General features: G+C 68.2%; 47 protein-coding genes and 1 pseudogene (2 of these 48 cut by a window edge). 44 read left to right on the top strand and 4 right to left on the bottom strand.

The annotated features are described in order from the left end of the window. The 26 genes and pseudogenes from vgrG to PVW48_RS06125 form a co-directional block, all read left to right on the top strand. Positions 1-1406 carry the 3' portion of a type VI secretion system tip protein VgrG gene (gene vgrG, locus PVW48_RS06005; protein ID WP_274580693.1) on the top strand. The gene continues 382 nt to the left of window position 1, outside the view, so only the last 1406 of its 1788 coding nucleotides appear in the window; its start codon lies off the left edge, out of view; the stop codon is at positions 1404-1406. Between the two features lie 10 nt (positions 1407-1416). Continuing rightward, positions 1417-1716 (top strand): PAAR domain-containing protein, encoded by a 300-nt coding sequence (locus PVW48_RS06010; protein WP_012179126.1) that lies wholly within the window; start codon positions 1417-1419, stop codon positions 1714-1716. A 4-nt stretch (positions 1717-1720) separates the two neighbouring features. Then, positions 1721-2170: a GPW/gp25 family protein gene (locus PVW48_RS06015; protein ID WP_012179125.1), complete on the top strand. Its 450-nt coding sequence runs from the start codon at positions 1721-1723 to the stop codon at positions 2168-2170. 17 nt (positions 2171-2187) lie between these two features. After that, a complete protein-coding gene (locus PVW48_RS06020; RefSeq protein WP_274580694.1) occupies positions 2188-6048 on the top strand; it encodes a baseplate J/gp47 family protein in 3861 nt (1286 codons plus the stop codon). A 13-nt stretch (positions 6049-6061) separates the two neighbouring features. Beyond that, on the top strand, positions 6062-7102 hold the full coding sequence (locus PVW48_RS06025) for a hypothetical protein (RefSeq protein ID WP_274580695.1): 1041 nt from the start codon (positions 6062-6064) through the stop codon (positions 7100-7102). A 15-nt stretch (positions 7103-7117) separates the two neighbouring features. Next, entirely contained in the window at positions 7118-9718 is a 2601-nt protein-coding gene (locus tag PVW48_RS06030) for a hypothetical protein (protein ID WP_274580696.1), read from the top strand. Further along, a pseudogene (locus PVW48_RS20120) lies at positions 9715-10215 on the top strand (contractile injection system tape measure protein); the annotation flags it as partial. The gene PVW48_RS06030 and the pseudogene PVW48_RS20120, both read left to right, overlap by 4 nt. 1674 nt (positions 10216-11889) lie before the next feature. After that, complete coding sequence (locus PVW48_RS06035; protein WP_274580697.1) at positions 11890-14328, top strand: contractile injection system tape measure protein; 2439 nt, start codon at positions 11890-11892, stop codon at positions 14326-14328. Further along, entirely contained in the window at positions 14325-15650 is a 1326-nt protein-coding gene (locus PVW48_RS06040; RefSeq protein ID WP_274580698.1) for an ATP-binding protein, read from the top strand. Before PVW48_RS06035 ends, PVW48_RS06040 begins: the two co-directional genes overlap by 4 nt. Then, positions 15647-16213: a DUF4255 domain-containing protein gene (locus PVW48_RS06045; protein WP_274580699.1), complete on the top strand. Its 567-nt coding sequence runs from the start codon at positions 15647-15649 to the stop codon at positions 16211-16213. Before PVW48_RS06040 ends, PVW48_RS06045 begins: the two co-directional genes overlap by 4 nt. Positions 16214-16256: 43 nt before the next feature. Next, positions 16257-17279, top strand: coding sequence for a hypothetical protein (locus PVW48_RS06050; RefSeq protein ID WP_274580700.1), 1023 nt, complete (start codon positions 16257-16259; stop codon positions 17277-17279). Positions 17280-17330: 51 nt separating this feature from the next. After that, complete coding sequence (locus PVW48_RS06055; protein ID WP_012179117.1) at positions 17331-18272, top strand: glycoside hydrolase family 25 protein; 942 nt, start codon at positions 17331-17333, stop codon at positions 18270-18272. 227 nt (positions 18273-18499) lie between these two features. After that, a complete protein-coding gene (gene murD, locus PVW48_RS06060; protein WP_274580701.1) occupies positions 18500-19894 on the top strand; it encodes a UDP-N-acetylmuramoyl-L-alanine--D-glutamate ligase in 1395 nt (464 codons plus the stop codon). A gap of 375 nt (positions 19895-20269) precedes the next feature. Beyond that, complete coding sequence (locus PVW48_RS06065; RefSeq protein WP_274580702.1) at positions 20270-21214, top strand: Bug family tripartite tricarboxylate transporter substrate binding protein; 945 nt, start codon at positions 20270-20272, stop codon at positions 21212-21214. Between the two features lie 69 nt (positions 21215-21283). Then, positions 21284-21724, top strand: coding sequence for a tripartite tricarboxylate transporter TctB family protein (locus PVW48_RS06070; protein ID WP_012179114.1), 441 nt, complete (start codon positions 21284-21286; stop codon positions 21722-21724). A gap of 5 nt (positions 21725-21729) precedes the next feature. Further along, a complete protein-coding gene (locus PVW48_RS06075; RefSeq protein ID WP_274580703.1) occupies positions 21730-23226 on the top strand; it encodes a tripartite tricarboxylate transporter permease in 1497 nt (498 codons plus the stop codon). A 3-nt stretch (positions 23227-23229) separates the two neighbouring features. Then, the gene (locus PVW48_RS06080) at positions 23230-24405 is read left to right on the top strand and encodes an L-rhamnonate dehydratase (RefSeq protein WP_274580704.1); all 1176 of its coding nucleotides are present in this window, start codon (positions 23230-23232) and stop codon (positions 24403-24405) included. After that, positions 24402-25313, top strand: a complete 912-nt coding sequence (locus PVW48_RS06085; RefSeq protein ID WP_274580705.1) for a dihydrodipicolinate synthase family protein — start codon at positions 24402-24404, stop codon at positions 25311-25313. Before PVW48_RS06080 ends, PVW48_RS06085 begins: the two co-directional genes overlap by 4 nt. A gap of 1 nt (position 25314) precedes the next feature. Next, positions 25315-26028 carry a GntR family transcriptional regulator gene (locus PVW48_RS06090; protein ID WP_274580706.1) on the top strand — a complete coding sequence of 238 codons (714 nt, stop codon included), beginning with the start codon at positions 25315-25317 and terminating at the stop codon, positions 26026-26028. Beyond that, a complete protein-coding gene (locus PVW48_RS06095) occupies positions 26028-27032 on the top strand; it encodes a 4-hydroxythreonine-4-phosphate dehydrogenase PdxA (protein WP_012179109.1) in 1005 nt (334 codons plus the stop codon). Before PVW48_RS06090 ends, PVW48_RS06095 begins: the two co-directional genes overlap by 1 nt. Next, on the top strand, positions 27029-27898 hold the full coding sequence (locus PVW48_RS06100) for an NAD(P)-dependent oxidoreductase (RefSeq protein WP_274580707.1): 870 nt from the start codon (positions 27029-27031) through the stop codon (positions 27896-27898). Before PVW48_RS06095 ends, PVW48_RS06100 begins: the two co-directional genes overlap by 4 nt. 51 nt (positions 27899-27949) lie before the next feature. Next, on the top strand, positions 27950-29467 hold the full coding sequence (locus PVW48_RS06105) for an aldehyde dehydrogenase (NADP(+)) (RefSeq protein WP_274580708.1): 1518 nt from the start codon (positions 27950-27952) through the stop codon (positions 29465-29467). A 42-nt stretch (positions 29468-29509) separates the two neighbouring features. Further along, entirely contained in the window at positions 29510-30472 is a 963-nt protein-coding gene (locus PVW48_RS06110; RefSeq protein WP_274580709.1) for a Bug family tripartite tricarboxylate transporter substrate binding protein, read from the top strand. Positions 30473-30532: 60 nt separating this feature from the next. Beyond that, a complete protein-coding gene (locus tag PVW48_RS06115; protein ID WP_274580710.1) occupies positions 30533-30991 on the top strand; it encodes a tripartite tricarboxylate transporter TctB family protein in 459 nt (152 codons plus the stop codon). Continuing rightward, complete coding sequence (locus PVW48_RS06120; protein ID WP_012179104.1) at positions 30988-32472, top strand: tripartite tricarboxylate transporter permease; 1485 nt, start codon at positions 30988-30990, stop codon at positions 32470-32472. Before PVW48_RS06115 ends, PVW48_RS06120 begins: the two co-directional genes overlap by 4 nt. Beyond that, complete coding sequence (locus PVW48_RS06125; protein ID WP_274580711.1) at positions 32469-33347, top strand: amidohydrolase family protein; 879 nt, start codon at positions 32469-32471, stop codon at positions 33345-33347. Before PVW48_RS06120 ends, PVW48_RS06125 begins: the two co-directional genes overlap by 4 nt. Positions 33348-33454: 107 nt before the next feature. Here the strand turns inward: PVW48_RS06125 and PVW48_RS06130 are convergent, their stop codons facing one another. Both PVW48_RS06130 and PVW48_RS06135 read right to left on the bottom strand, forming a co-directional pair. After that, on the bottom strand, positions 33455-34693 hold the full coding sequence (locus PVW48_RS06130; RefSeq protein ID WP_274580969.1) for an L-rhamnose isomerase: 1239 nt from the start codon (positions 34691-34693) through the stop codon (positions 33455-33457). A gap of 9 nt (positions 34694-34702) precedes the next feature. Further along, positions 34703-36805, bottom strand: coding sequence for a bifunctional rhamnulose-1-phosphate aldolase/short-chain dehydrogenase (locus tag PVW48_RS06135; protein ID WP_274580712.1), 2103 nt, complete (start codon positions 36803-36805; stop codon positions 34703-34705). Between the two features lie 187 nt (positions 36806-36992). Between PVW48_RS06135 and PVW48_RS06140 the strand changes: the two genes are divergently transcribed. From PVW48_RS06140 to PVW48_RS06175, 8 genes are all read left to right on the top strand, one after another. Next, the gene (locus PVW48_RS06140) at positions 36993-37793 is read left to right on the top strand and encodes a DeoR/GlpR family DNA-binding transcription regulator (protein WP_274580713.1); all 801 of its coding nucleotides are present in this window, start codon (positions 36993-36995) and stop codon (positions 37791-37793) included. 38 nt (positions 37794-37831) lie between these two features. Next, positions 37832-38833, top strand: coding sequence for a rhamnose ABC transporter substrate-binding protein (gene rhaS / locus PVW48_RS06145; protein ID WP_012179099.1), 1002 nt, complete (start codon positions 37832-37834; stop codon positions 38831-38833). 72 nt (positions 38834-38905) lie between these two features. Continuing rightward, the gene (locus tag PVW48_RS06150; protein WP_012179098.1) at positions 38906-40438 is read left to right on the top strand and encodes a sugar ABC transporter ATP-binding protein; all 1533 of its coding nucleotides are present in this window, start codon (positions 38906-38908) and stop codon (positions 40436-40438) included. Between the two features lie 12 nt (positions 40439-40450). Further along, entirely contained in the window at positions 40451-41434 is a 984-nt protein-coding gene (locus PVW48_RS06155) for an ABC transporter permease (protein WP_274580714.1), read from the top strand. After that, positions 41431-42417, top strand: a complete 987-nt coding sequence (locus PVW48_RS06160) for an ABC transporter permease (RefSeq protein ID WP_274580715.1) — start codon at positions 41431-41433, stop codon at positions 42415-42417. Before PVW48_RS06155 ends, PVW48_RS06160 begins: the two co-directional genes overlap by 4 nt. Further along, a complete protein-coding gene (rhaM, locus tag PVW48_RS06165; protein WP_274580716.1) occupies positions 42417-42731 on the top strand; it encodes an L-rhamnose mutarotase in 315 nt (104 codons plus the stop codon). The genes PVW48_RS06160 and rhaM overlap by 1 nt, the downstream gene beginning before the upstream one ends. Further along, complete coding sequence (locus PVW48_RS06170; protein WP_274580717.1) at positions 42728-44113, top strand: FGGY-family carbohydrate kinase; 1386 nt, start codon at positions 42728-42730, stop codon at positions 44111-44113. The genes rhaM and PVW48_RS06170 overlap by 4 nt, the downstream gene beginning before the upstream one ends. A gap of 322 nt (positions 44114-44435) precedes the next feature. Continuing rightward, entirely contained in the window at positions 44436-44972 is a 537-nt protein-coding gene (locus tag PVW48_RS06175) for an RNA polymerase sigma factor (RefSeq protein WP_274580718.1), read from the top strand. 5 nt (positions 44973-44977) lie between these two features. On the opposite strand, the gene PVW48_RS06180 is transcribed toward PVW48_RS06175, so the two are convergent. Next, on the bottom strand, positions 44978-45544 hold the full coding sequence (locus PVW48_RS06180; RefSeq protein ID WP_274580719.1) for an anti-sigma factor family protein: 567 nt from the start codon (positions 45542-45544) through the stop codon (positions 44978-44980). A 185-nt stretch (positions 45545-45729) separates the two neighbouring features. Here PVW48_RS06180 and PVW48_RS06185 point away from each other — a divergent pair, with 185 nt between their 5' ends. Beyond that, on the top strand, positions 45730-46887 hold the full coding sequence (locus tag PVW48_RS06185) for a S8 family serine peptidase (RefSeq protein WP_274580720.1): 1158 nt from the start codon (positions 45730-45732) through the stop codon (positions 46885-46887). An 80-nt stretch (positions 46888-46967) separates the two neighbouring features. Here the strand turns inward: PVW48_RS06185 and PVW48_RS06190 are convergent, their stop codons facing one another. Then, complete coding sequence (locus tag PVW48_RS06190; RefSeq protein ID WP_274580721.1) at positions 46968-48647, bottom strand: calcium-binding protein; 1680 nt, start codon at positions 48645-48647, stop codon at positions 46968-46970. Between the two features lie 414 nt (positions 48648-49061). Here PVW48_RS06190 and PVW48_RS06195 point away from each other — a divergent pair, with 414 nt between their 5' ends. The 9 genes from PVW48_RS06195 to ftsZ form a co-directional block, all read left to right on the top strand. Then, positions 49062-50228, top strand: a complete 1167-nt coding sequence (locus tag PVW48_RS06195) for a peptidoglycan glycosyltransferase FtsW (RefSeq protein WP_274580722.1) — start codon at positions 49062-49064, stop codon at positions 50226-50228. 3 nt (positions 50229-50231) lie between these two features. Then, positions 50232-51341: a UDP-N-acetylglucosamine--N-acetylmuramyl-(pentapeptide) pyrophosphoryl-undecaprenol N-acetylglucosamine transferase gene (locus PVW48_RS06200; RefSeq protein ID WP_012179088.1), complete on the top strand. Its 1110-nt coding sequence runs from the start codon at positions 50232-50234 to the stop codon at positions 51339-51341. Between the two features lie 44 nt (positions 51342-51385). Next, positions 51386-52780, top strand: a complete 1395-nt coding sequence (gene murC, locus PVW48_RS06205; protein WP_274580970.1) for a UDP-N-acetylmuramate--L-alanine ligase — start codon at positions 51386-51388, stop codon at positions 52778-52780. Between the two features lie 52 nt (positions 52781-52832). Further along, positions 52833-53099: a DUF2484 family protein gene (locus PVW48_RS06210; protein ID WP_274580723.1), complete on the top strand. Its 267-nt coding sequence runs from the start codon at positions 52833-52835 to the stop codon at positions 53097-53099. Next, positions 53096-54019, top strand: a complete 924-nt coding sequence (gene murB / locus PVW48_RS06215; RefSeq protein WP_274580724.1) for a UDP-N-acetylmuramate dehydrogenase — start codon at positions 53096-53098, stop codon at positions 54017-54019. The genes PVW48_RS06210 and murB overlap by 4 nt, the downstream gene beginning before the upstream one ends. Before the next feature lie 64 nt (positions 54020-54083). Next, complete coding sequence (locus tag PVW48_RS06220; protein ID WP_274580725.1) at positions 54084-55010, top strand: D-alanine--D-alanine ligase; 927 nt, start codon at positions 54084-54086, stop codon at positions 55008-55010. Further along, positions 54998-55891: a cell division protein FtsQ/DivIB gene (locus PVW48_RS06225; RefSeq protein WP_012179083.1), complete on the top strand. Its 894-nt coding sequence runs from the start codon at positions 54998-55000 to the stop codon at positions 55889-55891. The genes PVW48_RS06220 and PVW48_RS06225 overlap by 13 nt, the downstream gene beginning before the upstream one ends. Then, positions 55891-57225: a cell division protein FtsA gene (gene ftsA, locus PVW48_RS06230; protein WP_044027856.1), complete on the top strand. Its 1335-nt coding sequence runs from the start codon at positions 55891-55893 to the stop codon at positions 57223-57225. The genes PVW48_RS06225 and ftsA overlap by 1 nt, the downstream gene beginning before the upstream one ends. A gap of 424 nt (positions 57226-57649) precedes the next feature. After that, positions 57650-57671, top strand: partial view of a cell division protein FtsZ gene (gene ftsZ, locus PVW48_RS06235; RefSeq protein ID WP_274580726.1) — the 5' portion only. 1574 nt of this gene lie beyond the right edge of the window; 22 of the gene's 1596 nt are visible here — the first part of the coding sequence; the start codon lies at positions 57650-57652; the stop codon falls past the right edge of the window.

The following is a 57671-nucleotide window of genomic DNA, read 5'->3' on the forward strand; positions in this document are numbered from 1 at the left end:
ACATGAGCGACAGCGACGTGATCGCGAAGATCGCGGGAGATGCGGGGCTGAGCGCGGATGTGACCGCGACCAGCCTGAAGGTCGCCCAGCAGGCCAGGGCCAACAGCTCGGATTGGGATTTCATCCTGTCCAGGGCCGAGGTGAACGGGATGGTTGTCACGGTGGAGGCGGGCAAGCTGACCGTGGCGCCGCCGAAATTCGATAACCCGGTGCTGAACGCCACCTATGGCGACTCGATCCTCGATTTCGACCTGGAATTGTCGGCCACGGCGCAGCTCGACAGCGTGACCGCCCAGGCCTGGGACCCCAAGACCCAAGCGGTGATCACCGGCACAGGCGCCGAGCCCACGGTCAACAAGCAGGGCACCCTGACCGGCGCTAAGTTGTCCGCCGTGCTCGGCGGGCCGAGCGCCACCCTGCAGGGCCCCGGTGCCGAGACCGACGATGCCCTGGCCGAATGGGCGAGTGCCTGCCTGCTGAAATCCCGCATGGCGCGCTATGCGGGGCAGCTCAAGGTGCCCGGGAACCCGACCCTGAAACCCGGCACCCAGATCGAGCTGGCCGGGTTGGGCGCGGTGTTCAATGGAAGTGCCTACATGGTCGGGGTGCGCCATACGCTCGCAGAAGGGAGCTGGGACACACAGCTCGAATTCGGCCTGTCGCCGGACTGGTTTGCCGAGGCGCAGCGCGATGTCAGCCCCGCGCCGGCGGCCGCGGTCCGCCCCGGTGTCACGGGGCTGGAAATCGCCACCGTGCTCAAGACCGACGAAGACCCCGAGGGTGAGCGCCGGATCCAAGTCTCGATGCCCCTGCGGGTGGGCGGGGACCTGGGGGCCTGGGTTCGGATCGCCAGCCCCTATGCCACCAACAACGCGGGCTTCGAATTCCTGCCCGAGATCGGCGACGAAGTGGTGCTGGGCTTTCTGCATGGCGACCCGGACAGCGCGATCCTGCTGGGGGCGCTGCATTCCAGCAAGAACCCCGCCCCGGTCGTCCCCGATGCCGAGAACACCATCAAGACCCTCGTGACCAAGGCGCAGCACAAGGTCACCTTCGACGACGACAAGAAGATCATCACCGTCGAGACCCCGGGCGGGCACAAGATCGTGCTGAGCGACGAGGATACTTCCGTCACCATCACCGACAGCAACGACAACAAGCTGGAAATGTCGGGTTCGGGCATCGCCATGACCTCGCCCAGCGACATCACCATCTCCGCCGACGCGTCGGTGAAGATCTCGGGCGCCAGCGGGGTGACCGTGTCGTCGGACGCGGATGTGAGCGTGAAGGGCATGAACGTCTCGGCCGAGGCCGATATCGGCATGACCGCCAAGGGCGGCGCATCGGCGGAGTTGTCGGCCAGCGGCGAGACCACGGTCAAGGGCGCCATGGTGATGATCAATTGAGGAGACAGCAATGCCGCCAGCAGCGCGACTGACAGACATGCACACCTGCCCGATGCAGACCCCAGGGTTGCCGCCGATCCCCCATGTGGGCGGCCCGATCTCGGGCCCAGGCGTGCCCACGGTCCTGATCGAGAAACTGCCCGCCTCGGTGGTGGGCGACATGGCGATCTGCGTCGGCCCGCCGGATTCGGTGGTCAAGGGCTCGGGCACCGTGATGATCGGCGGCCGGCCCGCCGCGCGCATGGGCGATACCACGGCCCATGGCGGCTCCATCGTGCTCGGTGCGCCCACCGTGATCATCGGGGGCTAAGCGGATGTCCGATCCCGCACAGAGTTTTCTCGGCCGGGGCTGGTCCTTTCCGCCCCGTTTCGATGTGGCGCTCGATGGCCAGGGCCGCGCGTCGGGGCCGGGGGCGCTGACCATGGTGCGCGATCACGAGGATATCCATGAAAGCTTGCGGGTGTTGTTCTCGACTTTCCGCGGGGAACGCCTGTTGCAGCCGGAATACGGCGCAGGGCTTGCCGGGGATGTGGACACACCGCTGAATGCCACGCAGCTCGGCGCGCTGCGCTCCAGGATCGAGCACGCGATCCTGTTCTTCGAGCCGCGGATCAAGCTGCGCAGCGTCACCCTCGACACCGCCCGGGCGGCCGACGGGGTGCTTGCGATCCATCTCGACTACGACGTGCCCGCGATCAACTCGCGCAGCAACATGGTCTATCCGCTTTACATCAAGGAGGGCACGAATGTCCGAATGCCCTAGGGCGGTCTGACCGTCCGATGACCCGCCCGTCCCCCCATACCGCCCATACCGGGCACCTGTCCCGCGCCGCGCGGGCGCCCGAGGCTCTGGCCACGGATTACTTTCGGCTCGATGAGCGCAGCCGGGCGCAACTGGTGCACACGGCCACGGGGCTGGCGCGGCTGCTGACCTATTACGATGCGCAGAACCGACCCCATGGCCCGCGGCCCGAGGGGCAGGGCGCGTGGGAGGCGTTCTTCCGCCATGATCTGACTTTCCTTCTGGCCGAGATCGCCTCGGTCGATGCCGCCCTGGAATATCGCGCCACCATGAGCGACACCGCGCCGCAAGCGATGTGCCGCCGCGTGGTCATGGACACGGTCCGGATCTGGGACTGGCGCGACCGCGCGCGCGAGATGGCGGTGTTCGCAGCCCCAGACAGCCTCGTGGCGGATGTCGCCCATACCCTGTCCCGGCCCGACCAGACCGAGCTGACCAGCGCGCCCTTCACGGCGCTGCGCCGGGCGCTCGATCCCCTGGAGGTCGAAGCGCGGGCCGAGGCCGCCCGCCGTCTCGGCCCGACAGAGGTCTTCGCGGCTGCCTTGCCCGATCCTGCGGCGCTGTCGCGGGCGGTCAGTGCGGCGAACCGTGCCACAGCGCAGGTCGCGCTGGCCGCCGAGACCTATCTCGACCGCGCGCTGGCCGAGCGGCGCAACCATCCCGGCCATCTCGGTCTGTTCCTGGCCTTCGTGGACCTGTTGCAAAAGGCGCAAGCCGACTTGAACCGGATGACCGACCGGCATCTCGAGTTCTATTTCCGCAAGGTTCTGCGCAGCGCCCCGCAACCTGCGCGCCCCGACAGCACCCATGTCACCTTCGCGCTGGCGCCGGGCGCGCGCGCGCTGACCCTGGAGGCGGGCACGCCATTGGTGGCGGGCAGCGGCGCGGGACCGGAGGCGGCGATCTTCGAGCTTGACCGCGCGGTCGAAGTGACCGCCGCCCGTGTCGCGCATATCCGCGCCGTGGCGGTGCAGCGCAACATGGCCCTGCGGGATCGGGGTGGTGCGCCCTTCGTCGAGGCGGTGGATGTCTACCCGGTGGCCAATTCCGAAGACGGGCGGGGCGCGCCGCTCGCGGACCCGGACCTGGGCTGGTCGCCTTTCGGTCCCGGGCTGGACGCGCCGTCGCATGTGGGCTTTGCCCTCGCCGCGCCGATCCTGGAGCTTGCGGGCGGGCAGCGCGACATCACCGTGACGCTGGCCTGTGATCCCAAGGGTGAGAGCACGCTGGCGCGCGCATTGGCCGAGTACGAGGCGGTGCTCGCCGACCGCTACCAGGGGGCGCCGGAGGACACCGGCTCAGGCAAGCTGCCCCCTGACATTTTCGCGAAGTTTCTGGCCGAGGCGGTGCGGGTGTCGATCACCACCGCGACCGGCTGGCATCCGGTGTCCGAAGTCACTCTCGGGGCGGATCCCGACGACCCCGATGCGCTGCGCCTGCGGCTGTCGGTGCCCGCCACCGCACCACCGCTCGCGTCCCATCCCGACACCCATCCCGAGCCTGTGCTGCGCGTGGTCCTCAATCCCGCCGCGCGGGCGTTTGCCTACTCCCCGCTCCACCGGCTGCGCGTGCTGGGCGCGACCCTCGCGGTGCAGGTTACGGACCTCACCACCCTGAAGATGGAAACCGATATCGCCCCGGTGGCGCCGGGAAAGCCCTTCGCGCCCTTCGGGCCCATGCCCCTGCCGCGGGCACGCCTGACGGTCGCCGCGCCCGAACTGGCACGCAAGCAGCCGTCGCAGCTGCGCCTGTGTTTCCACTGGACCGGGCTGCCCCTGCCGCCGGAGACCTTCGCCAGCCATTATGCGGGCTACGCGCCCAAGCTGAGCGAGACCGATTTTCGCGCAAGCCTGGCGCGCAGCGACGGGGTGAGTTGGCATCCGCTGCCGGTGCAGGGGCCTGGCGTTGCGCGCCCGGAGAGGGACGCGCCGCTCTTTGGGATCGATGCCAAGGGCGGCGTGGCCACCGAGACCGCGTGGCATGTCCCCCACCTGCCGCGCCCCGAGGGGCGATCCGACCCCGCGGCCTCCGCGCCCCTCGCCCGGCCCGACACCAGGCCCCCCGGCACGCTCCGGGTGGAGCTGACCGGCCCGCGATTCGGCTTCGGCCAGCGGCTCTATCCCGAGCTCCTCGCCGCCGCGGCGATGAAGCCCAAGCCCGGCGCCCTGTCCAAGGCGCTGAAGGCGGTCACGCCCAAGGCGCTGGCCAAGGACACCGAGGCGCCGCCGCCCAGGCCGCCGCTGTTGCCGCTGCTGACCGGGGTCGGTCTGAGCTACCGCGCCGCCGTGCGTTGCGAGACCCTGGGCGAGGGCGATCCGATCGCCTTCTACAACTTGATGGTGCATGGTCCGATGCGCCCCTCCGGCAGCCGGCGCCTGCTGCGCGCGGATCTCGACGTGGACGGCTACCTGATGATCGGTCTGGAGCGCACCCGCCTGCCGGAGACGGTTTCGCTCTTCTTCGACATCCGCGACAGCCTTGCCGAAAGCTGGGCGCCCGGCGATCCCGGCCCGCGCCCCGGAGTGTGCTGGTACTACCTGGGCGCGGGCGGCTGGCGGGAAGTGTCCGCGGGTGCCCTTCGCGAGGACACCACGCACGGGCTGACCACCCGGGGCGTGGTCGAGATTGCCCTGCCGCAGACCGCGCAAGAGACGGATCAGTTTTCCGACGCGCCCCTGGTCTGGCTTTCGGTGGCGTTGCGCGGCAATCGGCGCCGGTTCGGCAGGATTGTCGACATCACCACCCACGGCGTGCGTGCCACCCGCCGGATCACCGCCGCCCCCGGCGTGGTCACGGCGCAGGCGGGCGCCGCGCCGCACTTGCCCGCGGGCCAGATCACCCGGTTTCTCGCCGCGCGCCCAGCCATCGCCAAGATCACCCAGCCCGTGCCCAGTAGTGGCGGCCGCGCGCCCGAGCGCGATGCGGCTTTCCGGGTGCGGCTGTCCGAGCGTCTCGGCCACAAGATGCGCGCCCAGCGGCCGATGGATTATGCCCGCATGGTGCTGCAGGAATTCGACGAGATCGGCGATGTTCGCGTGCTGCCCGATGGTGCGGGCGGGGTGGAGGTGGTCGTGGCACCTGTCCGCGCGCCCGACCGCCCGACCCGGTTTCCGCGCGTGCCCCTGCACCTGCGCGCCGAGATCGCCGCATGGCTGGCCGCGCGCAGTTCTCTGCCAGTGGCGCGGATCGACGTGCGCAACCCGTCCTACGAGACCATCCGCGTGCAGGCACACCTGGTGCCGCGACCGGGCAGCGTCGCGCTGTCGGTGACCGATGTGACGGCTCATGTGGCCGGGTTGATCGCGCCCTGGATGCAGACCCGGGACGCCCCGATGCCGATCGGGCAGGCCCGGCTCGACGTGGCCATGCTGCTGCAACATCTGCGCGCCATGCCCGGGTTGGAGGAGGTCCTGGGCTTCTCGGTGCTGCATGTCTTTCGCACCCGGCGTGCCAATGGCAGCGCGCTGGGGCCGCACGGGTTCAAGGACAGTGCCCGTTTGCGCGACGCGCCCGACGGCGATCGGGCGGCGGTCCTGCTCGGGGCGACGCCGTCCTCGGTCTTCGTGCCTGCGCGCCGTCACCTGATCTCGATCCTGCCGCCGCGCACGGGTATCGGCGACCTGGAGGTCGGGGCGGATTTCATCGCCGCAAGTCCCGCCAAGCTCGCCAGCTACAGCGCGGATCCCGCAAGTCTGCCGCTGCGCCCGAGCCCTGCGGGGATCGGCAACCTGACCATCGGGGAGGATCTCATCCTGACCCGTCTCGAAGACACGCGCCCCCCGGCCTTCGCCCCTGACACAAGACACCACGCGCTTGATGCGGTGTTCCTGGTAAAGTGAGCTCGTCCCAGTCATGACCATAAAAGTCGACGACCTGATCAAGAACTTCTCCGACGGCAAACTGCCGACCGGGGAGAACTTCGCCGATCTGATCAATTCCATGGTCCACAAGGACGATTTCACCAAGGCCCAGCAGGCCTTCGAGGACTTCAAGGCGCGCGGCGAGATCACCCTCGGGCCCAGCCCGGGCCAGTGGCAGTTGGGGGTGAACGAGGACGCACAGTTGCGGGTGCTGGAACTCGACGCCGAGGGCAAGCCGCCCGCCAGCGCCGAGGCGGGCGACATCCTGCTGGGTGGCTGGGTCAATGCCGCCGGTCGGCTGGGCCCGAAGCTCGACGCCTATGCTTTCGAGGAGGGGCAAACCGAGCTGCCCGTGGCGCATATGTCGAGCGTGGCGAGCGATGGCGGCTGGCATGACATACTCGCCATGCCGGGCCGGCCCTGCGCGTTCGAGATCACGGCGGCCACCGCCCGGACTGTGTATCCCGCGACCACCGGGTTCGGGACAGCGTTCAAATCCCTGCTCGGCATCACGACGGAGCCCAATGGCATCGCCCACGGGACCTGCACGGCGGTGGGCGGGCATCGCAAACCGGCGCTCTCGCTGACCAGCCAACCCTCCGCAGAGGGGGTCGGCACCAGCCTTGCCCTGTTTCTCGGCATCATCCTCGGTCTTTTCCTGCTGGGTCTGCTGCTGATCGGCACCCAGGCCGAGGGTGCGGCGCAGGACGCGCTGATCCGGGCGGCGGCGCAGCTCGAACAGGGGGTCGGCAGTCTGATGACCAGCCTGCGCATCACCGGGGTGGAGGCCAGCGAGGTGGTGACGGTCTACCTGCCCCTCGCGGTGCTGGGCCTGGCCGGGCTCTACCTGTTGCGCCAGCTCAACCGCCTGCGCCATCTGAAATCCCGCGCCGTCAGCCTGCGCTGGAAGAAGGCCGGAGGCAGTGCGCTGATGGACGACCGGACATGGACCTTGCAACTGCGCGGCCCGCCCCTGCCGCCGGGGCCGGAGGAGGCCAAGGTCTATTACACCATCACCAAGCTCTGGGCCTGAGGGGCGCGCGCGCCGATGACCGAGCATGTCACCATCACCAAGGCGCCCGATACGCCCGAAACCCTCGATTTCGAGGCGTTGCTGGCCGCCGGTATTGCCGCGGCCCAGCACTATAGCGGGCAGGAATGGACCGACTACAACCTCCACGACCCGGGTGTCACCATCCTGGAGACGCTGGTCTTCGCGCTCACCGATGTGGCGTATCGCACCGATCACCCGATCGAGGATATCCTCGCCTCCTCGGCCAGCACCGCCGACCCCGCGCTGGAGCGACAGCCTTTCTTTCCGGGCCCGCAGGCCTTCGCCAGCGCCCCGGTGACCTCCAACGACTACCGCAAGCTGCTCTTTGACCAGGTGTCGGGCCTGCGCAATGCCTGGATCCTGCCCCATCCCGGTCCCTCCGGGGCGGGGGGGCATTACGACGTCTGGATCCAACCCTATGCCACCGATGTGGCGGAGGAGGCCCAGCCCGCGCGGCTCCACCGGCAGATCGAAGACGACGCCATGGCGCTGTTGCGCAAGACCCGTGCGCTGGGCGTGGATTTCCGCCATGTCCGGATCGCGCCCACGGCCGAGTTCGCCCTGTGCGGTGACGTCACTCTCGCGCCGGAGGCCGATCCCGAAGCTGCCCTCTCGGCCATGCTGTTCGCGGCGGAGATCGCGCTGAACCCGCCGCCCCGGGTCGAGGACATCGATGAAGCCCTCGCCAGCAGCGCCGCGCCCGAAACCCTGTTCGAGGGACCGGGGCTGGAGCTTGGGCTGATCCCCGATAGTGGCCTGAGCCCGCCGGGACGCGATATCGACCTCGCCCGGATCCGGGCCGCCATCATCGCGCTGCCCCAGATCGAGACCGTGCATGGCCTCATGGCGCCCGAAAAGCCCTGTCCCAGGGGATGCGACGCCGAGGATCCGTGTCCCTGCGCTCTCTGCGCCGACAAGCGCGCCGCGGCCCTCGTCATCCCCGCCCTGTCGCGCAAGGCTGCGGACCTCGAGGGGCTGAGGGTGTTCCGCCGCGGGGCGCAGGTCAGCTTCGACGCGGACAAGGTGCTGGTGCAACTGCGCCACCGCGAGGAGAAGCTGCGCTGGGAGGAGCACTATGCCATCCGCCAGGTCGCCAATTCCGACTATTCCCGCATCACCCTCGGCAATCCGGCGCGGCAGCTCGCGCGCTATCGGTCGATCCAGCACATGTTCCCGGGTGTCTACGGCATCGGCCCGGACGGCGTGCAGGGCAGTGCCCCGCTGGCCGAGGGGGTGGCCGACACCCGGGCCGCCCGCGATGCCCGCCAGGCCCAGGCGCGCCAGCTCAAGGCCTATCTCGCGATCTTCGAACAGATGCTCGCCAATCACCTTGCGCAGCTCGATGCCACCGCGGACCTGCTGGCTCTGCCGTCCGAGGGGCCGAGCTACCATGTGCAGCCCCTGACGCGGCCCGAGCCAAGCCCGGACGATGCGACTGCCCTCGGCCCGATACTGGGCCAGCCGGAGACACCCGAGCCGGGCCGGACCCAAGGCTGGTTCACGGCCTACAAGGACGGTCTGGCGGAGCTGCGCGACAGCCAGGACCGCCCCCTGGAGCGGCGCAACCGTGCCCTCGACCACCTGCTGGCAAGGTTCGGCGAGCGGATCGACACCGCCGAGCTGAAGCGGCTCTACGATGACAAGGCCCAACCGCTGGAGATCTTCGAGCGCTGGCTGCTCGACCGCAAGGCCGCGCTCCTGCGGGACGTGATCGCGCTCGGGCAAGGGCGGGGGCAGGGGGTCGATCTCGCCGCGCCGGAGACCTGCCCGCTGCTGCGCCGGATCGCCCTGCGGTCGGGCCATGACGCGCCCATGTTCCTGATCGAGCACGTTCTGCTGCAGGATGACGGGCTGGAGGCCAGGATCGGCCGCGAGGAGATCGGCACAAGCTTCGCGATTTCCGCCCCCCTGCCGCGCTCGGCCTTCCGGTTGGCGATCGGGGACCGGGCGGTGCACTGGGTGCTGGAGCCAGATCCCGCCCTGCCACCGCTGGAGATGCTGCTGCCGCAACTCCGTGCGCTCGGCGCGGATCCGGCCCATTACACAACGTCGCCCGAACGTAGCTATGGCACGACCGTCTGCCTCGTCGGTCCTGATGGGCTCTCGATCGAAGTGGTGGAGAATTTCCGGTCCCGCTCCCATGCCGCCGACTGGATCGCCCGCATGGTTGCCACCTGCCAAGGGGCCGGGCGCGATGCCCGGGCGCTCGATGCGGTCTTCACCCCGGTGGTGATGCCGCTCGATTTCGCGGCCCGGGGTGCCACCCTCGTGCTGGCCCCGGATGCCTCGGGCACCTCGCCCGCACGTCGGGCCTATCTGGCTGACATCGTCACCGAGGAGATGCCTGCCCATACCCTGCCTGCCATGCTCTGGCTCGATGGGGAGACCCCGCAGGAGGCGCGTGATTTCGCACGGGCCTACGCCGCCTGGTGCGCCGCGCAGCTTTGCGTGCGTGCGACCCGCACCCCATCTGCCGAAGCACTTGCGGCGGGCGCGCAGGCCTCGCAGATCCTGCGCCGCCAGATACATGATCTTTTCTGCCGCGAGTTTCGTGCCTTGCGGGCCCGGCGGCGCGGCGACGCCGTGCAAGGATGAGCCTCGATCACCGCATAGACCGGCTGACCTTCGCCATTGACCTGCCCGATCCCGAACAGGCGGATGCGGTGCAGACCCGGCTCAGTGATTTCGCCGCCGCGCGCCTGCCCGGATTGCTGACCGAGCTGCTGGAGGAGGCGGGCGTGGACCTGCGCCTCGATCAGCTCGCGCTCGATCTGGGAGATATCCCTGCCTTCGTGCTGGAAGACGAGCTTGCCCGGCGGCTGACCGAGGCTCTGCGCGCCGCTCTCGATGCGCACCGCGCGGAGCAGGCGGTGGCGGCGGCGGGATCGCTCGCACGGGCTCACATGCCCCGTGTCCCGCTCCAGCCCGCCCGGCTGCGTGATCTCGCCCATTACCTCCAGCACGGCACCTATCCGCACTGGCCCGGCGCCGCCGCGCCCGGGCTGTCCGGCCTGCTGGAGCCCTGCCTGGCCGACCATCCCGACGGCTTGCGGGCGCTGCTTGCTTCGCTGGCCGACCAGCCTGCCGTGGCGCAACGCCTGGCAACCCATGTGCCTGCGCCCCTACGCGCCCGACTGGCCGCGCTGGCCCCCGAGGCCGGCCTCCCCGGGCCGGACAAGCCGCTCTCGCACGCCTCCCCGGCGCAACCGGCGGTCCCCGCCTCGCCTGCCGCGGGGCCTGAGGCCAGGGAAGACCGCGCAGCCATATCGGCCGTCCCCGGGAATCCAACCGCCGCTTTGGACCCGTCCACGCGGGCCGCACCATCCCCGCCACAGCGCCGCGCGGGGTCCGCTGCCGATCTGCCTGCCGAAAACGCCGTGCCTCCGATGCCGCGGGCCGCGCCGGGGCATCCCGTCGATCCGTCCGAAGCGGCAGGCTCCCGCGGGGCCACCCCGTCCGACCCTGCTCCCGCAGGTCCGACCGCACCGCAAGGGCCGGGCGCCGCGAACGAGCGGTCCTTGCCCGCGGGCGGTTCTGGGCGCCCACCGTCTCCCGGTCTTCCGAAGGCACCTTCGGCCGCGCCGAGCCCGCCCCCTGCCGTGGACGCTCCGGACGCCCGCGTGCCGCCCGGAGGTGACCGAGTGTTGCCCTTGTCCTCGGCCGACCCGGCATCGCCCACGCCGGCTGCGACCGGGACCGGACAGTTCCCCGGAGGACTGGACACACCGACCGGCCCCCGCTCCGCATCCCCAGCGGCGCGGGCCCCTGCGGGAGCGCAAGCGGATCCCCCAGGAGCCGCGCGCAGCGGTCCATCCGCATCCCCCATCCGGCGGGTAGCGCCCGCGCAAGACGTCCCCCGCCCGGGGCCATCCTCCGTACCGGGGGGCTCCAGGGCGCAGAACGTCTTCGAAGGGGGTGCGATAGACACCCCGCCGCCTGCTTCCGACCCGACGGGGATCGGGTCGTCAGGTTCGGCCGGGCCTGTCCCGCGCGCACCTGCCGCGCCACCGTTACATGGGCCGCAGGACCCGTCAGAGCCGTCGCATCAGCCTCCAGGATCGGAGGTGGATCGCGGGGCGCGCGCCCCGGACCCCACGTCTCGGACCAACGCCTCGCCTGGTTCGGACCCTGCCGAAGACACCGCCCGGGCCTTTGCGACCGCCCCTTCACGTCAGCGGGGCGACCCGGATACCCCGGACATGACCGGGCAGAGGGCCAAGGTCGGTCCGGCCAGACCACAGGCGTCCGAGACCGCGCCGCCTGTTGTGTCCAGAGCCGCGCCACCGAACGCCCCTCCCGCACTGGGCGCGCGCAGGGCGCCCGAGGCTACGGAGGCGCCCGGCCCGGTCTTGGCGGATCTCTTACCCGCTCGTGACGGGGCACGGTCCCCCGTCGACACAACCGCACGTACCCCGCACGATGATCCGCCGCGGGCCCAAGCACCCGACGCATTGCCCCGGGTCGACGACGCGCGGGCCGAGGTGTCCGAGGACACCCGAGCGGCGCCTCAAGCCTCGCTGGCTGCCGGCGCTTCCGGAGAGCGCGCGCCCGCGGCGTCACTCCCGACAGCCGCAGGTCTTGCCGCGCCGACCCCGGGGGCGCCGGCGCGGCCGTCCGTCTTGCGCCCCCCGCCGCCGGATCCGGGCGCAGCCCCTGTCCCGGCTGTCCGCGCAGGTGCGCATCCCGACGGGCAAGACGCCTCCCAACCGCGCCAGCCAAGCCATAGGCGCGGCGAAGAAACGCCGCCCGCGCCCCCCGAAATCGGCATGGATTGGGCCGGTCTCCTGCAGACCCCGACCGGGCGGCAAGCGCTGCTCTCCCCGCTGGACTGGACCCGGATCGAGGCGGCGCATCTGGCGCTGCTGCCGACCCTTGGCGGCTTCGCTGTGACCATCCTGCGGGCCGCGGCGCCGGATGACTCACTGGGTCCGCATCTGGCGGGGGCGAGCTTGACCCTTCTTGCGGGTGGGGGTTTCGAGGGCGATGCCCGCCGCTGGCTACGCGCCGTTCTGCGGGCCGGAAGCCGGGGCCGGACTGCCGAGACGCCGGGAGCGCTCGCAGCACAACTCTCCGCGCTGGCATCGGGGCGCGCCGCCGAGCCTCGCTTCGCGCCCCTGATCGAGATGCTGCGCGACCTGCAGGCGGAGGAGTCCGCACCGCGGGAACGCGTGCAGGATACCGACCCTCCGCCCGCCACCACCCGCGCCCAAGGGCGCAGCCCCGCAGAAGAGCCACCGATGCGTGCCGAGGTGGTGCTCCCCCGCCCGCCTGCCGCGACCAAGACGCCATCTGCCGCAATGGACGCCGCGACCGCGCTGGTCGCGCGCTACCTCCGGCCCGATGCGGCCCGCGTCACGCCGTCCGGGCCGCCGCCCCCGGCAGCAGCCCTTGCCGCCGCCCTGGAACAGGTCAGCCCGGCGCAGCGTGCCGCGACCCTGTCCGCACGCCTCGGCCAGGACCAGGCGCAGCTGGCGCGCCGGGCGGCCGCGTGGCTCGCGGCGGTGGCGAACGTGCCACTGAGTGCTGCGGACCTGCCGCTGGCCACGCTCCGCGCCTGGGCGAACGGCGCAGCGTCCGGGCCGGACCCGTCGGCCCCCGTGCCGCTGGGATCCGTTCTCTCGGCGCTTGCGGAGATCGCGTCGGAGCGCGCCGCTCAGCCGCTGGAGACCGTGCGCGCCCGGATGGCGCGCGATCTCTCAGAGCCGCCGGAGGGCGCGGCGGGGCAGGCGCTCTCGGGCCTGTCAGCGCATGAGCTGGCAAGCCTGCGCGCCGCCCTGGCGGAGGCGCTGGACACCTCCGCGTCCGCTGAGACCCACCCGAATGTCACGCCTCTGAAATCGCGCGACATTGCGCCGATCGCCGGGGAAGTTCCGCCGCACGGACGCATCCCCGAGACTGCCTCGGATGGTCATGTGGATGGCAATCCGACAGGACGGCCTCAGCGTCCCGAAACCGCCGCCCCCCCGACGCCGGACCCAACCTACCCGGAGACTGTCCGCACCGCGGCGGCACCCGCCACAGCGCGCGGGGCATCCCCAGTCCCGACATCCGCGCCTCCGGACGGCGTTGCAGCACAGGACACGGCTGGCGTGCGGTCTTCGGAACGTGGGCGCGACCAATCTGCCTCATCGCCGTTCGACCGGTCAGTCACGGGGGGGCTCGCCGCCGAAACGCCCGAGGACGGAGCTACGCCGACCGATCCTGCCGATGGCAATCGCACGGACGCCCGGGCGCCAGGCCCGGATGCGCAAGTTCCGCTGCAGCAGGTCGCCCAGAGGCTGCGGCAGGCCGGTCTTGGTCTCGATCCGCAGGATCTCTTCAGGCGCCTCACGGCGGCCAATGCTGCCGCCCCGATCGATGCACCAGACGGGCCAGGGGCGTTCCACGCGGCACTGGCGGCGGGTTTGGGCACTCCGCTCGGGTCCCTGATGGACCATCTCTCTGCCATGGGCCTGCCCATGCCTCCGGCCCGCCACGTCGATGCGCTCGAAACCGTCGCCCGGGCGCTCCGCCGGGCGGGCATCGGCCTTGATCCGCGGGATCTGGCGGCGCGCCTCACCGCGGCCCATGCCGCCGCGCCGATCGACGCGCCCGAAGGGCCGGGGGCGTTTCACGCAGCCCTGGCTGCGGCTCTGGACACTTCGGTCGAGATCCTGCTTGCCCATCTCGCCCCCCCGCCCGCGCCCCTTGCGCCCGCGGGCGACATCCATACCGGGCTGGCGGGGCTGGTCCTGCTCCATGTCCACCTCGCGACCTATCTCGCGCGCAGCGATTGCCTCGATCCCTCCGGTGGGCTGCGTGACGACAGCCGCCCCAGGGCCGTCCACCTGCTGGCTCTGCTGGCCAGCGGACGCATGGACCTGCCCGAGCACGAGCTGGCCCTGCCCAAGCTGCTTTGCGGGATGCCCCTTGCGACGCCTCTTGCCCCGGGCGGTGCCGCGACCCCGGAGGAGGCCGCGCTGGCCGAGAGCCTGCTCGGCTTCACCGCGTCGCAGGTCGCGGCCTTCGCCAATACCGATGCCGACGCCTTGCGCGAGACCTTCGTGATGCGCCACGGGGTGATCCGCCGCCCCGGCCCGGACGCCGCCCTGACGCTGCAGGTCACCAAGGGCCCGTTCGACATGCTTTTGGGGGGTATCCCATGGCCGTGGTCGGTGGTGGCCTTGCCCTGGATGCCGGAGGCGCTGCACGTCTCATGGACATGATCGCCACTTCCCGAACCCTCAAGGCCGAGCTTGACTGGCTGGAGGCCGCCATTGCCGCCCGGATCGCGCGCCATTTCGGCACCGGGCAGGCCGCCTCGCCTTCGCCGCCCAGGCTCAGCCCCAAGACCTGCCCGCTGGCCCGAACGCTGCGCCGGGCGCAAGTCCCCCCGGAGGGTCGCCTGCTGCTCGCGCTGGCGCTGGCCCCGGTCTTGCGGCCCGAGGCGCTGGACCCGTTCCTCACCCGTAACCCCGCCACGGATCGGGTGTTTTCCGAGTTCTGCCTGGCAGCCCGGCCCGAGGGCGGGGCTCAGCCCAGCCTCGGCACGGCGATGTTCCTGCTCGACACCGAGGGCGACCGCCGCGCTGCGCTTGAAATGCTGAGTGCCGACGGGGCGCTGGTCGCCGGGGGGTTCCTGTTGCCTCTGCGCGGGCTGGACGCCCAAGGCCTGCACGCCCCGCTGGAGCTGGCGCCGCAATTCGTGGGCCGGATCCTGCTGGGCACCCGGCACCGGCCCGAGTTTCGGCCCGACTTCCCCGCCAAGCGGCTGGAAACACAGATGCGCTGGGAGGATCTGATCCTGCCCGAGCGCACCCTGCACGAGCTCGAAGAGGTGCTCGCCTGGACCGAGCACGGCGCCGCGCTGGCCGCGACCGCCGGGATCGGGCGGCTGATCCTTCCAGGTTATCGCAGCCTGTTCTACGGCCCCTCGGGCACGGGCAAGACCCTCAGTGCCGCGCTCCTGGGTCAGCGCAGCGGGCGCGATGTCTACCGGGTCGACCTGTCTCTGGTGGTGTCGAAATGGATCGGCGAGACCGAAAAGAACCTCGCCCGCGTCTTCGACCAGGCCGAGGCGGAGGGCTGGATCCTGTTCTTCGACGAAGCGGACTCGCTCTTCGGCAAGCGCACGGACGTGACGCAATCCAACGACCGCTACGCCAACCAGGAAGTGTCCTACATCCTGCAACGTGTCGAGGATTTCGCAGGCATCGTGCTGCTGGCCACCAACCTGCGCAGCAATATCGACGCGGCCTTCGCCCGCCGGTTCCAGTCGATGATCCGGTTCGATCTGCCCGACCCCGCGGCGCGGCTGGCGATCTGGCGCAACGCCTTTCCCGAGGCCCACCTTCTGGCCCCGGAGGTCGACCTTGTGGCGCTGGCCGAGGAGGTCGCGCTGTCGGGCGGCGAGATCGTCAACACCGCCCGCACCGCCCACCTGACACGTCTGCGCGCAGGCGCCCCGACCGTCACCGCCGCAAGTCTGCGCGCGGCCATCGCCCGCGAATTGCACAAGGCCGGGAAACTGGCAGGAGCCGGACCATGATCGATGCAACCCTGAAATTCCTCACCGCCATGCTGAACGAGGAACTGCGCACACGCTTTGCCGCCGCCAGCGATCTGGTGGCGCTCGAAAGCGTTGCGCGCGATCCCGGGGCAGGGGGGGAGGAAACCGCCAACCGCCTCGTCCTGACGCTGGTGAACATCGAACGCGAGGGCACTGCCGGCAATACCGGCCGGGTCTACCGCGAAGAGGGCGGCGTCGCCCGGCGCGCGCCCCAGCCCCTGAACATCAACCTGATCTTCCTGCTGTCGGCCAATTTTCCCGACCAGTATGCCGACGGGCTGCGGGTGCTCTCGGCGGGCATCGGCGCCTTCCAGGCCCGACCGCTTTTCACCCCGCAATCGGACCCGACCCTGCCCGAGGGGATCGAGAGGCTATCGGTGGAATGGCGCGATCTCGACCTGCAATCGATCCACAACCTGTGGACCGTGCTCGGCGGCACCTACCTGCCCTCGGCGGTCTACAAGGCGCGGATGCTGGTGGTCGAGGACGGCTTCGTCGGCACCGATGTCTCGCGTATCACCTCCACCGCCGTGGAGACCTGACCATGCCCCACCGTCTTGGATGTAGCCTTCAGGAGACAGGATAATGACCATCGGGATCACCCTCGCGCCGCTCCTCAGCCTGCGGATCGCCCATGACTACTATGACCCCGCCGCGGTGCCGATCGCCTTCGAGCCGACGCCCGAGACCGCCGCGGCTCTGCGGCGGGGCTGTTGTCGGCTGCGGGTGACCCAGGATGTGGCGGAGATCTATGCCCAGATGCCCTTCGGCGCGCCTCCCGCGCTCGACCCCGCGGCGCCGGCGCTGGTGACTTTCCGACTGGGCTTGCGCGATCCGGATTTCGCACTTGTGACCGAGCCGGACTGGGGCGCCGAAAGTGCCCGCGATGCGCTCAGCCTCGGCCCCGGCGGGCTCGATCCGCAGGGCAGCCTTCCCAGTGCCCGCGGTCGGACCCTTCCGGTGGTGGCCCGGCGCGGGCGCGTGATGCTCCAGGCGGCGGTCGCGGGCGGCCGGATGGCCCTGCGCGCCCTTGGCGCCGACCCCGCCGACGACCCCGCCTGGAGCGCGCCGCTGCCGCCGGGCAAACACAGTCACCTCGACCTTGCGGCGGATGAAGTGCCCGAGGGCACCTACCGGCTGGAGGTCGACGACCAGCCACTGTGCGACCTGATCCTGTCGGACGAACCGCCCGCGCGGCTCTACGGGCTGGTGACGGTGCCGCTGGCGGGTGCCACGCCGGTGGGGCCACGGGAGACACCCAGAACCCTGACCGTGCGGTTCCGGGCCCGCGCCCCGCGCTGGCGCTATGTGCTCCAGAGCCGAAGCGCTGCGCGCGATCTCGGCGCCGCGGCCATCAGCGCGCCCGACCCGCTGCGCTTTGCCGCCCCGCGCAAGGCGATGCGCAACGGGCGCACCGTGTGGCTCTGCGAGAGCGCGGGGCCGATCCCGCTGGCGCTGCGCCCCGCCCCCGCCCGCCGCATCGCCCTGACCCTGCCGGCGGAGGCCGGACCGCCCCGGCAGCTGCCGCAGCCGGGGCCCGCCAACACTGCCCTCGAACAGGGGCCCAACGGCCCCGAGGCCTGGTCCACGATTTATGTCACTGTCTGACACCACCCTACGCGCCTGCGCGCGTTCCGGTCACCTCTGAAAGGAGACCCCATGTCGATGCCCGCTCTCAGCGCCATCCTGCTGGCCGTGCTCACAGTCCTCGCCCTGGCCCTGATCACGGTTCCGCCCGCGGACATCTCGTCCCGGGAACTGACCCGGGCCGAGCGCAAGGCCATCGCGCGGGAGACCGCCGCGGCGTCCGGCACACCCTCCCCGACGGCCCCCGCGACGCAGGACGGCACGGAAGCGCCCGCCGCAACCGCCGGGACGCCGGCCACGGCATCGGTGATCCCCCCGGGCGGCGCCTTCGGCTTTCCCACGAACGTACCCGAAGGCAGCACCGAGTTCGGCATCGACGTGTCACATTACAACATCCAGAAGGGCAACGCGAAGATCAACATCACTTGGGCAGACGTGGCCCAGAGCAAGGTGGCTTATGTCTATATCAAGGCCAGCCAGGGCCGGACGGTGAAGGATTCCGAGTTCGACACCAGCTGGAATGAAGCGGGCAAGGCCAAGATCCCGCGTGGGGCCTATCACTTCCTGTCGGCGCTGTCGGATCCGGCGGCCCAGGCGCGGTTCTTCCTGTCGGTCTATGACGCGCGCAGCTCCAGCGACCTGCCGCCGGTTCTGGACGTGGAATGGGACTATACCGAGAAGAAAGTCGACCGCTGGGAACAGAAAACTCCGGCCCAGATCGTCGCCGCCGTGGACACCTGGATGCGTGCGGTGGCCCTGGCCACGGGCCAGACCCCGGTGATCTACACCAATCGCGACTGGTGGACCGCGCGGATCGGCGATGCAGGGGCGGACCTGGGCAAGCGCTACCCGGTCTGGCTGGCGGACTACACGGCAGCCCCCACCGACAGCGGCTCGGCGCCTGCGGCGCTGGAGGGGTTCAACACCGTGATGTGGCAGTTCACCGACAAGGGTGCGGTGCCGGGGGTCAGCGGCGATGTGGACGTGAACGTCCGCGTCCAACCCACCCGCTGAGCCCGCAAGCGCCTTCGAAGGCGCTTGGGCCCGGTCTCGACCCCGCGGGCCCGGTGGCCGGGGCGAGCCGGGTTCCAACGCCACCGCCCCTTGATCCTCTGTCCCGACGGGGCCGCCCGCGCCCCGCCAAGCGCCTTCGAAGGCGCTTGCCCGCCCCACCTTGCCGCCGCCTGCGCCCCGGTGCATCTTGCGCCCGCAGACGACCCGGCCACAGACAGGAGCCCTCCATGATCCCCGTGCGCGGATTTTCCGGCGAAACCATCGCTGTGCTCGGACTGGGCCGCTCCGGCCTCGCCACGGCCCGCGCCCTGCGCGCCGGCGGTGCCACGCCGCTGTGCTGGGACGACAATGCCGAGGCCCGCGCCCGGGCCGAGGCCGAGGGCTTCGCCTGCGCGCCCCTCAAACGCGCCGACGCCTTCGACGGGGTCGCGGCCCTGATCACCTCGCCGGGCATCCCCCATCTCTACCCGACCCCGAACCCCACCATCGCGCTGGCCATGTCCCTCGGCATCCCCGTCGACAACGATATCGGTCTGTTCTTCCGCTCCTTCGCCACGCCGGACTGGGACGAGTTCGACACCCTCCCGCGCATTGTCGCGGTCACCGGCTCCAACGGCAAATCCACTACCTCCGCGCTGATCCACCACGTCCTGACGGCGGCGGGCCGGCCCACCCAGCTGGCCGGCAATATCGGCCGCGGCGTGCTCGACATCGACCCGGGCGAGGATGGCGGCATCGTCGTCTTGGAGCTGTCGAGCTACCAGACCGAGCTTGCCCGTGCCCTGACCCCCGACATCGCGGTCTTCACCAATCTCAGCCCCGACCACCTGGACCGTCACGGTGGCATGGGTGGGTATTTCGCGGCCAAGCGGCGGCTCTTCACCATCGGCGGGCCGGACCGTGCGGTGATCGGCACCGACGAGCCCGAGGGCCTGTTCCTCGCCTCCCAGCTCTCCGTGGCGCCCGCCGATGACCGGGTGATCCGGGTGACCTCCGCCAAACCCTCGGGGCCCGGCTGGGTCGTCAGCGCGCGCAAGGGGTTCCTGGCCGAGCACCGCAAGGGCCGCCAGACCGGGTCCATCGACCTGCGCCCGATCCCGGGCCTGCCCGGGGCCCATAACCACCAGAACGCCGCCTGCGCCTATGCCGCCTGCCGCAGCCTCGGCCTTGCCCCGCGCCAGATCGAGGCGGGCTTTGCCAGCTTCAAGGGGCTGCCGCACCGCAGCCAGATCGTCGGCACCGCGAATGGCGTCACCTTCGTCAATGACAGCAAGGCCACCAACGTGGACAGCGCGGCCAAGGCGCTACAGGCTTTCGACCGCATCCGCTGGATCGCCGGCGGGCTGGAGAAGGAGGGCGGCCTCGCGGCCCTCACCCCCCATCTGGGCGGGGTCCGCAAGGCCTACCTGATCGGGCGCTCGGCGGCCGAGTTCGCCCTGGGCATTCCCGACACTCCCCACGAGGTCTGCGAGACCATGGCCCGCGCCGTGGCCGCAGCCGTGGCCGAAGCCGAACCGGGCGATACGATCCTGCTTGCCCCCGCCGCGGCCAGCTTCGATCAGTACGACAATTTCGAGCGGCGCGGCGAGGACTTCATCGCCGAGGTGGCGAAGTACCTATGAACTGACGGCAAGGCCGGTCCGCTTGTGCGGCCGCAAAATCCTGCCGTGAATCGGATGCCCGCCGCACCTTCGGGATGCGCCGAGCCGAGGTCCTGCACATGCCAGGCCGCTACGCCCTAGGGCCTCGGGCGCCCCCTTCATCTCCTCCGTGACGGCGCCGGTCGCGCCGCAACGCGCCAACGGACCGGTGCCAAAACGCGCGTCACCCCGGGCAGGATGCATCGCGTGAAGGTCCGGATGGTCCCGTTTCCAAGGGGAAACCTTCAGCGAAGGCGTGTCTGTCCCGATATTCGAAATTTTGGTATTCCAAAATTTCGAATGCCATGGTATCCGGTTGTCCGGGCGCTGCATGCGCTGGATGAACGGGAGGACTCCATGAAGAAAGTTTTTGCCTTGGCGGCGGCCGCTGCGATTGTCGGTGGTGATGTCGTTGCACAGGAATTTCCGGCCAAGACCATCGAGGTCATCACCCATGCGGGCAATGGCGGTGGCACGGATGTGACCACGCGGATGATGATGATCCGGGCGCGGCGCGAGCTGGGCACCGACATGGTCGTGGTCAACAAGCGCGGCGGGGGCGGGGCCTCCGCCATGGATTATTACCTGACCCAGGACGCGGACGGTCACAGCATTCTGACCTTCACCATCGGCCACTCGGCCACCGTGGCGCTGGGCAAGACCGACATGAAGCTGGAAGATGTGCGCCCGATCGCGCGCGGCACCGATGATCCACAGATCCTGATGACGCGCTGCGGTGTCTACGACTCCGCCCAGGCCTTCGTCGACGCCCAGAAGGACGAACCGCTGACCTATGGCACCACCCACCTGGGCGGGATCGACGACGTGTCGGCCTTCATGTTCGCCCGGCGCGGCGAGCTTGCCACCCCGCGGATCGTCCCCTTCGAGGGCGGCGGCGAGCTGGCCACCCAGCTGGTCGCAGGCGCCGTGGATGTCGCGGTCCTGAACCTCGCCGAGGCAGGCTCCCAGATCGAAGCGGGCGATATCTGTCCCATCGTGGTTCTGGCGCCGGAACGGATGAGCGGTCTGCCCGATGTCTCCACCGCGCAGGAACTTGGCATCGACGCCAACTTCTCCACCGTGCGGGGCTTCGTGGTCCATGCGGACACCCCCGACGATGTCGCGGCCAAGATCGAAGAGGCGCTCCTGAACGCCATGAACCACACGGTCTATCAGGGCTTCCTGACCTCCGTGGGGCTGGATGCCAGCTCGGTCGCGGGCTCCGAGGTCTGGGGTAACCAGCTGACCTCGATGCAGGCAGACATGGATGCCGCCCTGCGTGAGCTGGGCTTCATCGAGTAAGCCGCACGACAGATGGCCGGTCCGCCAGGCGTTGCGGGCCGGTCCCTTCCCCCTTCAAGGACGGATGAGATGACGCGATTTGCGGTTCCCTGCGGCACGATTGTCTTTTGCATGATCGCCTATTGGCTCAGCACGCAGTTCGACCGGGTCCCGCCGATCCTGCTGCGCGGGATGCAGCCGTCGGACTTCCCCCAGATGGTGCTGCTGCTGATCATGGCGCTGTCGGTCCTGGTGATGATCTTCGACGCGCCGAAGGAAAACAAACCCGTGGGCCCCAATGTCTGGGTCAGCCTGGGGCTTTTCGTGGTGTTCGCGCTGGTGGCGCAGATCGACCTGTTTCTCGGGCTGGGGGTCTTTGCCGGCTGTCTCGCCTGGACCTGGGGCGAACGGCGGCCCTGGGGGATCGGGCTGGTCTCGGTCCTCAGCCCGCTGCTGATCTTCCTGCTCTTTGACCTGGTGTTCCGAATCCGCTTCCCGCGGGGCCTGCTCACCAACCTCTGGTACGGATAGAGACCATGGAACCACTGTTTGCGGGCCTCTACGCCCTGATGGACCCGTCCCTGCTTGTGCTGCTCTTCGCGGCCACGCTGGGCGGGGTGATCATCGGCGCGCTTCCGGGGCTGAACGCGACCACCGGCGCGGCACTCCTGCTGCCCTTCACCATTACCATGGACCCGATCCCGGCGATCGCGATCCTGACCACGATCTACTGCGCGGCGACCTTTGCCGGCGCGATCACGGCGATCCTGATCAACACGCCCGGCACCTCGGCCAGTGCCACTACCTGCCTCGATGGCTACCCGCTCGCCCAACGCGGCGAGGCGGGCCGCGCCCTGGGCATGGCCACCGTGTCCTCGACCATCGGCGGGATCATCTCGGTCGTGTGCCTGATGATGGCAGCGCCGCTGATGGCGCGCATGGCCTATAACTTCGCCCCGCCCGAATACTTCGCGCTGACCGTGTTCGGCATCTCGATGCTGGCCACCATCGGGGATGGCACGCCGCTCAAGAACATCATCGCCGGGGCGCTGGGCGTGTTTCTCGCGACCGTTGGCAAGGACCTGCTGACCACGGTGGAGCGGTTCACCTTCGGCTTCAACGAGCTGTCCGAGGGCATCGGCTTCGTCCCCGTGATGATCGGCATTTTCGGCATCTCCGAGTTGCTGGTGCAGGCCGAGCGCCTGCAAGCCAAGCGCAAGCTGATCGAGATGAAGGCGATCAAGCTGCCCTCGCGGGAGGATTATCGCAAGGTCTGGCGCACCATCCTGCGCAGTTCCGGCATCGGGACCTTTATCGGCATCCTGCCCGCCGAGGGCGCGACCGTGGCCTCGATGATCGGCTATAACGAGGCGCGACGCTGGTCCAAGACCCCCGAAGAGTTCGGCAAGGGCGCCATCGAGGGCATTGCCGGGTCCGAAGCGGCCAACAATTCGGCCACCGGGGGGGCCATGGTGCCCACGCTGGCCCTGGGCATTCCGGGCAGCCCCACGGCGGCCGTGATCCTGGCCGGGCTCATGGTGCACGGGTTGCAACCGGGGCCGACCATGTTCACCGAACAGGCCGAGTTCGCCTATGCGATCTTCTGGGCCATGCTGTTGGTCAATGTGACGTTCATCTTCGTGGGCCTGTTCGGTGCCAAGCTCTTTGCCCGGGTCACCTTCGTGCCGGTGCAGATCCTCTGGCCGGTTGTCTTCACCTTCTCGATCGTCGGGGCCTATGCGCTCGACCAGTCGATGCTGGATGTCTACATCGCGCTGGCCTCCGGGGTCGTGGGCTATTTCATGCGGGGCTTCGGCTACTCGGTCGTGCCGCTGGCCATCGGGCTGATCCTCGGCGGCATGCTGGAGAAGCGTCTCGGCCAGTCCCTGATCATGCTCGACGACCAGTGGTGGCTGATGTTTACCCGGCCGCTCACGCTTTTCTTCTTTGTTCTGACCGTCCTGGCGTTGTTCGGGCCGTTTTTCTGGCGTTTGTTCAAGCAACGTGACCCGATGGTTTCAACCGGAGAGTAATCCATGACCAAGATCAAATCCGTACGCACGCGCGTCTGGAACTGGACCGGCCCGACCGTCCCGCCGCAGGGCAATTTCTGCACCAATGCGTCCGATGCGCTGTGGATCCAGGGCGACGCCATGGCCTCCTTCCGGTTCCACCAATGGCTGACCTGCGAAGTCGAGACCGAGGATGGCACCATCGGGATCGGGAACGCGGCGCTGGCGCCCAACGTCGTCAAGCAGGCTATCGACGAATGGTATGCGCCCCTGGTCATCGGCGAGGACCCGTTCGATTATGCCTACCTGTGGGAAAAGATGTATCGCCGCACCCATGCCTGGGGGCGCAAGGGGATCGGCATGACCGCGATCAGTGCCATCGACATCGCGATCTGGGACCTGATGGGCAAGCTGGTGGGCAAGCCGGTGTTCAAGCTCCTGGGCGGGCGCACCAAGGAGAAGATCCCGGTCTACTACTCCAAGCTTTACGCCGACAGCATCCCCGCGATGCAGGCAGAGGCCGCAGAGGCGCAAAAGCATGGCTACCAAGGCTACAAGACCCGGTTCGGCTACGGTCCCAAGGACGGCCCGGCGGGGATGCGCGAGAACCTCAAGCGCGTGGAGGCCCTGCGCGAGGTACTGGGCTATGACGTGGACCTGATGCTTGAGTGCTACATGGGCTGGAACCTCGATTACACCAAGCGGATGCTGCCCAAACTGGAGCGGTTCGAGCCGCGCTGGCTCGAAGAGCCGGTGATTGCCGACGACGTGGCGGGCTATGCGGAGCTGAACGCCATGGGGATCGTGCCGATCTCGGGCGGGGAGCATGAATTCAGCGTCATGGGCTGTGCGGAGTTGATCAACCGCAAGGCCGTCAGCGTGCTGCAATACGACACCAACCGGGTGGGCGGCATCACCGCGGCGCAGAAGATCAACGCCATCGCCGAGGCCGCGCAGATCATCGTCATCCCCCATGCGGGCCAGATGCACAACTACCACCTGACCATGGCCAACATGAACTGCCCCATCAGCGAGTATTTCCCTGTCTTCGACGTCGAAGTGGGCAATGAGCTGTTCTACTACATCTTCGACGGCGATCCCGAGGCGGTGGACGGCTATCTGCAACTGGATGACGACACGCCCGGGCTCGGGATCACCATCAGCGACGCTCACCTGAAACATTTCGAGATCACAGAATGAACACCTATTCCGGCATCTGGCCCGTCGCCCCGACCCCCTTCAACGAGGATGGCACCCTCGATCTCGATGGCATGAAGCGGGTCCTCGATTGTTTGATCGACCAGGGGGCGGACGGGATCTGCGTGCTCGCCAACTACTCCGAGCAGTTCCTGATTTCCGATGCCGAACGCGAGGTTCTGGCCCGGCTGAGCGTGGAGCATGTGGCCGGCCGCGTCCCGGTGATCGTCACCATCAGCCATTTCGCCACCCAGATCGCGGTGGAGCGCGCGCGCTTTGCCAAGGATCTCGGCGCCGATATCGTGATGATAATGCCGCCCTATCACGGCGCGCTCCTGAAGGGCACGCCGGAGCAGTCGTTCGAGCAGTTCGCCGCCGTGGGCGAGGTGGGCATCCCGATCATGGTGCAAGATGCGCCGCTCTCGGGGGTCGATCTGCCCGTGGACCTGCTGGTGCGCATGGCGCGCGAGATCGAGGCCGTGAAGCTCTTCAAGATCGAGTGCCCGCGGGCGGCCAACAAGATCCGCGCCTTGATCGCGCAGGGCGGTGCGGCCATCGAGGGCCCGTTCGACGGGGAGGAAGCCATCACCCTGCTGGCCGATCTCGATGCCGGGGCCACCGGCACGATGACCAGCGGCATGATCGTGGACCAGATCAAGCCCGTGCTGACCAGGTACCACGCAGGCGATGTCTCCGGCGCGACCGAGGCCTACGGGCGGGTCGCCATGGCGATCAACCACGAGAACCGCCAATGCGGCTGGCAGTCCTGCAAGGCCGCGATGGTGGAGGGCGGCGTGATCGCCTCGGAATTCTGCCGCCACCCGATCGCGCCCCTGCACCCGGCGATCCGGGCCCGGCTGATCGACCTGCTGCGCCCGCTCGACCCTCTCGTCCTGCGCTGGGGACGGTGAGATGAGTGACGCTGCCTGGACCGACGAGCTGCGCGATTTCGTGGACCTCAAACCGCGCAAATCCCTCGCCGCGGAGGCGGCGGAGAACCTGCGTGAATTCATCATGCTGGGCAAGCTCGCCCCGGGCATGCCCGTGCGCGAACGTGACCTGGCCGAGGCGTTCGGCATCAGCCGCACACCGCTGAAAGAGGCGCTGCGCATCCTCGAAAGCGAGGGGCTGATCGTCTACGGCCCGACCCGCCGCCCGAGCGTGGCCGACCCCTCGCTCGACGAGATCAACGACTGGCTGCGCGTCCAGGGCGCGCTGGAGGCGCTGGCCGGTGAGCTGGCCTGCTCCGAAGCCACCGATCGCCAGCTGGCCGAGATCGAGCGGATCAATGCCTCGATCAAGGAAGCCCGCGACACCGACGGGCAACTCGAAGCCTTTCGCAGGGACATGGCGTTCCACACCGCCATCGTGGCGGCCGCTGGAAACGCGGCGCTGGCCGAAACCCATGCCAGTTACAACGCGCGGCTGTGGCGGGTGCGGTTCCTGTCCTCCCAGCGCATTCCGGGCCGCGAAGCCACCCGGCGGGAGCATCGCGACATCGTCCAGGCGCTCAAGGCGCGCGACTCCGTGGCGGCCAGCCGGGCGCTGCAGCAGCATCTGCGCACCGCCGAAACCAACATTGCCGCCGCCATGGCGGACCTTGCCTCTGAGAAGGAGAGCGACTGATGCGTCCCAGACTTGCCATCGTGCCCGGGGATCCTTCGGGGATCGGGCCGGAACTGATCGCCAGGCTGCTGGCCGAAGACGGCGTGCGCGAGGCCGCCGATATCCTGCTGGTGGGTGATGCCCATCTGTGGCGGCGCGGCGCGGACCAGGCCGGGCTGGAGATCCCGCTCGACACCATCGACCCGCGCGACAGCGGCAGCTTCACCGGGCTGGCCCATCTCGACCTCGACACCATCGCGCCGGAGGATGTGCGGATCGCCGAGGTCACCGTGGCCGGGGGCGCGACGTCGCTGCGCTGCCTCGACAAGGCGCTCGACCTGGCCCAGGCCGGGCAGGTGGACGGGGTGCTCTTTGCGCCCTTCAACAAGTCGGCCATGACCGCGGCGGGGCTCGATGCCGAGGACGAGCATCGCTACATGGCGCGCTACCTCGGGTTCACCGGCTATCATTCCGAGATCAACGTGCTCGACGACCTGATGACCACCCGGGTGACCAGCCATATCGGTCTGAAAGACGTGGCGGCCCAAATCGACGGTCCGGGGATCGAGCGCGCCATCGAGCTCGCCCATGCCACCCTGGCGCGCTCGGGCAAGGCGCGCCCACATGTGGCCGTGGCCGCGCTCAACCCCCACGCGGGCGACAACGGCAAGTTCGGGCGCGAAGAGATCGACGTGATCGCACCGGTCGTGAAGGCCTGCCAGGACCGGCAGATGAACGTCACCGGCCCCTGGCCCTCGGACACGGTCTTCCTCAAGGCCCAGCGGGGCGAAGTCGATGCCGTCGTCACCATGTATCACGACCAGGGCCAGATCGCGATCAAGCTGATGGGGTTCGAGCGGGGCGTGACCGTCGCGGGCGGCCTGCCGATCCCGGTGGCGACCCCCGCCCATGGCACTGCCTTCGACATCGCGGGCAAGGGGATCGCCAATGTGGGCGCCACCCGGCAGGCTTTCGACCTGCTGGTCCGGATGGCGCGCAACGCCAGGGACGAGGCAGCGGCATGAGCCTGCCCGCGGTCGGCTTCATCGGCGTCGGGATGATGGGGGCCGGGATGGCGGGATGCCTGCTGTCCGCCGGGCACCCGGTCACGCTGCTGGCCCACCGCAACCGCGCGCCGCTCACCCCCCTGCTGGACCGGGGCGCGCGGGAGGCCCCGGATGCGGTGACGCTCCTTGACGGCTGCGACGTGCTCTTCACCTGCCTGCCCGACGCGGAGGCGGTGGCGGGACTGGCGGACACGCTCCTCCCCCATACGCGCCCGGGCCAGATTTGGATCGACACGACCACCTCACGGCCGGAGACCAGCGCCACCCTCGCGCACCGGCTCGACGCGGCGGGGGCGGTGTTCTCGGACGCCCCGGTGACGGGCGGCCCGAAACAGGCGCAGGACGGCGCGCTGACCTCCCTGGTGGGCTGTGCCGCCGCGCAGTTCGACACCATCGCATCCCTGGTCGGGACCTATTCCACCGCCATCCGCCGTTTCGGCGATGCGGGCACCGGCCATGCGGCCAAGCTGCTCAACAACCTCGTGACCCAGGGCACCATGGTGCTGTTGTCGGACGCGTTTCAGGCCGCTGGTCGGCTTGGGGTCGATCCCCGGGCGCTCTACGAGGTGATGATGACCGGCGCGGCCCGCTCCGGCACCCTGCAAAAGGCCGTGCCCCCCGCGCTCGATGGTGACTATACCGGCGCGCGGTTCTCCATCTCCAACGCGGCCAAGGACCTGGGCTATGCCGAGGCCCTGCTGGCCGACGCCCTCTCGGGCCGCGCCGATGTCGCCGGGGCGCTCGCCGCGCGGCTCGGCGCGCTGGCGGCCCAGGGTCGCGGCGCGGAGTTCGTCACCACACTCTTCGACCCGAACCGACCCTGACAGCGCCCGTCCGGGCGCCCCGAATTCCCCTCACATAGACGGATACGCAAGATGAGCTTCACCCCCCACGGAAAACACCTGATCGCCGGCGCCTGGGTCGGGAGCGATCAGACCTTCGCCTCCGATCCCGCCCACGGGCCCGCCCACGGGCCCGCCCACGAATTCTCCGTCGGCACGCCCGCCCTGGTCGATCAGGCCTGCGCCGCCGCGGAGGACGCCTTTGCCAGCTATGGCTACAGCGACGCGGCCACCCGAGCGGCCTTCCTGAACGCCATCGCCGACGAGATCGACGCCCGCGCCCAGATCATCACCGGCATCGGCACCCAGGAAACCGGCCTGCCCGAAGCCCGCCTGCAAGGGGAGCGGGGCCGGACCACCGGGCAGCTGCGCCTCTTTGCCGAACATATCCTCAAGGGCGATTACCTCGACCGGCGGCACGATCCGGCTCTGCCGGACCGCGCGCCTCTGCCGCGCCCGGACCTGAAGCTGGTCCAACGCCCCATCGGCCCGGTCGCGGTGTTCGGCGCCTCGAACTTCCCGCTCGCCTTCTCGGTGGCGGGCGGCGACACCGCGGCGGCGCTGGCCGCGGGCTGCCCCGTGGTGGTCAAGGGCCACTCGGCCCATCCCGGCACCGGGGAGATCGTGGCCGAAGCGATCCACGCGGCCATCGCCAGGACCGGGATGCCCGCGGGGGTTTTCAGCCTGATCCAGGGCGGCAAGCGCGACGTGGGCACGGCCCTCGTCCAGCACCCGCTGATCCGCGCGGTGGGCTTCACCGGCTCGCTCGCCGGGGGGCGGGCGCTCTTCGATCTCTGCGCCGCACGGCCCGAGCCGATCCCGTTCTTCGGCGAGCTGGGCTCGGTCAACCCGATGTTCCTGCTGCCCGAGGCGGTCGCGGCGCGTGGGGCCGAGATCGGCGCGGGCTGGGCGGGCTCGCTGGCCATGGGGGCGGGACAGTTCTGCACCAATCCCGGCATCGCGGTGGTGCTGCCGGGCGCCGACGCTTTCGTCGCCGCCGCCGAGGCCGCCCTGCGCGAGACCGCCGCGCAAACCATGCTCACGGAGGGGATCGCCGCGGCCTATCGCGACGGCGTCGCCCGTCTGGCCGCGCACCCGCAAATCTCGGAACTGCTGGGCGCCCCCTGCGATGGGCGCGCGGCGCACCCCTGTCTCTACCGTGTCGCGGCCAGGGACTGGCTGGCCGATCACACCCTGCAAGAGGAGGTCTTCGGGCCGCTCGGCCTGGTGGTGGAGGCGCAGGATGCGGCCGAAATGGCCCGGATCGCCAGATCCCTCCAGGGCCAGCTCACCTGTACGCTCCACATGGAGGACGGCGACACCGACCATGCGAGATCCCTGGTGCCGCTGCTCGAACGCAAGGCGGGCAGGGTGCTTGTCAACGGCTTCCCCACGGGCGTCGAGGTTGCCGACAGCATGGTGCATGGCGGGCCCTTTCCGGCCTCCACGAATTTCGGTGCGACCTCGGTCGGGACACTCTCGATCCGGCGATTCCTGCGACCCGTGTGCTATCAGAACATGCCGGACGCCCTTTTGCCTGCCGATTACTGAACGACCAGAACTTCAGGACTTTCAACTGGGAGGAACTTCGAAATGACTTCATTCAAGACACAGATCGTGGCCGTCATGGCCGGTGTTCTGGCGTTGGGTGCCAGCCCCGCGCTGGCGGACTACCCGGAACGACCCGTCACGATCATCGTGCCATGGGGCGCCGGCGGCGGCACCGATACCATCATCCGGCTGTTTTCCATCGGCTTCGAAGAGGCCATGGGCCAGCCCATCAACGTGGTCAACCGCACCGGCGGCTCGGGCGTCGTCGGCCACTCGGCCATCGCCAATGCCACTCCGGATGGCTACACCCTGGGCGCCTGTACCTCGGAGGTCACCTATTTCGAAACCATCGGCCTGGCCCCGATCACGCCCGCGAGCTTCGATCTGATCTCGCGCCTCGCGGTGATCCCGGCCGGGGTGACCGTCGCGGCCGACAGTCCCTACAACTCGCTCGAGGAGTTGATCGCCGCCGCCAAGGAGGGCGGGTTGAGCTCCTCCGGCTCCGGCCTGGGCGGGCCATGGCACATGGCCATCGCGGGCATGATGAAACAGGTCGGCGGCGACGTGAACACCGTGCAGTTTATCCCGTCCCAGGGCGGGGCCCCGGCGCTTCAGGATCTCGTGGCCGGCGGCATCAGCATGTTCACCGGATCGCCCATCGAGGCGCGCGCCCTGGCCGACGCGGGCGAAGTGAAGATCCTCGGCATCATGTCCGACGAACGCTCGCCCGCCTTCCCGGATGTGCCGACACTGAAGGAAAGCGGCGTGGACTGGTCGTTGACCAACTGGTTCTCCCTGTGCGCGCCCGCGGGTCTGCCCGAGGACGTCAAAGCCAGGATCGAAGCGGCCGCCGAACAGGCCCACGGCTCCGCCGAGGTGCAAGAGGCCCTGGCGCAGCGTGGAATCACGCCACTTTTCGACGGCTCGGAGGCGTTTTCGTCCTATGCTGCGGCCTTCGCCAATGATGCGGCCGGCCTTCTGACCGACCTCGGCCTGGCCCAGTAGGCAAAGCCGGTTGCCGGTGTTCACGACACATCGGCAGCCGCCCACAAACCGGGTGCCGGCATGCAATTGAATGACCGCCTGATCGGAGCGCTCGCCATTTGTGGCGGCGTGGCCATTATTGTCGGCACCCTCGGGTTTCGGGAACTGCCGGGTCAGCAGTTCGGCTCGGCGTTTTTCCCGCGGATCGTCGGGACCGCCTTGATCCTGACCGGGGCGGTGATGCTGGCGATGCGCGCCGACGGGCCGTGGCTGCGGCTGCCGGCTCTGTTGCGCGGGGCGGCCAAGTGGCAGGTCACGGCGGCGCTGGCATCTGTGATCGGCTGGGTGGTCGTCTCCCCCTACCTGGGCTTCATCGCGACGACGACCCTGATGATCTGGATCCTGATCCTCGTGGCGGGGGGGCGCCTCGTCCCGGCGGCGCTCACCGCGCTGGTCATGGCCTGTCTCCTCTATCTCGTCTTCGGCATCCTGCTGCGCGTGCCGCTGCCTTTCGGGGCAATCGAACGGTTCCTGACATGAATGTCTACTGGGAAGCTCTGGTGCTGGTCACCGAACCCGCGACTTTGGGCGCGATCCTGATCGCCAGCCTCCTGGGCATCACGCTCGGCGCCATTCCCGGGCTCACGGCGGTGATGGGCGTCGCCCTGCTGATCCCGATCACGTTCTTCATGGATCCGGTCCCGGCCATCGCCTCCATCGCGTCGCTCGCGGCCATGGCGATCTTCGCCGGAGACATCCCGGGCACGCTGCTTCGTATCCCCGGCACACCCGCCTCCGCCGCCTATGTCGAGGACGGCTATGCCATGACCAAGGCAGGCAAGCCGGAACGCGCCCTGGGCCTGTCCATGGTCTCGGCCTGCGTCGGCGGGGTGATGGGGGTGATTGCGCTGATGGTCGCGGCTCCGCTGCTGGCGCGCTTTGCCACGAATTTTTCCTCGGTGGAGTATTTCTGGCTTGCCCTTCTGGGGCTGAGTTGCGCCGCCATCATCGCGGCGGGGTCGGCGTTGAAGGGCATCGTGTCCCTGCTCTTCGGTCTCTGGGTCGCCACCATCGGGATCGACGCGGTCGCAGGCCAGCCGCGCTTCACCTTCGGCTCCATCGAACTGATGGGCGGGGTCAGCTTCATTCCCGCGATGATCGGCATGTTCGCCTTGCCCGAGGTCCTGCGCAATCTCACCGCCCGGCAGCCGCGCATCGCGACCCCGACCATGGGCCCGATCCTGGCCGGGCTTGGCGCCACGCTGCGCAAGCGCTGGCGCAATCTGTTGCGCGGCGGGGCGGTCGGCTCGCTGGTGGGGGCCCTTCCGGGGGCCGGGGCGGACATCGCCGCCTGGGTCGCCTATGCGATTGCCCGCCGCCGCTCGGCCACGCCCGAGGCCTTTGGCAAGGGCCATGACGAGGGGCTGATCGAGGCCGGGGCGGCCAACAACGCCGCGCTCTCCAGCGCCTGGGTGCCGACGCTGGTCTTCGGCATCCCCGGCGACAGCATCACCGCCATCGTGATCGGTGTGCTGTATCTCAAGGGGCTGGAGCCGGGTCCGATCATCTTCGTGAAGTCGCCGGAACTGGTCTACGCGATCCTGTTCGCCTTCCTGCTGGCGAACCTGTTGCTGATCCCGCTGGGCTGGGCCGTGATCCGCATGGCGCGGCACCTGCTGCGCATTCCGCCTGCCTATTTCGCGCCCGTGGTGCTGGCCTGCTGTATCGTCGGCAGCTTCGCGATCAACAACACCAGCTACGGCGTGCTGACCATGCTGGCCTTCGGGGTGGTCGGCTGGATCTTCGAAGAAAACAGGATCCCCATCGCCCCCGCCATCCTCGGCATCGTTCTGGGCGGCATGCTGGAATTCAACTTCGTCACATCGATGCTGAAATCCCGGGGCGACCTGGCGATATTCGTCTCGCGCCCTGTGGCCGCCGCCCTTGCACTCATCGTCCTCATGATCTGGGTGCTGCCCATCATGCGGGCCATGCGCTCACGTCGGAAGGAAAGTCCATGAAGATCATAGATGCCCATCACCATTTCTGGGACCCGGTCGCGAACTATCACCCATGGCTGCGCGACGAGCCGATGATCCCGTTCCGCTACGGCGATTACTCCTCGATCCGCAAACCGTTCATGCCCGATGACTACGACGCTGTCTCCAGGGGCTGGGATATCGTCGCCACCGTCACGATGGAGGGCGAATGGGATCCGGCCGACCCGGTGGGCGAGGCGCACTGGATGCAGGATCTGGCCGATCGCACCGGCCGACCGGCCGCCCATGTCGCCCAGGCATGGCTGGACCGGGAGGACCTGGCGGAGGTTCTGAGCGTCTACAAGACCCTGCCCATCGTCAAATCCGTCCGCCACAAGCCCCGCGCCAACCCGGCGCCGGGCGGCCCCGCCGGCGGCATGATGGACACCGCCTATCGCGAGGGGTTCCGCCGCCTGGCCGACAGCGGCCTGATGTTCGATCTGCAAACCCCGTGGTGGCATCTGGACGAGGCGATGGACCTGGCCGCGCTCGCGCCCGAGACGCCGATCATTCTCAACCACGCCGGTCTGCCCTCCGATCGTTCCGCGGCGGGGCTGGCGGGGTGGGAGGCGGCCCTGAGGCGCTTCGCCACCCTGCCGCAGAGCGTCATCAAGATCTCCGGTCTCGGCCTGCCCGACCGTCCCTGGGCGCTGGAGGACAACCGCGCGATCATCCGGACCTGTATCGACGTCTTCGGACCCGAGCGCGCCATGTTCGCTTCGAATTTCCCGGTCGACGGGGTGTGCGGGTCCTTCGATGTCATCTTCTCGGGCTTCGATGCGGCCACCCGACAGGATCCCGAAGCCGCCCGCCAGGCGCTGTTCCACGACACCGCCCACCGGGTCTACGGGCTCTGAAAGCCCGGGCGCCTCGCCGGGCGGCGGTGCCGGGCGTCTCGGGATGCGCGGCCTGCGTGCATGCCCCTGGCCTTGCGCGCGCCGGGGCGTGTTGCCCCGGCAGCAAGTCACCCGCGCCCTGACACCTGCGCCTGATACCGGTCGAGTTCGCGGATCAACTCCTGGCCATTCGGCACGTCTTCGCGGGCGGCAAACTCGGCCCAGACCGCGCCGAACGGCAAATCCTTGACCTCTTCCGTCACCACGAGCCGGGTGGTGAAATCCAGGGCATCTTCCGCCGCCCGCAACCTGTCGAGCGGCATCAGCAGCGCGCGCAACAGCGCCTTTTGCATGTTGCGCGTCCCGATCACCCAGGCAGCGGTCCGGCTGATCGTCGCGTCGAAGAAATCCAGCCCGATCCGGGTGCGCCCCAGCAAATCGGCACTGACGAGTTCCTGCGCCATCTGCAGGATGTCATCGTCGAGCAGGATCACGTGGTCGCTGTCCCACCGCATGGGGCGCGACACGTGCAGCAGGATCTCATCGAGGGACAGGGCAACGGCGCTGAGCTTGTCCGCGATGTTCTCGGTCGGGTGGAAATGGCCCATGTCGAGACACAACAACGTGCCCTTGCGGATCGCGTAGCCCATGTAGAATTCGTGGCTGCCCACCGTGCAGGCCTCGACCCCGATCCCGAAGAGCTTGCTTTCCACCGCGTCCAGCATCCGGGCCCGATCCTGCGGCGGCGCCAGCATCGCATCGAGCGACGCCTCCAGACGCGCCCGCGCAGCCATCCGGTCCACCGGCGTGTCCTTGTAGCCATCGGGCACCCAGATGTTGTTCACACATGCCGATCCAAGCGCTGCCCCCATCCCGGCCGCGATCTCCCGTGAGCGTTTGCCATGCTCGATCCAGAAGTCGCGAATGCCCGGATCGGGGTGGCTGAGCGTCAGGTTGTCGTCGGCCTTGGCATGGGCAAAGAAGGTGGGGTTGAAATCCAGGCCGATCCCCTGCGCCCGGGCCCAGTCGACCCAGGGCGCGAAATGCGCGATCTCGATCTCGTCCCGGTCCGGGGTCGCCTCGGTGTCGAGATACATCGCGTGAAGGTTCAACCGGTGCCGGCCCGGGATCAACGCGTAGGCGAATTCCAGATCCGCGCGCAACTCGTCGGGCGTGCGCGCGCGGCCCGGGTGGTTGCCGGTGGCCTGAATGCCGCCGCCGGAGCTGCCGGTCTTCTGCTCGAAACCGACAACATCGTCGCCCTGCCAGCAATGCATCGAAATCGGGATGGTCTTCAGCCGCGCCAACGCGGCCTCGGTGTCCACACCCCACTCCGCAAAGGCGGCTTTCGCGTTCTCGTAGCCCATGCTCATCCCCTAGCGTGTGAACGCTTGCACATTGCCCGCGTCCACGTTGATGATGTTGCCCGTGGACTTCGACGACGTATCCGCGGCGAAGAAATAGCAGGCCTCGGCGATATCTTCCGGCAGGACCGACCGCTTGAGCAGAGAGCGTTGGCGATACATCTCCTCCAGCCCGTCCTTGTCGGTGCCATAGGTGCCCGCGCGCTGTTCCAGCCAGTCGCCCTCCCAGATCTTGGAGCCCCGCAGTACCGCGTCCGGGTTCACCACGTTGACGCGGATGCCGGCCTCCGCGCCTTCAAGGGCCAGGCACCGGGCCAGATGGATTTCCGACGCCTTGGCCGTGCAGTAGGCCGCCGCATTCGGTGACGCGGCCAATCCGTTCTTGGAGGCCACGAACACCACCGCGCCGCCCATGTCCTGCACCCGCATCAGCTTGAACGCCGCGCGGCTGACCAGGAAGTAACCGGTGGACAGAATGTCCATGTTCTTGTTCCACAGCGCCAGCGACGTCTCCTCGATTGGCGCGGAGGAGGCAATCCCGGCGTTGGACACCAGGATATCCACCCCGCCGAATTCCACCGACGCCTCCGCAAAGGCCGCCGCGACGGCCTCTTCGCGCGTCACGTTCATGACAACCGAGCGGACGACATCCGCGCCAAACCGCTCCGACAACCTCTCCTGCGTCGATGCCAGGCTGTCCTCGTTGATATCCGCCAGAACCACGCAGGCACCTTCGGCCAGGAACCGCTCGGCCGTGGCCGCCCCGATCCCGCCCGCACCGCCGGTGACGAGGGCCACGCGGCCGGCAAGAGATTTCGGTTTCGGCATGCGCTGCAGCTTGGCCTCTTCCAGCAACCAGTACTCGATATCGAAAGCTTCCTGTTCCGGCAGGCCCTGGTACGTGCTGACCGCCGACGCGCCGCGCATCACGTTGATCGCGTTGACATAGAACTCGCCCGATATCCGGGCCGTGGCCTTGTCCTTGGCAAAGGTGATCATGCCCACCCCGGGCACCAGATAGACCACCGCGTTCGGGTCGCGCAGGGCCGGGCTGTCATCATGTTTGCAGCGCGCGTAATAGGCGGCATAGGCCTCACGGTAAGCCGCAACCTGGTCCGGCAGCTCCGACAGCACCGCCAGGATGTTGTTCTGCGCCGGATCGAACGGCACCACGAGGGGCCGGATCTTCGTGCGCAGGAAATGGTCCGGGCAGGAGGTGCCCAACGCCGCGAGCGCCTCCATGTCCCGCGCGTTCACGAATTCCAGCACCGCGTCGCTGTCATTGAAGTGGCCGACCATGTGCTGATTGTCCGACACGAAACCGCGGATGGCGGGCATCAGCCGGGCGGCGACCTCGCGGCGGGCCGCGGCCGGAAGGCTCTCGTGGATCGCCCCGCCGAAGGCCGGGACACCCGCGCTGCGCTCGGCGAGCCACCGGGTCGCCACGTTGATCACGTCGATCGTCTGATCGTAGCACTCCTTCGCGGTGTCGGCCCAGGTGAACAGCCCGTGACTTTCGAGCACGACACCATCCGCCTCGGGGTTCTCCCGGCAGAATTTCTCCAACCACAGGCCCAGCTCGAAGCCTGGCCGCTTCCAGGGCAGCCAGCCGATCCGGTTTCCGAAAATCCCCTGCGTGAGCTCCTTCGAATTGTCGGAGGCGGCGATGGCGATGATCGCATCGGCATGGACGTGATCGACATGCTTGCGCGGGACGTAAGCGTGCAGGGGCGTGTCGATGGAGGCCGCGCGCGGGTTCAGCCGGAAGGTGCAATGCGGCAGGTAGCCGACCATCTCATCCTCGAACGCGACCCCGCGATACAGCCCCTTCAGCGCGCGCAGCTTGTCCATGTAAAGCGTCGCGAACCCGTCCATCTTGATCGAGCCGATATCCCCGCCGGACCCCTTGACCCAAAGCACCTCGACCTGCGCGCCGGTCAGGGGGTCGGCCTCCATCACCTTGGCCGATGTGTTGCCACCGCCGTAATTCGTCACCCGCTTGTCGGCGCCGAGGATGTTCGACCGATAGAGCAACAGTTCCGATTCGCTCATGCCCTTGGCGACCTCGTCGTCCCACCGACTTTCAAGCAGCTGCGTTTCCAATGATTTCAACATGTTTCCTCCCGGCTGGCGCGGCACGCCGATCCATCTCTGTGGCCTTTACGCTGAGCGGTGCAGCCGGGCTTGTCAATCATTATCAATCACAAGCAATCATTCTGCACCGCAGAATGACGGAATATGGTGGATAATGATTGACAGATGGCGCGAATCTGGACAGCCTGTGCGCCGAGGGAGGCTCGATTTGCACGAAAAAGAACGTCATACGATCATTCTGTCCGCGGTCGAGGAACGCCCCGTCGTCACCGTCGGGGACCTGTGCAATCTGACCGGCGCGTCCGAGGCCACGATCCGCCGTGACATCGCCACGCTCGATCACGAAAAGCTGCTGCGCCGCGTGCGCGGCGGTGCGGAGGCGCTGAGCCCGCCGCAATTCGTGGGCCTCGCCGGGCGACCGTTTTCGGTCAACGAAACCATGCGGATCGAAGAGAAGCAGGCGATTGCCGCGGCCGCGGTGGAGCTGTGTGACGATGGCGACGCGATCATCATCAATGGCGGCACGACCACGTTCCAGATGGTGCATCCGCTGGCAAGCCGCCGGATGCAGGTCTTCACCAACTCCTTCCCGATCGCCGAACACCTGCTGAAGCACTCCAAGAACACAGTCATGCTGTCGGGGGGCACGATCTACCGCGAACAGAACATCATCCTGTCCCCGTTCGACAATGACGTGACCCGCAATTTCTGTGCGCGGCGCATGTTCATGGGGGCCCAGGGCCTCGGGCCGCTGGGCCTGATGGAGGCGGATCCGCTCCTGATCCAGGCGGAACAGAAACTGATCGGACAGGCGGATGAGCTGATCGTTCTGGCCGACAGCAGCAAGTTCGAGCAACGCTCCAGCCTCGTGCTGTGCCCGCTCAACCGCATCACCAAGGTCATCACCGATGACCGGATCTCAGACAAGGCGGCCGCCATGCTCGACGCCGCAGAAGTGACCCTGATCGTCACCCACTCGGGGGGCGCTCAGAAAAACGTGGCCTCGTGACCGGCCATATCCGCGATCGTACCTTAGGGAGGAAACCAATGAAACGTCGCACCTTCACCAAACTCACCGCAGGGCTCAGCCTTGCCGCAAGCCTGTTCGGCACAACCGCCATGGCCCAGGACGAGATGCGCATCGCCCTCGTCGTGAAGGCCCTCGGCATCGGCTTCTTCGAGGCCGCCGCCCAGGGCGCCGAGGAAGCCGCCGCGGAACTCGGGGGCGTCGAGATCATCTATACCGGTCCCACCGACACCACGGCCGAGGGCCAGATCGAGGTAATCAATTCGCTGATCGCCCAGGGCGTTGATGCCATCGCGGTGTCGGCCAATGACACCGATGCGCTGGTCCCGACGCTCAAGAAGGCGATGCAGCGGGGCATCACGGTGATCTCCTGGGATTCCGGCGTGGCCCCCGAAGGGCGCCAGATGCACCTGAACCCCTCCTCCAATGCCCTGATCGGGAACATGATCATCAAGCTTGCCGCCGATCATTTGCCCGATGGCGGGGATGTCGCGGTTCTGTCCGCGACCACCACCTCGACCAACCAGAACATCTGGATCGAAGAGATGACCAAGGTGCTGGGCGACTATCCGGGCATCAACGTGGTCTCCACCGTCTATGGCGATGACCTGGCCGACAAGTCCTACCGCGAAGCGCAGGGCCTGATGCAGTCCTTCCCGGACCTCGATGCGATCATCGCGCCCACCTCCGTCGGGATCGTCGCCGCGGCACAAGCGGTCGCGGATGCGGGCAAGATCGGCCAGGTCAACGTGACCGGCCTTGGCTTGCCCTCCGAGATGGCCGGTGCCATCGAAAGCGGCGCATCCAAGTCCTTCGCGATCTGGAACCCGATCGATCTGGGCTACTCGGCCGCGATGATCGCCCATGCGCTCGCCTCCGGCGCGGCCACGGCGGAGCCGGGGACAGAGATCTCCATCGGGCGCGTCGGGACCATCACCCTGGACGAGAACAACGAGGCCGCCATGGCCGATCCGTTCATCTACGACGCCTCCAACATCGATCAGTTCAAGTCGATCTTCTAGGGCGACGACGGATCTCCGACGCGGGCTTTCGGGCCCGCGTCACACCCCATCCCTTTCACTCCGGGACAGTTGATGCTGCACCAAACGCAGAGACCCTTGCCGTCCGAAGACCCGCCTGTGTCCCAGGCGGCGCTGGCCCTGGCGCACATCACCAAGACCTTCCCGGGCGTGAAGGCCTTGTCCGACGTCTCGCTGTCTCTGTACCCCGGCAAGGTGACCGCGCTGATCGGCGAGAACGGTGCCGGCAAGTCCACCGTCGTCAAGATCCTCACCGGCATCTACCAGCCCGATGGCGGCCGCATCCTCGTTGACGGTCAGCCGGTGCCGTTTTCCACCCCGCAGGCCGCCGCCGATCACGGGGTCACGGCGATCCACCAGGAAACGGTCCTGTTCGATGAGTTGTCCGTGGCCGAGAATATCTTTCTGGGCCATGCGCCGCGCGGGGCCTTCGGTCTGATCGACTGGAAAAAGACGACCGAGAACGCCCGCGCCCTGCTGACCAGCATCGGCGCCGAGCTCGACCCGGATCACAAGCTCAAGGACCTGGGCATTGCCAACAAGCACCTCGTGGCGATCGCCCGCGCCCTGTCGATCGAGGCGCGCGTGGTCATCATGGACGAACCCACCGCCGCGCTCTCCCACAAGGAGATCGAAGAGCTCTACGAGCTGGTCGAAAGCCTCAAGGCCCAGGGCAAGGCGATCCTGTTCATCAGCCACAAGTTCGACGAGATCTTCCGCATCGCGGACAATTACACCGTCTTCCGGGATGGCCAGCTGATCGGGGACGGCGCGATCGCCGATGTGACCGAGGCGGACCTGGTCAAGATGATGGTGGGCCGCGATGTTAGCCAGATTTTCCCGCAGCGCGCGCCCAATGTGGGCGACACGGTTCTGACCGTCCAAGGCTATGCCCATCCCACCGAATTCGACGATATCAGCTTCACGTTGCGCGAGGGCGAGATCCTGGGGTTCTACGGACTGGTCGGGGCCGGGCGGTCGGAATTCATGCAATCCCTGTTCGGGATCACCCGCCCCTCCGCCGGGTCGGTCGAGATCGGCGGGGCCAGGGCCGAAATCAGCTCCCCCGCGGACGCGGTCGATCACGGGATCGTCTATGTCCCCGAGGACCGCGGCAAGCAAGGCGCCATCCTCGACCTGCCGATCTTTCAGAACGTCACGCTGCCCTCGCTCGGGCGGATCTCCCGCAAGGGCTTCCTGCGGCTGGCCGAGGAGTTCGCCCTGGCCCGCGAATACACCGAACGGCTCGACCTGCGCGCGGCCTCGCTGGACACCCATGTCGGTAACCTGTCCGGCGGCAACCAGCAGAAGGTCGTGATCGCCAAATGGCTGGCCACCCGGCCCAGGGTGATCATCCTCGACGAGCCCACCAAAGGCGTCGATATCGGCTCCAAGGCCGCGGTGCACGACTTCATGGCGGAACTGGCGGCCCAGGGGCTCGCCGTGATCATGGTCAGTTCGGAAATTCCCGAAGTGCTGGGCATGTCCGACCGCGTGATCGTCATGCGCGAGGGGCGCATCGTGGCCGAACTGGCGGGTGACGACCTGCAACCTGAAACCCTTGTCCGCCACGCCGCGGGGATCTGAAGGAAACGGGTCATGTTGAAACGCCTGATCGCCTCCCGGGAAACACTGCTGATCGCGGCGATCCTGCTGCTGCTGGCGCTGATCGCCTCCCGGTTTCCCGCTTTCATCGCACCGTCGAACCTCGCGCATGTGTTCAACGATACATCGCCGCTGATCCTGCTGGCGATCGGCCAGATGATCGTCATCCTGACCCGGTGCATCGACCTCAGCGTCGCGGCGAACCTGGCATTGACCGGCATGGTCGTGTCGATGGTCAATGTTGCGGCTCCGGGCCTGCCGATTGTCGTGATCCTCGCCATCGCCATCGGACTGGGCACGCTGCTGGGCATGTTCAACGGGCTTCTCGTGTGGAAGCTGCAAATCCCGCCCATCGTGGTGACGCTGGGGACCATGACCATCTTCCGCGGCATCATCTTCCTGATCTCCGACGGAAAATGGGTCAACAGTCACGAGATGAGCCCCGCCTTCAAGGCCTTCCCGCGGACGGAACTCCTCGGCCTCCCGGTCCTCAGCTGGATCGCGATCCTGGCCGTGATCCTGTTCACGATCGTGATGACCCGGACCACCCTGGGGCGTGCCTTCTACGCGGCGGGCGGCAACCCCCATGCCGCGACCTACGCGGGCATCGATGTGGGCAAGACCCAGTTCTGGGCCTTCACGATCTCCGGCGCCCTGGCGGGCCTGACGGGGTATCTCTGGGTCTCGCGCTTCGCGGTGTCCTACGTGGATATCGCCGGCGGGTTCGAGCTGGACGTGGTCGCCGCCTGCGTCATCGGCGGTGTGTCGATCATGGGCGGCGTCGGCACCGTCGGCGGCGCGTTGCTCGGGGCCTTGTTCCTCGGCATCATCAAGAATGCCCTGCCGGTCGTCGATATCTCCCCCTTCTGGCAGCTGGCCATCTCGGGCAGTGCGATCATCATCGCCGTCGCGCTCAATGCCCAGGCCAACCGCAAGAAGGGTCGCATCATCCTCAAGCGCGCGGAGCAAACATCATGAGCACAGCCGACCGCATGATCCCCGACCGCCTGCGCTCTCCGATGGAGCAGCGCCTCAAGAGCTGGGAGACGCTTCTTTTGCTGGTGGCCATCGGCATCTTCGTCGCCAACAGCTTCGCCTCCCCCTATTTCCTGAACGCCTGGAACCTGAGCGACGCAACCTTCAACTTCACTGAAAAGGCGATGATCGCCTTCGCCATGGCGCTGCTGATCATCTCGGGGGAGATCGACCTGTCGGTCGCCTCCATCATTGCGCTGGCCTCGACCGCCATGGGCGCGGCGGTGCAGATGGGCGTCGGCACGCCCGGGCTGGTGCTGATCGGGCTCGGGGTCGGGCTGCTCTGTGGCGCGTTCAACGGTGTGCTGGTCACCCGGATGGGACTGCCCTCCATCGTCGTGACCATCGGCACCATGAGCCTGTTTCGCGGCATCAGCTACATCGTTCTGGGCGACCAGGCCTTCCGGGGCTACCCCGAGAGCTTCTCCTGGTTCGGCCAGGGCTATGTCTGGTGGGTGATCTCGTTCGAGCTTGTCCTCTTCGCCATCATCGCGGTGATCTACGCGGTGCTTCTGCACAAGACCAATTTCGGCCGCGCGGTCTACGCCATCGGCAACAATGCCACCGGTGCGATGTTCTCGGGCATCCGGGTGCAGCGCGTGAAATTCATCCTGTTCCTGCTCACGGGCCTCATGTCCGGCGTCGCGGCGGTCTGCCTGACCGCGCGCCTCGGCTCCACCCGCCCCTCCATCGCGATGGGCTGGGAGCTGGAGGTGGTCACCATGGTCGTGCTCGGCGGCGTCAGCATCCTCGGCGGATCGGGCACCATCCTGGGCGTCGTCATCGCCGCCTTCGTGATGGGGCTTGTGACCTTCGGGCTCGGCCTGCTGAACGTGCCGGGGATCGTGATGTCCATCGTGATCGGCGCGCTGCTGATCGGGGTGATCGCCCTGCCGCGGCTGTGGTCCATGTGGCGGGCGCGCTGATGGAAAAGATCGCCTTCAAGATGATGCTGAACCCCGGCTGCCGGGAGGAATACATCAAACGCCACGACGCGATCTGGCCGGAACTGGTGGATCTTCTCCGCGAGGCCGGCGTGTCGGATTACTCGATCCACCTCGACCCCGAGACCGACACGCTCTTTGCCGTCCTGTGGCGCAAGGAGGGGCACGGGATGGACGACCTCCCGAGCCATCCGGTCATGCAGAAATGGTGGGCGCACATGGCCGACATCATGCAAACCCAGCCGGACAACGCGCCCGTGGTCACCCCGCTCGACACCGTGTTCCACATGCCATGACACGTCACGTCGCCGTCATCGACATCGGCAAGACCAACGCCAAGCTGGCCCTGGTCGACCGACAGAGCCTGACCGAAATCTCCGTGATCACGCGGCCCAACACGGTCCTGCCGGGTCCGCCCTGGCCGCATTTCGACGTGGACGGGCACTGGGCCTTCCTGCTGGACGGGCTGCGCGATTTCCAGGCCCGCCACGGGATCGACGCGATCTCGATCACCACGCATGGCGCCTGCGCGGCCCTTCTTCAAAAGGACGGCGCCCTGGCTGCTCCCATTCTCGACTACGAACATCCCGGCCCGGACGACACCGCGCTGGCCTATGACGCGCTTCGCCCGCCTTTCTCGGAAACCGGGTCGCCGCGCCTGGCGGGCGGGCTGAACATCGGCGCGCAACTCTTCTGGCAGTTCCACACCGACCCGGCCCTCAGGGACCGCACCCGTCAGATCGTCACCTACCCGCAATTCTGGGGCGCCAAGCTGACCGGCGTGACCGCGACCGATGTCACCTCGCTGGGGTGTCATACCGATCTGTGGAACCCCCATGCCGGGGCGGTCTCGTCGCTGGTCGACAGGCTCGGGCTGACGGGCAAGCTCGCCCCTGTCCGCAAGCCGCATGACATCCTCGGGCCGGTGCTGCCAGCGGTGGCCGGGCAGACCGGGTTGGCCCCCGGCACGCCCGTTCATTGCGGCATTCACGATTCCAACGCCTCGCTTCTGCCTTACGTGTTGACCCAGACCTCCCCCTTCAGCGTGATCTCCACCGGCACCTGGGTCATTGCGATGTCCATCGGTGGCAGGCCCGTCATGCTCGACCCCGATCTCGACACGCTGATCAACGTCACGGCCCTCGGCCAGCCCGCCCCCTCCGCCCGGTTCATGGGCGGGCGCGAGCATGACCTGGCCACCGAGGGCACCGGCCCGCCGCCGAGCGCCCAGGACCTCGACCACATCCTGTCGCGGCAGATCCTGTTTTTGCCCGCCGTCGTGCCCGACACAGGGCCGTTCAAGGGCCAGGCCTCGCGATGGGAAGGCGACGCTCCCGCGCCCGGGACCGGCGCCCGCGGCGCGGCCGTCGCGCTCTATCTGGCGCTGGTCACGGCCGAGTGCCTGTCCAATATCGGGCATGCGGGCAAGATCATCGTCGAGGGACCTTTCGCCGGCAATCGCCTCTATCTCGAAATGCTCAGCGTCGCGATGGAGGCGGATGTGGTCCGCGCCTCCGGCACCACCGGAACCAGCGCCGGTGCGGCCCTGCTGGCGGGCGGCGATGCCGGTTCCCCGCCGCGCCCCGACAGCCTCGTCGCGCTACCGGCGGCGTCCAAGACCCGCCTGCGGCACTACGCGGCGCATTGGCGGCAACGGGCCCGGCGCCGAACGCCCTAGCCACACCGCGCGCCTGCCCCGGGGCCAAACCTGCGTCCACCGGCGCGCGCAACGGGCATGGCGCCAAGGCCCGTCACTCCGCCAGACCCCGCGCACCCGCACGGACCTTCCGCATCTTCGCAACACGGCACGCCGGGCCGCGCTCGTTCCCAAACAGGGCTGTTTCGGCGATCCGCCGCTCATCGCGCATGAAATCGCGGCCACGCCTGCTATCGTCGCACATGGCTGCAACGCCCGCATGGGATTGACGTTGAACACAACTCTGGGAGATGGCATGCGCTGTCGGGTACCTTCTGGCATTCAGGTGCGGATGTAATGGCCCATGGATGACATAGATCTGGTCGCGCAAATCGGGATGGGCGACAAGCGGGCGATGCACGCGCTCTACTTGCGGTACAACGACGCCATCTACGCGTTCAGCCTGTCACGTGCCGGCAATCCGGAGCTCGCGTCGGACTGTGTCCACGACACCATGCTCGATGTCTGGCGGACCGCGGCCAAATTCCAGGGCAGGTCGAGCGTCAAGACATGGCTGTTCTCCATCGCGCGCAACAAGCTGGTGGACGCGCTGCGCAAGCGGGGAAAGCACGCCTATGTGGAGGACGTGCCCGAGGTCGAGGATACGGCCCCCAATCCCGAAGCCGCCGCCATTGCCGCGGCGGAGCGGGCGCGCCTGCACCACTGCCTCGAGAGCTTGTCCGGCCCGCAGAGGGCCGCGGTTCGGCTCGCCTTCCTCGAGGAGTTGACCTATCCCGAGGTCGCAGAGATCGAAGCCGTGCCGGTCGGTACGATCAAGACCCGCATCCATCATGCAAAACGGGCGCTCATGCGCTGTCTTGAACGGGGCTTGCGACGATAGCGCCGTTATTCCGCGACAAACGCCACGAGGTCGCCGGTCGCTTCCAGCACGCCGAGGGCCTCTTGTCGCGCATCGGCGTCCGCAAAGGACAGACGCACGAGGCCAAGCGCACTGGGCCCGTCCGTGATCCGGGCACCGAGCGACGCGAGCAAGGCGGCGATGTCGCCATAGCTGGCGGTCTGGACGAACTGCACCTGCACGCTGAAGGCGGCGGGGTCCTCGCTCGCGGTGCGAAACCCCTCCGGATCCGGGCCGAGGCGCGGTCCGACCACGACATGCCAGGTGGCCACGGACAGCACGACAACGGCTGCATATTTCAAAGCCGCCTTCCAGAGGGGCCGGTTGTCATTCGCGGCCCGGGGGGTGGCATCGATCTCTGCCGACACGCGATCCCAGACCTGATCGGCCTTTTCATGTCTGGGCGCCTGCGCCATGTCCTCCCGCACGGACCGCAACAACGCCACCTCGGCGGCAAGAGACGCATCCTGTGCCATCTCTTCCTCGAAAGCCGCCCGGCGCTCGGGCGTCAGCCGGCCTTGGAAGTAGTCGAGTATGGTCTCTTCGCGGTCCACGTGTTCTCGCTCACAAAATCGTCATGCCAGTGGTTCTTTGTCGAAGGATCCCAGGGAATGGTTCAAACTTGGGTCCGTGCCCGCCGATTGCTCACTTCTAGAGTGTATTTCTGCGCCATTCAACGCTGCGGCGTCTCGGGTGCAAAGCCCCGAGTGCCAAGCGCCACGAGAGAAAGAAAGCCCGCTTGTCCCAGCTTGCACGCATCCGTCTGGGCGTCCTGGCCGTAGCGGTCGCCATGGCCGCTTGGGGCTGCGCCGTGCCACAGGCGACGGGGCCACAGCCGTCGGACGTGGTGGACCCGCGAAAGATCATCGCGCTGGTGCCCGACCGCGCCAGCGCCGACCAGATCCGCCTCGAGGCGCAATCGACCGGCTATCGCGAACTCGATGTGGCCCGGCTCGACGGGCTCGGCCTGACGATGCTGGTCTACCGGATGCCGGACGGCGTCACGGGGCCGGAGGCGATCGCGGCCCTCGAAGGCGCGGTCCCCGCATCGACCGTCGGCGTCGATCACGCCTATCGTTTGCAACAGCAGCCGTCGTCGGCGCTGGCGCTCGATTACGCCAACACCATCATGAGATGGGCTGACGGGGGCTGCCGCGCCCATGTGGCGATCGGGGTGATCGATACGGCAATCGACACCTCCGCGCCCGCCCTCTCGGGGGTGGACGTGACGAGCCGGACGTTCTTCGACGGCCCGTCCGCCGCGGCCACCCACGGCACCGATGTCGCCACCGTGTTGGCCAACCCGGAGCGGCTGCGCAACGTTCGCATCTACGGGGCCAACGTGTTCGGCCAGTCCCAGACCCCGGATCTCGCCGCCGGAGCGGATGCGCTGGTGCGCGCGCTCGACTGGCTGGCCAGCGAAGACGTGCGCCTGGTCAATCTTGCGCTGGCCGGGCCCTATAACAAGCTGCTGGATCTGGCGGTGGAGCGGGCCACCGCGCGGGGCCTCGTTCTGGTCGCCGCGGTGGGCAATGACGGGCCCGGGGTCGAACCGATGTATCCCGCCGGGTTCCGGGACGTGATCGCCGTGACGGCCATAGACGCGGACCGCCGGGTCTATCGCAACGCGGTGCGCGGGCCCCATGTGGACATCGCGGCCCCCGGCGTCGATGTGCTGGTCAGCACGCAAGGCCGCCCGCGCTTCGTCACGGGGACCTCGATCGCCACCCCCTTCGTGACGGCGCGCCTCGCGGCGGATCCCGCGATCACCGCGGCGCGGGATGCGTCCGACGTCCGCGCGTTGCTGGCCCGAACCAGCGCAGAGCTTGGATCCGAAGGGCGCGATCCGACTTTCGGGTACGGGCTCGCGCTCGCCGAAGACGTCTGCACGCAATGAGCCCGCACTCCCCCCGCGCAAAACGAACCCCGCCGACGTGATGCCGGCGGGGCCCTGGGTGCTGTGACAGCGGGATCGGCTCAGGCGATCATGAACATGTCCGCCGAGAAGTCCGCGACCTGCGTGTCCTCGAAGGTGATCACCTTGTTGTTGAGAGACAGCTCCACGTCATCCCCGACCTGATCGAGGTTCGACAGCAGGCTGTCCTGGGTGACCTCCGGATCGTTGGTGAAGAAGGCCAGCTGATCGATTCCGATCTCGAAATCGAGGATGACATCGACGCCTATATCCGCTTCGAAGAACACGAAGGTATCGGCACCCGCGCCGCCGGACATCGTGTCGTCCCCGAGACCCCCCCGGATGACGTTGTCCAGTGCGTTCCCGACGATGACATCGTTACTGTCGGTCCCGGTGACGTTCTCGAAGTTGATCGCGGTCGCAGCTTGGCCTGCGCCGTGGTCGACCTCGATCGCGCCGGTCTCGAGGTTCACGCCGACCGGACCGGAGGCCTGGCTCAGATCGAGCGTATCCACGCCGTCCCCGCCATCCAGATCCAGCATGATCTCGCCCAGCACGTCGCCCGTGATGACCGCCGTGTCGGCGCCGCCGCCGAAATTGGTCTCCAGGGTCTCGGTGTTGCGGATGTCGAGCTGGAACAGCCCGTTCTCGGTCTGGTCGTTCACTTCGATCCGGGCGAACTGAACGCCCGCGTCGGTGGTCGAGAACTCGGCCACGTCCTTGTTCTGCAGATCCTCGTTCACCAGATCGGTATCGAAATTGACCTGCACCACGTCGTCATCGGCGCCCCCGTCAAAAAGGTCCGACCCGTCGCCGTTGTTCCAGACGATCTTGTCATCGCCCGACCCGCCATCGACGGTGTCGCTGCCCTTGTTGCCGATGAGCGTGTCATTGCCTGCGCCGCCCGCGATACGGTCGTTGCCGCCGCCGCCCGAAATCACGTTGTCCCAGGCATTGCCGGTCAGAGCGTCGCTGAATTCCGTGCCGATCACGTTCTCGAAATCGATCGCCTGCGAGGTCTCGACCACCGGGGCCGCGGCGAGGCTTGCCCCGATCTCGAACTCCTCGGGCAAAGAGGCGGCAAAGAAGACGTTGTCCACGATCTGTCCGGTTGCGAGGTTCACCGACACGTTGGTGTCGAGTTGGCTGAAGTCGAGCGTGTCGATGCCGTCGCCACCGTCGAGATCGAGCCGGATTGCGTCCAGAACACCACTGTTGATGATCGCGGTGTCATCGCCGCCGCCGAAATTCGTCTCCTGAACTTCCGTGTTGCGGATGTCGAGCTGGAACAGCCCCTGCTCGGACTGACCGTTCACCTCGATCCGGGCGAACTGGAGGCCCGCGTCGGTCACCGTGAACTCGGCCACGTCGTCGTTCTGCAGATCATCGTTCACCAGGTCGGTGTCGAAATTCACCTGCTGGACATCATGGCCCTCGCCGCCGTCCATCAGGTCCGATCCGTCGCCGTTGTTCCAGACCAGACGGTCATCCCCCTGTCCGCCGAACATCGCATCGCTGCCCCGGTTGCCGATGACGACGTCATCTCCGAAACCACCGAAAAGCTGATCGTCGCCCTCGCCGCCGGAGATCTTGTCATCCCCGGACAGGCCGAAAACGAGGTCATCGCCGCCCTTGGCGTTGATATCGTCCGCACCGAACGAACCGACAATGATGTCCTTGTCCTCGGTGCCATGAGTGTTGCCGTGACCAAAGATCAGGTTGAAAAAGTTGAAGCGTGCCATTTGGGTTCTCTCCTTGGAGCGTTTCGAAAAATCCCCTCCTCACCCCGTCACCGATCACGCTCGGCAAGCCTCAGGGCGCTGAGGAACCCCTTGGTCGCCGCGTGTTGAAAAACGGTTCAAAGTAATTTCGACCTCGGGCCGGCCCCTTCTGTCGCCTTGGCGCCATCGGCTCTTCGGCCGGGTCCGGCCCGCATCCCCTAACGTGGCGTTACCGCACCGCGCGGAGGTGCCCGACACTTGCCCGACAGATGTCCGACGCAAGCCCGACCCGGGTCTGACGGGGTATTCCGGGGTATTCCGTGGGTGCCGGGGCGCCGTTAAAACCTGCGGACTGGCTTTGCGGCGCGGCATCGTGTACCCTGCCATCCAGACCCGGAAAACCGGGCGTTTGACTGAGGCATAGGCGGTATTTCGATGACAGAGATGGTGTATGGCACCGTCCGGTCCGGCGCGCGGGAGCCGGTGCTCCCCCGGTGGTGGCGGACCGTGGACAAGGTGAGCCTCCTGGCGATCCTCGGGCTCTTCGCGATCGGGCTCCTGCTCGGTCTCGCGGCCTCTCCGCCGCTTGCCACGCGCAACGGGTTGCAGCCGTTTCACTATGTCGAACGGCAGCTGATTTTCGGCACCATGGCGCTGGGCGTGATGGGGGTTCTGTCGCTCGGCGACCCGCGGATGATCCGCCGGATGGGGGTGCTCCTGTTCGTGGCGACCTTCCTGGCGCTGGCCTTCCTTCCGCTGTTCGGAACCGACTTCGGCAAGGGGGCAACCCGCTGGTATTCCTTGGGATTTGCCAGCGTGCAGCCGTCGGAATTCCTCAAGCCCGCCTTCATCATCCTGTGCGCCTGGCTGCTCGCCGCCGCGCAGGAGATCAACGGCCCGCCGGGGCGGAGCCTGTCGCTCGCCGTGGCGCTCATCGTGGTGGCCTTCCTGGTAATCCAGCCCGATTTCGGCCAGGCCTGCCTGATCCTGTTCGGCTGGGCGGCGATGTATTTCGTGGCCGGGGCCTCGATGCTGCTGGTCGTCGCGCTGGTGGGCATGGTGGGGCTCGCGGGCGTCGTGGCCTATAACGCGTCGGAGCATTTCGCCCGCCGGATCGACGGCTTCCTGTCCACCGAAGTCGACCCGACGACGCAGCTCGGCTACGCCACCAACGCGATCCGCGAGGGCGGGTTCTTCGGCGTCGGCGTGGGCGAGGGGCAAGTGAAATGGGTGCTCCCCGACGCGCATACCGACTTCATCATCGCCGTGGCGGCCGAGGAATACGGCGTCCTTCTGGTCCTTGTTATCATTGCGCTTTATGCAACCATCGTGCTGCGCAGCCTGTGGCGCCTGATGAAGGAACGCGACCCCTTCGCGCGGCTTGCGGGCACGGGTCTGGTGCTGCTCTTTGCCGCCCAGGCCATCATCAACATGGGCGTCGCGGTCCGGATGCTGCCGGCCAAGGGCATGACCCTGCCGCTGGTCAGTTATGGCGGATCCTCGCTCATTGCGACGGGCATCGCGCTGGGCTGTCTTTTGGCCTTTACGCGCAGCCGCCCGCAGGGGCAGATCGAAGACGTTCTGATCAAGCGGGGAAGATAGGGTATGGGCACGGCACCACTTCTGGTGATCGCAGCGGGCGGCACGGGCGGGCATATGTTCCCGGCCCAGGCGCTGGCCGAGGCGATGCTGCGCAAGGGCTGGCGGGTGAAGCTGGTGACCGATGCGCGGGGCGCGCGCTATACCGGTGGCTTCCCCCATGTGGTCGAGATCGTGGAGAAATCCTCGGCCACCTTCGCGCGCGGCGGAGCGTTGGCCAAGGTGGTGGTGCCGGTGAAGATCGCCGCCGGGGTCGCCTCGGCGCTGCTGGACATGCTGCGCGACCGGCCTGCGATGGTGGTGGGGTTCGGCGGCTACCCGGCGATCCCGGCCATGGCGGCGGCGACCCTGTTGCGCCTGCCGCGGATGATCCACGAACAGAACGGCGTGCTGGGACGGGTCAACCAGCTCTTTGCCAAGCATGTGCACGCCATCGCCTGCGGCACCTGGCCCACGACCCTGCCCGAAGGGGTCCAGGGTGCGCCCACGGGCAACCCGGTGCGCAACGCCATCCTGGAGCGGGCGGGTGCCCCCTATATTCCCCCCGGCGACTGGCCCCTGAGCCTGCTGGTGCTGGGCGGCAGCCAGGGAGCGCGGATCCTGTCGGACGTGGTGCCGACCGCCGTGGCGGGCCTGGCTGCCCCCCTGCGCGACCGTATCCGCGTGGCCCATCAGGCCCGGGCCGAGGACCTCGACCGGGTCGTCGCCGCCTATGACGCCGCCGGGATCCGGGCCGAGGTGCAGACGTTCTTCCACGACGTGCCCAAACGGATGTCCGAGGCGCAGCTGGTCATCTCCCGCTCCGGGGCCTCGACGGTGGCGGACCTGACGGTGATCGGGCGGCCCTCGATCCTCGTGCCCTATGCCGCGGCGGCGGCGGATCACCAGACCGCCAATGCCCGCGGGCTGGTGGAGGCCGGGGCCGCGATCCTGATCCCGGAATCCAAGCTCGATCCCGCAACACTCGCCGAGCAGATCGCGCTGATCCTCGACAATCCCGACGGGGCGGTGCAGATGGCCCATGCCGCGCTGCGCATCGGGCATCCGAACGCCACGGACCGGTTGGTGGACCTGGTCGATCACCTCGCAGCACCCCCAACCCATGTCGCCGCCTGAGGGCGCCAACCGCAGAGACACGCCAGATGAAAGACAGCTTCGCAATGAACGCCGCCACGAAACTTCCCACCCAGCTCGGGCCGATCCATTTCACCGGCATCGGCGGGATCGGCATGTCGGGCATCGCCGAAGTGCTGCTGACCCATGGCTACACGGTGCAGGGCTCGGACCTGAAACCGTCGAAGATCACCGAAAGGCTGGAGCGGCTGGGCGCGAAGATCTTCATCGGGCAGGTGGGCGAGAACCTGGCCGATGCGGAGGTCGTGGTGATCTCCTCGGCGATCAAGCCGGGCAACCCGGAGCTTGAGACCGCCCGCGCCCGCGGCCTGCCGGTGGTGCGCCGGGCCGAGATGCTGGCGGAGCTGATGCGGCTGAAATCGAACATCGCCATCGCGGGCACCCATGGCAAGACGACCACCACGACCATGGTGGCCACGCTGCTCGACCGGGGCGGGATCGACCCCACGGTGATCAATGGCGGGATCATCCATGCCTACGATTCCAACGCGCGCGCCGGGGCGGGCGAGTGGATGGTGGTGGAGGCCGACGAGAGCGACGGCACCTTCAATCGTCTGCCCGCGACCATTGCCGTGGTCACGAATATCGATCCTGAACATATGGAACATTGGGGCAGCTTCGAGCGGCTGAGGGACGGGTTTCACGAGTTCGTATCGAACATTCCGTTCTACGGGCTGGCGGTCTGCTGCACCGACCACCCAGAGGTGCAGGCGCTGGTCGGGCGGATCACCGACCGCCGCGTCGTGACCTTCGGCTTCAACACCCAAGCCGATGTGCGCGCGGTCAACCTGACCTACAAGTCCGGCGTCGCCCATTTCGACATCCTGCTGCGCAACGAGGGGCAGGTGATCTCGGGCTGCACCCTGCCGATGCCGGGCGATCACAACGTCTCCAACGCGCTGGCCGCCGTTGCCGTGGCCCGGCACCTGGGCATGAAGCGCGACGAGATCCGCGCGGCCCTGGCCGGGTTCGCGGGCGTCAACCGCCGCTTCACAAAGGTCGCCGAGCTGGGCGGTGTCACCATCATCGACGATTACGGCCACCACCCGGTGGAGATCGCCGCCGTGCTCAAGGCCGCGCGCCAAGCCAGCGAGGGCCGGGTGATCGCCGTGCACCAGCCGCACCGGTTTTCCCGGCTCGCGAGCCTGTTCGAGGATTTCTGCACCTGCTTCAACGAGGCGGATGTGGTCGGCATCTCCGACATTTTCGCCGCCGGCGAAGACCCGATCCCGGGCGCCTCCCGCGACGATCTGGTCAAGGGGCTGATCGCCCATGGCCATCGCCACGCGGTCGCGGTGCCCGACGAGGATGCGCTGGAGGCGCTGATCCGGGCCGAGGCCAAGCCGGGCGATATCGTGGTCTGCCTCGGGGCCGGGACGATCTCGACCTGGGCGCATAACCTGCCCGCGCGCATGGGGTGATGTTGCCCGCGCGGCCTGCCTGCGCTAGGGCAGGCGGGCGCGGAGGTTTGCCATGCCCACCACATTTCCCCTGTCCCTGACTCTGTTCTGCGTCTGGATCCTGGTCGCGGCGGTGATCGCGGTCCTGCCGAGCCGGTATCACTGGCGCGGGGCGTTCGTCTTGATGGCGGTGCTGGTCCCCCTGCTGGGCTATATCTGGGCGCAACTGGGCCCTTGGTATCTGCTCGGCGCGGCGGTGGCGGCGGTGTCGGTCCTGCGCTGGCCGGTGCGGTATGCCATGGGCTGGCTGCGGGCGCGGCTGACGGGGGCGGGCAAGTGACCGACCTGCGCGGCACGCTGACCGAGAACCGCCCATTGGCGGACCTGACCTGGCTGCGCGTGGGCGGGCCTGCGGACCTGTTTTTCCAGCCTGCCGATGCGGACGACCTCGCGGCCTTCCTGCGCGCGGACCTCGCGCGGCCCGTTTTCGTGATGGGGGTGGGGTCCAACCTGATCGTGCGCGACGGCGGGCTGCGCGCGGCGGTGATCCGGCTGGGCCGGGGGTTCAACGGGATCCGGATCGACGGCACCCGGGTGCGGGCCGGGGCGGCCGCGCTCGATGCCCATGTCGCGCGCAAGGCGGCCGCCGCGGGGGTGGACCTGACCTTCCTGCGCACCATTCCGGGCACGATCGGCGGGGCCGTGGCGATGAACGCGGGCTGCTACGGCACCTACATGGCGGATGTCTTCGTCGAGGCCACCGCGCTCACCCGGGCGGGGGAGGCGATCACCCTGACGCGCGAGGACCTGAATTTCCGCTACCGGCAGAGCGATCTGCCCCCGGGCACGGTGATCACGGAGGTGGTGATGGAAGGCCCGCCGGGCGCGCCGGAGGCGCTGGAGGCGCGCATGGCCGACCAGCTGGCCAAGCGCGACGCGACACAGCCCACCAAAGACCGCACCGCCGGGTCGACCTTCCGCAACCCGGCCGGGTTCAGCTCCACCGGGCGCGCGGACGACACCCACGAGGCCAAGGCCTGGGCGGTGATCGACGCGGCGGGAATGCGCGGTGCCATGCGCGGCGCGGCGCAGATGTCGCCCAAGCATCCGAACTTCCTCGTCAATACCGGGGGCGCCACTGCCGCCGAGCTGGAATCCCTCGGCGAGGAAGTGCGAAAAAAGGTTTTCCAAGCCACGGGCCATTCGCTACACTGGGAAGTGATCCGCATCGGCCAGCCCGGGCGGACGCCCCCCGCATAATCGCCTGCGTCAGACGGGCCGGGGACCGAGCAGCAACCGGGTCCGAAAGAGTCCCGGAGAAAACATGAGGCGGGACGTGTCGAGCAAGGCATCCCCCAAGGTGGCCATGATGATGGGCGGTCCCTCGTCGGAACGCGCCGTGTCCCTGTCGTCGGGACGCGAATGCGGGGCTGCGCTCCGGGCCGAGGGGTTCGAGGTGATCGACCTCGATGCGGGTCCGGACCTGGCCGCGCGGCTCGAAGATCTGCGCCCGGACGTGGTGTTCAACGCGCTCCACGGCCGCTGGGGGGAGGATGGCTGCGTGCAGGGCCTGCTGGAATGGCTGCGCATCCCCTATACCCATTCGGGCGTGCTGGCCTCGGCCCTGGCGATGGACAAGGAACGCACCAAGGCCGCCTATACGGTCGCCGGGCTGCCGATCGCCACGAGCGGGCTTTACACGAGGGCGCAGATCGCCGCGCGCCACGTGATGCCGCCGCCTTACGTGATCAAACCCTATAACGAGGGCTCGTCGGTCGGGGTGTACCTGGTGCCCGAGGGGGCGGAGGCCGCGCCGGAGCTGGCGGACGACCTGCCCGACACGCTGATGGTGGAGGCCTTCGTGCCCGGGCGGGAGCTGACCGTGACCGTGCAGGGGGACCGCGCGCTCTGTGTCACCGATATCGTGACCGAGGGCTGGTACGATTACGACGCGAAATACGTCCCCGGCGGGTCGCGCCATGTATTGCCGGCCGAGGTGCCCGGGGATGTCTACGACGCCTGCATGGCCCATGCCGAGACCGCGCACCGGGTACTCGGCTGCCGCGGCATCTCGCGCACCGATTTCCGCTGGGATCCGCGCCGCAGCCTCGATGGGCTGGCCCTGCTGGAGACCAACACCCAGCCGGGGATGACGCCCACCTCCCTGACCCCCGAACAGGCGCAGCATGTGGGGCTGGGCTTCGGCGCGCTCTGCCGCTGGATCGTGGAGGACGCCTCATGCGACCGTTGAGCTTCCGGCGCCGCACCGCGCAGGCGCGCCCCGACCCCGCGCCCTCGCGGCTCAGCTACCGGGTGCAGCGGTTGCTGCTCACGCCGCTTTTCCATGCGCTGATCCGGGTCGGCCTGCCCGCCTTCGTCCTGGCCTTCGGGGTGGGCTGGCTGCTGCAGAACCAGGAGTTGCGCGACGAGCTGGTGGCCCAGACCATCGCCCTGCGCACCCAGATCGAGCAGCGCCCGGAGTTCATGGTCAACGCCATGTCGGTCTCCGGCGCCTCCACCGAACTGATCGAGGACATCCACGAGGTGGTGCCGATCGACTTCCCCGTCAGCTCCTTCGCGCTGGACCTCGAGGCGATGGACCGGATCATCGGCGAGCTTGACGCGGTGGCCGAGGTCGACCTGTCGATCCAGGCCGCGGGCATCCTCGCCATCGAGATCGTCGAACGCACGCCGGCGGTGGTCTGGCAGACCCGCCAGACGCTGGAGATCCTCGATGCCGAGGGTCACCGGGTCGGGCCCATCGAGTCCCGCGCGGCCCATGCCGCCCTGCCGCTGGTGGCGGGCCCGGGCGGCAACCGGGCGGTGGCCGAGGCGCTGCGCCTGCTGGAGGTGGCCGAAGAGCTGGCACCGCGGATCATCGGTCTGCAACGGATGGGCGAGCGGCGCTGGGACGTGGTGCTGACCGAGGGCCAGCGCATCCTGCTGCCCGAGCGGGAGGCCGAACTGGCCCTCGCCCGGGTGATCGAGCTTGACCAGGCCGAAGACCTCTTTGCGCGCGACATTTCCGTGGTCGACATGCGGCTTCCGGACCGCCCGACCGTGCGGCTCAACCCCGATGCGCTCGATGCGCTCTGGACCATTCGTGGTCTCACCAACGACAGGATCGAATGATGAAGGACCTTTATTCGGCCCAGCGGGCCATGCGGAACATGCGGCAGGCCGCGATGCAGCGCGGGGTGGTGGCCGTGTTGGACATCGGGACGAACAAGGTGGCATGCCTGGTGCTGAAATTCGACGGCCCCGCGCCCGAGCATGAGGCCGACGGCGTGGGCACCATGGCGGGCCAGTCCCGGTTCAGGGTGATCGGCGCCGCCGCGACCCGGTCGCGCGGCATCCGCTTCGGCGAGATCGACGGCATGGTGGAGGCCGAGCGCGCGATCCGCACCGCCCTGCAAGGTGCCCAGAAAATGGCGCAGGTCCGGGTCGATCACGTCATTGCCAGTTTCTCCGGCGCCGAGCCGCGTTCCTACGGCGTGTCGGGGCAGGTGGAGGTCGCGGGCGAGGCCGTGTCCGAGCAGGACATCGCGCAGGTGCTGGCGCGCTGCGACCTGCCCGATTTCGGCGAGGGGCGCGAGGTGCTCCATGCCCAGCCGGTGAATTTCGCGCTGGATCATCGGTCGGGCCTGAACGACCCGCGCGGCCAGATCGGCAAGCGGCTGGTGGCGGACATGCATGTCCTGACCGTGCAGCAGACCGCGATCCAGAACCTGCTCTATGCGGTCAAGCGCTGCGATCTCGAACTCGCGGGCCTGGCGTCGTCCTCCTATGTCTCCGGCGTCTCGGCCCTGGTCGAGGACGAGCGCGAACTGGGCGCCGCCTGCATCGACCTGGGTGCGGGCAGCTCCGGCGTGTCGATCTTTCTCAAGAAACACATGATCTATGCCGACAGCGTGCGCCTGGGCGGTGATCACATCACCTCCGACATCTCCAAGGGCCTGTCCGTGCCGCACGCCTTCGCCGAGCGGATCAAGACGATCTATGGCGGGGTTCTGGCCACGGGCATGGATGACCGCGAGCAGATCGAGATCACCTCCGAGACCGGCGATTGGGAACATGACCGTCGCACGGTCAGCCGGTCGGAGCTGATCGGGATCATCCGCCCCCGGGTGGAGGAGATCCTCGAAGACGTGCGCGACCGGCTGGTGGGGGCGGGGTTCGACCAGTTGCCCAGCCAGCAGATCGTGCTCACCGGCGGCGGCAGCCAGTTGCAGGGCCTCGACGGGTTGGCGGCCAAGATCCTCGGGCCCCAGGTGCGCGTGGGCCGACCCCTGCGGGTGCGCGGGTTGCCGCAATCGACCTCGGGGCCGGAATTCGCCTCGGTGGTGGGGCTGTGCCTGCATGCCGCGCACCCCCAGGACGAATGGTGGGATTTCGAGATGCCCCATGACCGCTACCCGGCCCGATCGCTCAAGCGCGCGGTCCGCTGGGTGCGCGACAACTGGTAGGCCGCGCGCCCCGTCGAATCGCGCGAAAAATCCGCCCACCGCGGCGGTTTTCCCCATCGAACGCGTGACGCCGCGGGGCTTTTGACGTATCCTGATCGCAGACGTCGAACCACGACGCGCCGGGGGGCCGAGCAGTCACCCGCAAACACTGAGAAAACGCCGCGATATCCGCGCGGCAGGACCGGGCCATTCGTGACCGAGTGCGTCCGCCTAGACGCATGAGTGCGCCCGACCGCAACAGCTTGCGCCGCCACCGAGACTCAGCGGAAAATTGCAAGATTACGCGCAGATTTTGTGTCTGAAGCGTTGTTTTTGGGTGACGCAAAGGCCGCGAGCGTCTAATATCCCGGGCTAATACAGTCGCGGATGGGGTTAACGCGCCCTTAACCCTGCGGCGATAACCAAGAGCAGGCGGACCCTTTTCATGACATTGAACCTCACCATGC

The sequence above is a fragment of the Dinoroseobacter sp. PD6 genome, from assembly GCF_028807315.1.
GTDB classification, from domain to species: domain Bacteria; phylum Pseudomonadota; class Alphaproteobacteria; order Rhodobacterales; family Rhodobacteraceae; genus Dinoroseobacter; species Dinoroseobacter shibae.

Coding starts and splice junctions, on each gene's coding strand:
- PVW48_RS06135 (WP_274580712.1), bottom strand. CDS start 36,805: ATGTTGAAATCATTGGAAACGCAGCTGCTTGAAAGTCGGTGGGACGAC.
- rhaM (WP_274580716.1), top strand. CDS start 42,417: ATGGAAAAGATCGCCTTCAAGATGATGCTGAACCCCGGCTGCCGGGAG.
- PVW48_RS06195 (WP_274580722.1), top strand. CDS start 49,062: ATGACAGAGATGGTGTATGGCACCGTCCGGTCCGGCGCGCGGGAGCCG.
- PVW48_RS06170 (WP_274580717.1), top strand. CDS start 42,728: ATGACACGTCACGTCGCCGTCATCGACATCGGCAAGACCAACGCCAAG.
- PVW48_RS06125 (WP_274580711.1), top strand. CDS start 32,469: ATGAAGATCATAGATGCCCATCACCATTTCTGGGACCCGGTCGCGAAC.
- murD (WP_274580701.1), top strand. CDS start 18,500: ATGATCCCCGTGCGCGGATTTTCCGGCGAAACCATCGCTGTGCTCGGA.
- PVW48_RS06160 (WP_274580715.1), top strand. CDS start 41,431: ATGAGCACAGCCGACCGCATGATCCCCGACCGCCTGCGCTCTCCGATG.
- PVW48_RS06045 (WP_274580699.1), top strand. CDS start 15,647: ATGATCGATGCAACCCTGAAATTCCTCACCGCCATGCTGAACGAGGAA.
- PVW48_RS06100 (WP_274580707.1), top strand. CDS start 27,029: ATGAGCCTGCCCGCGGTCGGCTTCATCGGCGTCGGGATGATGGGGGCC.
- rhaS (WP_012179099.1), top strand. CDS start 37,832: ATGAAACGTCGCACCTTCACCAAACTCACCGCAGGGCTCAGCCTTGCC.
- PVW48_RS06105 (WP_274580708.1), top strand. CDS start 27,950: ATGAGCTTCACCCCCCACGGAAAACACCTGATCGCCGGCGCCTGGGTC.
- PVW48_RS06175 (WP_274580718.1), top strand. CDS start 44,436: ATGGATGACATAGATCTGGTCGCGCAAATCGGGATGGGCGACAAGCGG.
- PVW48_RS06220 (WP_274580725.1), top strand. CDS start 54,084: ATGAGGCGGGACGTGTCGAGCAAGGCATCCCCCAAGGTGGCCATGATG.
- PVW48_RS06065 (WP_274580702.1), top strand. CDS start 20,270: ATGAAGAAAGTTTTTGCCTTGGCGGCGGCCGCTGCGATTGTCGGTGGT.
- PVW48_RS06070 (WP_012179114.1), top strand. CDS start 21,284: ATGACGCGATTTGCGGTTCCCTGCGGCACGATTGTCTTTTGCATGATC.
- PVW48_RS06110 (WP_274580709.1), top strand. CDS start 29,510: ATGACTTCATTCAAGACACAGATCGTGGCCGTCATGGCCGGTGTTCTG.
- PVW48_RS06095 (WP_012179109.1), top strand. CDS start 26,028: ATGCGTCCCAGACTTGCCATCGTGCCCGGGGATCCTTCGGGGATCGGG.
- PVW48_RS06015 (WP_012179125.1), top strand. CDS start 1,721: ATGTCCGATCCCGCACAGAGTTTTCTCGGCCGGGGCTGGTCCTTTCCG.
- PVW48_RS06190 (WP_274580721.1), bottom strand. CDS start 48,647: ATGGCACGCTTCAACTTTTTCAACCTGATCTTTGGTCACGGCAACACT.
- PVW48_RS06055 (WP_012179117.1), top strand. CDS start 17,331: ATGTCGATGCCCGCTCTCAGCGCCATCCTGCTGGCCGTGCTCACAGTC.
- PVW48_RS06120 (WP_012179104.1), top strand. CDS start 30,988: ATGAATGTCTACTGGGAAGCTCTGGTGCTGGTCACCGAACCCGCGACT.
- PVW48_RS06210 (WP_274580723.1), top strand. CDS start 52,833: ATGCCCACCACATTTCCCCTGTCCCTGACTCTGTTCTGCGTCTGGATC.
- ftsA (WP_044027856.1), top strand. CDS start 55,891: ATGAAGGACCTTTATTCGGCCCAGCGGGCCATGCGGAACATGCGGCAG.
- PVW48_RS06085 (WP_274580705.1), top strand. CDS start 24,402: ATGAACACCTATTCCGGCATCTGGCCCGTCGCCCCGACCCCCTTCAAC.
- PVW48_RS06155 (WP_274580714.1), top strand. CDS start 40,451: ATGTTGAAACGCCTGATCGCCTCCCGGGAAACACTGCTGATCGCGGCG.
- PVW48_RS06025 (WP_274580695.1), top strand. CDS start 6,062: ATGACCATAAAAGTCGACGACCTGATCAAGAACTTCTCCGACGGCAAA.
- PVW48_RS06075 (WP_274580703.1), top strand. CDS start 21,730: ATGGAACCACTGTTTGCGGGCCTCTACGCCCTGATGGACCCGTCCCTG.
- PVW48_RS06040 (WP_274580698.1), top strand. CDS start 14,325: ATGATCGCCACTTCCCGAACCCTCAAGGCCGAGCTTGACTGGCTGGAG.
- PVW48_RS06050 (WP_274580700.1), top strand. CDS start 16,257: ATGACCATCGGGATCACCCTCGCGCCGCTCCTCAGCCTGCGGATCGCC.
- PVW48_RS06130 (WP_274580969.1), bottom strand. CDS start 34,693: ATGGGCTACGAGAACGCGAAAGCCGCCTTTGCGGAGTGGGGTGTGGAC.
- PVW48_RS06090 (WP_274580706.1), top strand. CDS start 25,315: ATGAGTGACGCTGCCTGGACCGACGAGCTGCGCGATTTCGTGGACCTC.
- PVW48_RS06225 (WP_012179083.1), top strand. CDS start 54,998: ATGCGACCGTTGAGCTTCCGGCGCCGCACCGCGCAGGCGCGCCCCGAC.
- PVW48_RS06035 (WP_274580697.1), top strand. CDS start 11,890: ATGGATTGGGCCGGTCTCCTGCAGACCCCGACCGGGCGGCAAGCGCTG.
- PVW48_RS06020 (WP_274580694.1), top strand. CDS start 2,188: ATGACCCGCCCGTCCCCCCATACCGCCCATACCGGGCACCTGTCCCGC.
- murC (WP_274580970.1), top strand. CDS start 51,386: ATGAACGCCGCCACGAAACTTCCCACCCAGCTCGGGCCGATCCATTTC.
- PVW48_RS06030 (WP_274580696.1), top strand. CDS start 7,118: ATGACCGAGCATGTCACCATCACCAAGGCGCCCGATACGCCCGAAACC.
- PVW48_RS06200 (WP_012179088.1), top strand. CDS start 50,232: ATGGGCACGGCACCACTTCTGGTGATCGCAGCGGGCGGCACGGGCGGG.
- PVW48_RS06010 (WP_012179126.1), top strand. CDS start 1,417: ATGCCGCCAGCAGCGCGACTGACAGACATGCACACCTGCCCGATGCAG.
- PVW48_RS06115 (WP_274580710.1), top strand. CDS start 30,533: ATGCAATTGAATGACCGCCTGATCGGAGCGCTCGCCATTTGTGGCGGC.
- PVW48_RS06080 (WP_274580704.1), top strand. CDS start 23,230: ATGACCAAGATCAAATCCGTACGCACGCGCGTCTGGAACTGGACCGGC.
- PVW48_RS06150 (WP_012179098.1), top strand. CDS start 38,906: ATGCTGCACCAAACGCAGAGACCCTTGCCGTCCGAAGACCCGCCTGTG.